This window comes from Embleya sp. NPDC008237, from assembly GCF_042956465.1.
GTDB lineage: Bacteria > Actinomycetota > Actinomycetes > Streptomycetales > Streptomycetaceae > Embleya.
The window spans coordinates 57,106-114,776 of the sequence record NZ_JBIBGL010000018.1; the positions used below are offsets into that span (position 1 = coordinate 57,106).

The following is a 57,671-nucleotide window of genomic DNA, read 5'->3' on the forward strand; positions in this document are numbered from 1 at the left end:
CTTGGGGGCCTCGGACTTGACCTCGATCTTGGGCGCGGCGACCGTCTTCTTCGGGGTCTCGGCCTTGGGAGTCTCGGTCTTGGGCGCCGTCTTCGGCGCGGTCTTGCCGGCCGAGGAGCCGGTGTCGACGTCGGGGGTGGCGCCCCCTCGGGTCAGGCCCGCCTTGACCGAGCACACCGGCCAGGCACCGGGGCCCTGGCTCTTGAGCACCTTCTCGGCTATCGCGATCTGCTGGCCCTTGGTCGCCTTGTCGGCCCGCGCGGCGTACTGCGTGCCGCCGAACTCGTTCCAGGTGCTCTGGGTGAACTGCAGGCCACCGTAGAAGCCGTTGCCGGTGTTGATCTGCCAGTTGCCCGTGCTCTCGCACTGGGCGACCTTGTCCCAGGTGCTCACGGAGGCGGCCTGGGCCGTGCCCGCGCCGATGATCGGCATGGCGACGCCGACTCCGGCGACACCCGCCGCGGCGATCAGACGCGTGGTCCTACTGGTGCTGCGACGGCGATGACGCCCGGTTCCGGACAGCATTGCTGGATCCTCTCCCACGCCTACGAGGTGAGCTGTCGGATTCGGGCCGGAGATCGATAGCCCGGCCACATCCCGAAGGACGTGGCTTCACCCCAAGCCGTTCGCGGCGTCCGATCGTTTCGATCGGGGCCGTTCGCGGCGGTTCACCTGTGGTTCCCCCGCTCCTGTCGTGTGGTGCTCGTCAGCCTCCCGAACGGCCGGCGACAGGATTCGGCGTACCGGCGATCGGGGTCCGTGTGGGATACGGACGGATCGAACGCTAAGCAGGCTCGGACGTAGATCACAAGTCCGTGTCGGATAGAGGTCGAATATCCGATTTGCGGATGAGCGCAATGTAGATGATCCCTTACGGAAAGGACCGCAGTTGGCGTTCCGTGCCGGATCCATCGGATTTGCGTGACAGTGGTTCCCGGTTGCGGTGCATGCAGATGGTCCGGAAACGATCACCTACGTCCCGCTCGTCACATCGGCATCGCGCGTAGCGTCGCGCGGAAACGCCCATGCCCATCGCGGTGCATGCCCGCACCCGCGCCGGGCGTGATTCACCCCACAGGCTATATGCCGCATGTCCGACTTGTCCCAAGCGACTTCACGCCCGCCGACTCGACCCGAGCGGCCCATCGACTCGGCGCCGTGCGCTCCGCCGCCGCTCAGCCGCGCAGCGCCTGCCACCCGGCCCACGTGCTCTGCACCATGTCCGACGTGCCGCGCCGGGCCTTCCAGGCCAGCTCGGTGGTGATCAGGTCGGCGCTCGCGACCACCCGGGCGGGGTCGCCCGCGCGTCGCGGGTGGACCTCCGGCGCGATGTCGCGCAATCCGGTGACCTCGCCGATGAGTTCCACCATCTCGCGCACCGACGTGCCCTCGCCGCGACCCACGTTCAGCACCAGGCGCGCGTCCGGGTCGCTCGCGAGTCGACGGGTGGCGGCCACGTGCGCCTCGGCCAGGTCCAGCACGTGGATGAAGTCGCGCACGCACGTGCCGTCCGGCGTGTCGTAGTCGTCCCCGAAGATCACCGGCGCCTGATCGGCCGTCAACTTCTCCAGGACCATCGGCACGAGGTTGGACACACCCCTGTCCGCGAGTTCCGGCGCGCCCGCGCCCGCGACGTTGAAGTAGCGCAACGAGGCGTACGAGATCCCGTGGGCGCGCGCGGTGGCTCCGATCATCCACTCGCCGACGAGCTTGCTCTCGCCGTACGGGTTGATCGGCGCGCACGGGGTGTCCTCGTCGACGAGCTCGACGTCGGGCATGCCGTACACGGCGGCGCTGGAGGAGAACACGATCCGGGTGACGTCGGCTTCGACCATGGCCGCCAGCAGGGTGCGCAGACCCTCGACGTTCTCCTCGTAGTAGAAGAGGGGGCGCGCGACCGATTCGGGGACCTGCTTCCTGCCCGCGATGTGCACCACGCCGTCCACCGCGTGCGCCCGGAAGACCTCGTCGAGCAGCACCCGATCCAGCACCGAGCCGACCACCAGGGGCACCCCCTCGGGCACCCGCTCGCGCGTGCCCGAGGACAGGTCGTCCACCACGACCACGTCCTCGCCGACCGCGAGCAGCGCCCGCACGACATGCGTCCCGATGTATCCGGCACCGCCGGTGACAAGCCACTTCATGTCCCGACCCTACCCAGCCGAACGGTGCCGGGCCGGTTCGCCGACCGTGGCGCCCGTACCGACCGAGGGCCCACGGCCGAGCCCATGCTCGGCCGTGGGCCCTCGGCAGGCGACCGGACGCCGATACCCCCGACTACGCGGAGCCGCGGCCCAACATGTCGGTGAACCGGCGGCATTCGGCGTAGTCGGGCAACATGCCGGCGTCGATCGCCTGCGCGAGCGAGGGGGCGGCCAGGTCCCGTGCGGACAACTGCGCCGCACCCTCCGTCGGCCAGTCGATGGCGAGATCCGGGTCGAGCGGATGCACGGCGTGCTCGCGCGCGGGTGCGTAGGACTCGGAACACAGATAGCTGAGCGTGGCGTCGTCCGTCAGCGCGCAGAAGCCGTGCCCGAGACCCTCGCCGATGTACAGCGCATGCCGCTCGGTGTCGTCCAGACGCACCCCCTCCCAAGTGCCGAACGTCGGGGATCCCACCCGTAGGTCGACCACGACGTCCAGTACGGCACCGCGTACGCACGTCACGAACTTCGCCTGGCCCGGGGGCACGTCGGCGAAGTGCACGCCACGCACCACGTCGCGTGCCGACACCGACATGTTGGCCTGCGCGAGCCGGAGCGGGTGACCCACGTGTTCGGCCATCAGATCGAAGCGGTACCACTCCATGAACATGCCGCGGGAGTCGCCGTGCTGCTGGGGCGTGATCTCCCAGGCGCCCTCGATCGAGAGGGGGTGGAACTTCATGTACGTGTCCTTGTCCATCGAATCCGGAGGCGGTCGGGCCCGAGCTCAGTCGAATTCGGCTCGCGGGGCGATGCCGTCGCCGTAGATCGGCAGGTCGAGCAGATACTTCCCGTAGCCGCTCTTGAGCAACGGCTGGGCGAGCGCCTTCAACTGCGTGTCGTCGATGAAGCCGGCCCGCCAGGCGGCCTCCTCGACGCAGCCGATCTTCATGCCTTGGCGCTCCTCGATGACGCGGACGAACTCCGCCGCGTGCACCAGTGAGGCGAAGGTGCCGGTGTCCAACCACGCGGTGCCGCGATCGAGGACGGTCACCATCAGCTCGTCGCGTTCGAGGTAGGCCGCGTTGATGCCGGTGATCTCCAACTCGCCTCGGGCACTCGGCTCGAGGCCCTTGGCGATCTCGACGACTCGATGATCGTAGAAGTACAGCCCGGGAACCGCGTAGCGGGACTTCGGCTGCTCGGGCTTTTCCTCGATGGAGCGCACCACGCCGTCGGCGTCGAACTCGACCACGCCGTACGCGGTGGGGTCGGCAACCGGATAGGCGAACACCCGCCCCCCGGCGACGTCCGCGCAGGTGCGCAACTGTCGACCCAGGCCCACGCCGTGAAAGATGTTGTCGCCCAGGATCAAGGCGACGGGTCCGTCACCGATGAAATCCTCGCCGAGCAGGAAGGCTTGCGCGATCCCGTCCGGACTTGCCTGTTCGACATACTCGATCCGCATGCCCAGGCGCGAGCCGTCGCCGAGCAACCGTCGAAATTGTGGTTGGTCCTCCGGAGTGGTGATGACCAGGACTTCACGAATGCCGGCCATGATCAGAGTCGACAGCGGATAGTAGATCATCGGCTTGTCGAAGACCGGCATGAGCTGCTTCGATACGGCTTGAGTGATGGGCCAGAGTCGGGAGCCGGTGCCGCCCGCGAGAAGGATGCCGCGCATGCGAACACCATAGGCTGTGTGGCTTGCCGACCGGTCGCTAGACTCCTGTGCCCATGAGGATTCTGATCACCGGTGGAGCCGGATTCATCGGCTCCGAGTTCGTTCGAAATCTACTGTCCGGTGACCCCGTCCCACAGGAAAAACCTCGGGTGACCATCCTCGACAAGCTCACCTACTCGGGCAACCCGGCAAATCTTGCGGCCGTCGCCGCGGATCCGCTTTACACGTTCGTTCAGGGCGACATCTGCGACGTCGAGCTCGTGGATCAGCTGATGCCCGGACACGACGTGGTGGTGCACTTCGCCGCGGAATCGCACGTCGACCGCTCCATCGCGGGCTCGGGGCCGTTCGTCGTGACGAACGTGTTGGGCACTCAGGTGTTGCTGGACGCCGCGCGCAAGCACGGCGTGTCCCGCTTCGTGCACGTCTCGACCGACGAGGTCTACGGATCGATCGAGGTCGGTTCGTGGACCGAGGACTGGCCGCTTGCGCCCAATTCCCCGTACTCGGCCAGCAAGGCCGCTTCCGACCTGCTGGCCCTGTCGTACCACCGCACACACGGCATGGATGTCGTGGTGACGCGCTGCTCCAACAACTACGGGCACTTCCAGTTCCCGGAGAAGATGATCCCGCTGTTCGTGACGAACCTCCTCGACGGCAAGCGGGTGCCGCTGTACGGCGACGGCGGGAACATCCGGGACTGGCTGCATGTCTCGGACCACTGCCAGGGCATCGAACTGGTGATGCGCTCCGGGCGGGCCGGTGAGGTCTACCACATCGGTGGTGGGACCGAGGTCACCAACAAGGAGCTGACGGCCCGCCTGCTCGCCGCCTGTGGGGCGGACTGGGACAGCGTCGACTTCGTCGAGGACCGCAAGGGCCACGACCGTCGCTACTCGCTGAGCATCGACAAACTGCACGAGGAACTTGGCTACACTCCCCGCGTGTCCTTCGAACTCGGCCTCGAAGCCACCGTCGCGTGGTATCGCGAGAATCGCGCCTGGTGGGAACCGCTGCAACACAAGGTGGCGCTTTGACCACGTCGGTCGACAACCCGCGCTGGCTCGTCACCGGAGCGCGCGGAATGCTCGGGCGCGATCTGATCGCCGTCCTGGACGAGGTTCCCGGTTCGACGGTCACCGCCGTCGGCCGGGCGGATCTCGACATCACCGACGCCTCCGCCGTGCTCGAGGCGACGGCCGGCCACGACATCGTGGTCAACGCCGCCGCGTGGACGGACGTCGACGGCGCCGAGTCGGCCGAGTCGGCCGCGACCGAGGTCAACGGCACCGCGGTGGGCCATCTGGCTCGGGCCTGTGCCGCGCACGGCTCGCGGCTGATCCAGATCTCCACCGACTACGTCTTCGCCGGCGACAACACCGAGCCGTACTCGGAGAACGCGCCCACCGCACCACTGAACTCCTACGGGCGCGGGAAACTGATCGGTGAGCAGGCCGTGACGGAGCTGTTGCCGACGAGCGGCTACATCGTGCGAACTGCATGGCTGTACGGCGAACACGGGCGGAATTTCGTCTCCACCATGCTGACACTGGCCCGCGACCGCGACACCCTGGACGTCGTCGACGATCAAGCGGGGCAGCCGACCTGGTCGGCCGCCCTGGCCCGGCAGGTGGTTCGCCTGGGCGAGGCCGCTCTTGCGGGGCGCGCGCCGGCGGGGATCTACCATGGCACGGCGAGGGGACGGGCAACCTGGTACGAACTGGCACGAGCCACGTTCGCCGGAGCCGGTCTGGACGCCGACCGGATTCGTCCGACAACATCCGAGAACTTCACGCGCCCCGCCAAGCGTCCTTCCTACAGTGTGCTCGCCCACGATCGATGGGCCGATGCCGGGCTGTCACCCATGGCCGACTGGCGGGACATGCTTGCACAGGCATTGGATTGCCCGGGGTTCGTCGCCCTGCGGCCCGACTGATCAAAAATCGAGCGTGTCATGAAACTAACGATTGTCACCGCGGTCGCCGGATTTTTGGTGGTCATCGTCATTCTGGAGCTGCTGAGGCGACGCCAACTGCGTGAGAAGTACGCAGTTTTGTGGCTCGTCGTCGGCCTGATCGTGGTACCGCTCGGCGCCTTTCCGAAGATGCTCGACTCGGTGGCCACTTCGGTGGGCGTCCAATCGGGTGTCAGCCTCGTGCTCTTCCTCGGTTTCGTCTTCCTGCTCCTGACCTGCATCCACCTGAGCTGGGAATCGAGCCGGCTGGAAGAGGAAACTCGCTCACTCGCCGAAGAGGTTGCGCTCATTCGCACCGAACTGGTCGAGCGAGAGCGCAAGGATGCCATCGCCCTCACCCGTACCGAGTCGGCGAAGCGGGAATGCGTAAATGATTAACAACAAGCGGGTCCTGATCATCATCCCCGCCTGGAACGAGGCCGCGTCGATCGGGGACGTGATTCGCGAAGTGCGGGGCGTACTGCCCGAGGTCGACCTCCTGGTCGTCGACGACGGCTCGACCGACGACACCACCAAGGTGGCTCGTGCGGCCGGTGCGACGGTCACCACACTGCCGTACAACCTCGGCGTCGGCGGGGCGATGCGGCTCGGCTACCGCTACGCCTACGAGCACGACTACGACGTGGCCATCCAGGTCGACGCGGACGGTCAGCACGATCCCCGGTACGTGCCCAAGCTCGTGGATCGGCTCGACGACGCGTCCCTGGTCATCGGCGCGCGCTTCGCCGGTGAAGGCGACTACGCGGTGCGGGGTCCGCGCAAGTGGACGATGGTCATGCTGTCCGCAGTGCTGTCGCGGATGGCGAAGACGAAGCTGACCGACACCACTTCGGGCTTTCGGGCGTGCAATCGGGACATCATTCGGTTGTTCGCCGAGTGGTATCCGGTGGAATACCTCGGCGACACCGTCGAGACCACGGTCCGGGTGATCCGCCTCAAGCACAAGGTAGTTCAGGTTCCGGTGGCGATGCGGGCCCGGCAGGCCGGCACGCCGAGCCACTCGCCCGCCAAGGCGATGGTCTACCTCGGTCGCGCTTTCATCACCCTGCTGTTGGCGATCGCGCGCCGATGAAGACGATGCTGCTGCGGGCGATCCGCGCGCTGCCCCAGGGCACCCTCCTCGTGGGCGCCGGCATGGTCGTCCTCGGCGGTGCTTCCTACATTCACCTGGCGATCGCGGGCCACTCGTTGAACCCCGACGACATGTCCGGGGTCTCGGTCCTGTGGACCATCATCTTCTCGATCGGACTGGGCCTGTTCTTCCCGGTCGAACAGGAGATCACCAGGATCGTCGCCGCCCGAGCCACCGCGGGCTCGGGCACGGCGCCGGTCCTGTGGCGCGGGAGCATGCTGGCCGGCGGGCTGTTGCTCGCCGTGCTGGCGCTCCTCGCCGGCGCCTCGGGCCCGATGGCCGACCGGCTCTTCGACGGCGATCGACAACTGTTGATCGCGCTCGGCGGCGCGTTCCTGGGTCTGGCCGTCGTCTCGGTCACGCGCGGCATACTCGCGGGACACGGCGCGTTCGTCGCGTACGGAACGCAGTTGGCCCTGGACGGCGGTCTGCGGATCGTGCTCGCCGTCGCGCTCGGCGTCTCGGGCAGCAGTTCGCCACTGTTGTTCTCGCTGATCCTGACCGCTGCCCCGATCCTGGCCATGTCGGCCACCTTGCGGCCCGTGCTGCGCGCGGCCCGGCCCGGCCCGATGCTCGCCTGGCGTGAGCTGTACCGAGGACTCGGTCTGCTGATCGTGTCGACCCTGCTGGCCCAGCTGATGGTCAACACCGCGGTGTTGAGCGTCAAGCTGTTCGAACCGGAGCAGACTGCTCTGGTCACCGCGTTGCTCAGCGCGCTGATCCTGGCGCGGGTGCCACTGTTCGTCTTCGGGTCGCTCCAGGCGTCGTTGTTGCCCGGCCTCTCCCGTACCTTCACCGACGGCGATCGGCGCACGTTCCGCGGCCTCGTCCTGCGCGCGTGTCTGGTGGTCACGGCGCTGGGCGTGGCCGGCGGGCTGGGCGCCACGGTGCTCGGTCCGTGGATCATCAGGGTCTTCTTCAACGCCCCGGAAGGTGTCCTGGGCGCGTCGGACTTCGCCTGGTTCTCGGCCGGGACCCTGTGCTACATGCTTGCGATGGTGCTCGGGCAGGGCGTGATGGCGATGAACCGTCACCGCGGCCAACTCGTCGCGTGGATCGGCGGAACCGTCGTGCTCGTGGCGATCACCTGCGCGCCCGGCGACATCCGACTGCGTGTCGAGATCGCCTTCGCCGCCGCGACCGCGGTGACGGCACTGTTGATGGCGGCGATGCTCCGGGCCGGTGCCCGGCGTTTTCCCGCATCCGTCCGACCCGCGCCCTCGGCGCGAGCCGTGGCGGATCCCGTCGGTGGCGCCTCGCGAGGTGAGTAGGATCGACGGGCCGTGTGGCCCACGAGGAGGCCCCCTCGCGGGTGCTGGATCGATCGACAATCGGGAGTTCAGGGTGCGTGAGCGCACGGATGCCCCTGCTGAATCCGTTCGTCCCGCCGAGACGGTGCACCCGGAAGGGGCGGACGAGCGACAAGTCCACACGATCGACGTGATGATGCCGTACTACGGTGACGTCGGGCTGATGCAGCACGCGGTGCGCAGCATCCTCGCCCAGACCGACCCGAACTGGCGACTGACCGTGGTCGACGACAGCCGGGAGAAGGGTGTTCCCGAGTGGTTCGCCGCGCTCGGCGACGATCGGGTGCGCTATCGGCGCAACGAGCACAACCTCGGGGTCACCGAGAATTTCCGCAAGTGCGTCGACCTCGCCGAGCTGGGCCACATGGTCATGATGGGCTGCGACGACGTCCTTCTGCCGAACTACATCGCGACCATTCGCGCGGTGCTGCGCGCGCATCCGGACGCGGGCATGGTGCAGCCCGGCGTCCAGGTGATCGACGGCGCCGGCCTGCCCGCGAAGACCCTCGTCGACCAGACCAAGCGCAGGATCTACGCGCCCAAGGTCGAAGGCGTGCGGCGGTTGGGCGGCGAACGGCTCGCGATCAGTGTGCTGCGCGGCAACTGGCTGTACTTCCCGTCGGTGTGCTGGCGTACCGAGGCCATCCAGGCGATCAACTTCCGCCGGGACCTGCACGTCATTCAGGACCTCGCCCTGGTCCTGGACCTGTTGCAGGCGGGCGAGCAACTCGTGGTGTCCGACGTCGTGTGCTTCCAGTACCGCAGGCACGCGGTGAGCGAATCCTCGTTGCAGGCGTTCGACGGGCGCCGGTTCGTGGAGGAGCGGGGCTTCTTCCTCGACGTCGCGGACCGCATGGAGCGACACGGGTGGCACGAGGCGGCGAAGGTGGCCCGTAAGCACTTCTCGTCGCGCCTGCATGCGCTGACGATGTTGCCGATGATGGTGCGCAGCCGCAACTGGGACGGGGCACGGATGCTCGCCAGGCACACCTACGGAACGGGCCGACACGTCGGCTGATCATCCGCAAGCCGAAAAACGGGAGGGCCCGCCGACATCGTCGGCGGGCCCTCCCGTTCGTCATGGTGGACCGATGTCGGCGCATGTGCCGGGAGGCGGTGAACTCACTCGATCGCGGGTGTTCGCACAACCTCCAGGAGCAGCTCCGGTTGGGCTGTGGCCAGCCGTTCGAAGCGTTCCGCGAGCGTCTTGTTCGTGATCACCAGACGCAGCGGCTTCGGGCTGTCTCGGACCACCAGTTCGAGCCGGCGCGCCTCCTGCTCGCGGCTGCGGCCGCCCTGCCCGTACGAGGCGAGCCCGGCGAGCCAGGGAATGCCGGTCACGGTGGTGTCGAGGGAGCCCAGGCGTCGCTTGAGGATCGCGTCGAGGAAGGAGATCCGCCAGTTGTCCGTTCCCGTGTCGGAGTAGACGAACAGCGTCGAGGGTCCGGTGCCGAAGAGACCGCGGTCGCGCAGTACCTTGGCTGTCTCCCCGACCCGTTGTCGGTCGAAGCCGCTCGACCACCGCGCGGCATACGTGGTGTCCGGTTCGTTCGCCCCCTCCGCCGTGTGCACCGGACCCCACTGGATGCCGCCGACCAGGGTCACCCCGGCGACTACCGCGGCCAGGCCGGTTGCCGAGCGGGCGAGTGGACGCAGTCGCGGATTCTCGGGTTCCGGTGCGAGGGTGGGCCGCAGCAGCAGGCCGATGGAGCCGATGCCGATCAGCGCGATCGAGTACAGCCCCTGAAACGCCTTCTCGTAGTAGTAGGACGTCTCGCCGAGAGTGAGTGTCTGGTAGAGGTGGAAGGCGCCCACGGCGGCCGTCGCGAGCACGAGTTGAGCCGACATCACGCGCCACACGGGCGAACGCCGCCCGGCCCGGGTGAGCAGCGATGCCACGGTGATCACGATGCACGCCGCGACCAGGTTGCGACTCATCGGTTCGATGCCGCCGGTGGCCTGGAGCTGTTTGGTCTGGCTGAAGCCGGTCAACTGTGGCCCGACGATCGGGATCAGCACGATCACGCCGGTGATCGTGCCGACGATCGTGGTGAAGACCGGTGCGGTGCGCAGGCGTCGGCGATATACCACGGCCGCCACGAGCACGGCGGGAGCGGCCGACACCACGAACAGGTTGTAGACGAAAGCCAGGGTCACCAACGCGGCCCCGACCACGAGCACTTGCTCGCGGACCCTGCCGGCCGGGCGCACCAGCACCGCGATGGTGAGTGCGAGGACCGCTATCCCCAACGACGCCGAATCGTGGCCGAGGGTGAAGACACCGATCAGCTGACCGGTCGCGGCCACGGTGCCGACCACGGCGCACACCAGCGCCCGGCGCCAACCGGTGACGGTCGGCCCGGCGATCCACCGGGCCGCCCAGACCAGCGCGAGCACCAGGAAGCCGTAGCCGAGAATCGTGTACAGGAAGTAGCGGTCGTAGGCCTCCGCGGCGGGACCGGCGTCCGTGGTCGAACGCAGGAATGTGTCGAGCACCGTGTAGAGGAAGTGCGAGCCCGGCGGGTAGACCCGGGCCATCTGCGGATTCATCGACGTGCTCGCCTCGGCGGCGTGGAAGTACGTGTATCCGCCGACGCGATGGATCGCGTCGAACATGGAGAAGTGGCTGCCTTTGTCCTCCGTCACCACGGTGTAGAGGAGCCGCTCGTTCGGTGACCTGCCGCGCAACGGTCGATACAGTTGGGCGCTCGCGTAGGCGGCCAGGGCGAGCGCGAGCAGATCGGTGGGCAACACGCGACGGGGTAGCGTCGGCCGTCGTCCGGTGACCCAGGCGACCACGAGGGTGACGGTCAGCAGCGTGCCCGCCATCGGCACCGGGTGTAGGCCCCAGGGCCAGAACGAGAACAGCAGGCCGGCCGTGATGACCTCGCCCAGCAGCAGCACACAGGTGAGCATGAGCCGGTCGAATAGGGCGACGCCGCCGCGGACCAGGGAGGCGGTGCCGAAAAACAGCAGCGGCAGCGACATCCAGTCGACATGCAGCAGGTGGAACGCCGCAGGCAGGATCCAGGCGGCGCAGGCCAGGCCGAGAAAACGGAGCATCGACCGCGCCGGCGGACGCCGTTCGGATCGTGGTGATACCGACTCCGGCGCCTCGTGCGCCATGCTCGGCCACCCCACAGGGCTCATGAGGGTTCTTTCTCGCTTACGCCGGGAGCATCGCGGCGGCTTGCCGTGCCGTTGACCGGTGCCATGGCGAGCGCCGGCTCCGGACTGTCGGGCGTGGCGGTCTTCGGGGGATCATCCGCGACGGCGGCATTGCTCGGGCGCTTGAACCTGAACGAGGGAGTCCAGTGCTTGAGACCGAGCGCCGGCTTCTCCACCAAGTGCCAGGACACGAAAGCGAACGCGAAGGTGCAGACGACGGACAGCGCGGCGAACGCGGCGAATCCGAAGCGTCCGATGTCGTACATCGCCAGGATCTGCTGGGCCAGGAAGCCGTAGATGTAGATGCCGTACGAGTAGTCGTTGCGGCTGCCGATCCGGTGGAACCACTTCGGAAGCCGAATGGCCAGCCACAGGAGCAGATAGGCGTAGGCGGGCAGGCCCAGTACGAAGAATCCGCCGAACAGCAGTGAACCTCCCAACGCCACGGCGCACACCGCGGCGGCGAGGTCGTTGACCTTCAGCCGCTCCTTGTACAACTCCGCGCAGGTGCCCAGGAGAAACAGGAATCCCAGGTACACGAGAAAGTCCATGCGCAGTTCCCCGATCAGGGGAACCGTGTATACCGACCCGGTCTGGTTCGGCGGCCCGCTCCATCCCGACGCCTTGATGTAGTCGTCGAGCATGTAGAGGTAGGTCACCAGAGTGAGGAAGAGTACGAAGCGGCGGGCGCGCCCGAAGACGCCGGTGAAGGCGAGGATGCCTACGCCGATGTAGCAGAGCATTTCGTAGGCAAGGGACCACAGGGAGCCGTTGAATGCGCTCGCGCCGGTGCGTTCACCCCACGGCGTGGTGGTTTTCAGCAGATCCGAGATGCCGTATTGGCGAACGCCGGTCCACCAGTTGGCCCGGGCGTAGTCGAACGGGCCTTGCGGGTGGTGCCAGAAGCCGTTCAGGGTGCCGTTCTCGCGCATCGCCACCAAGGGGGCCACGACGAACGCGGTGACGAGCAGACAGACCCAGAGGCCGGGGAAGATGCGCAGACCGCGGTGCCACGCGTACCGGCCGATGCCGCCGCGGCGGGAACTGCGGGTGATCAGCAGGCCCGAGAGCACGAAGAAGCCGTACACGGACATGGTTCCGACATCGGTTTGGTGGTCGAACAACTGAAGTCCGAGATTGTCCTCACTCACCCCGAGCGGTCGGGAATGGGAGAGGACGACCGCGAGTGCCAGGCCCAGTCGGATGAACCCGACGCTGTTCTGTCTACCGGAGAAGAGTTCCTCCAGACTGCCTCGCGATCGTGTGAAGCTCGACCATGACATGCGTGAACTCTCCTCAAGTGCACCAGAGCGACTCGTGCGTCCTGCCTCACATGGATGGATTCCACATGGGGACTCTTCGTAGTGCGGTTTGGGCGGAGCGGCGAGCGTGGTCGCCCCACGAGGTGCGTCTCGGCACTCCCAGGCAAGCCCCGCCGTGGGTTGTGGCGCCTCGGTCGAGTTCGCGGCTGCCCGGACGACCCGGGGACGGATGCTCCCGGTAGGGTGACGGAGCGCTCGCCTGCGAGCGCCGCACACGATACCGGCTGCGACGGCCACCGAGCGGCCCGTCATCGCGGGAGCGCCGTCGATATTGGGCCCGATGATAGGTTTCCGGTTCAGGAATTCAACCGGAATTCACCGATCGTCCGCCTGCGTGGCGGTCGGGACGAGTTCGGCCTCGATAGCCTCGGCGCGCTCGATTCGACTGCGCACCCGCACGGCGGTGCGAATCGTTCGGGACTTGGGCCCGGCGATCGAATATGAAGTACCGGAACCCGCCATCAGGTAGCGCAAGCCCGAACGAGGATTCGTGACAGTCTCAAACAGCGTGAAGACAACCACGGCGTCGGATCCGTCCGCGCCGCATCCCGCGCCTCCCGAACCACATACCGGCGGGATGCGCCGGGTCGCGAGCGTGCTTGTTGCCCTGGTCCTGTCCTGGCTGATCCCGGCCGCACTCTACGCCGTGCATGCGTCGATCGTGCTGCCGCTGATCTTCTTCGCGCTCGTGGCGTCACTGCTGCGCTCCGGACGCACGATCCTGGATCGCTTGGTCCTGGCCGTGGCCATGAGCGCCGGCGCGATGTGCCTCGCGGGGCTGGTGTTCTCGATCTGGCCCTGGGGCCTCCACCCCGTGCCGATCTCGGGGGTGGCGTTCACCGTGGCGGTGCTCGCCGCCGAGGTGACCGGACGTCGACCCGAGCTGCCCCGCCGCGGCGGGCTGCCCGACCTGATCACCCTCGGCGTCACCGCCCTGGTCACCGTCGCCACCCTGTTGCCCCTCATGGGTCGGGGCCTGGTCGGTCGGCTTTCGACCGTGGCGATCGCGGAGGATCTGGGCCGCCACTTCGCGCTGTTCGACAACATCCGTACGCACGGTGGCTACACCTTCCAGCACCAGTCGGAGCTGAAGGTGAGCCTGAACACGGACATGAGCGCGTACCCGCAGGGCAGCCACTTCGCGATGGCGCTGTTCGACAACTTCCTGCGGGCCAGGACCGATCCGGGCTCCACGGTCACCGAACTCGATGTCTTCCTGTTCTGCTATGTCGCCACTTTCGTCTTTCTCGTTTTCGCTGTGCTCTGGGCGATGCGCTGGATGGCCGGCGGCACGTTGTCGACGTGGCGCTACCTGGTGGTCGGCGCAGCCGCCGGTGCCTACCTGTTCTTCGGCGACGGCATCGCGATGTTCATGCGCGGGTTCCCCAGCGAGTTCGTCGGCCTGGGACTGCTCGCGCTCCTGGTCGCAGTCGTGTGCCGGCCGCTGCGGCGGCTGCGTGAACAACTGTGCGTGTTGTCGTCGCTGACGATCGCCGTGTCGTTCACCTACTACCTGTTCCTCCCGGCGGCCGGCGTGATGCTGATCGCATGGATGGTCGGCTACCGCAAGCAGTTGTGGGCGCAGCGCTGGTGGACCGGCGTCGCGATCGTGGTGACCATGATCGGTGCGCTCATCGAGCCGATGATCAACTGGAAGTACGCGGCCAAGTCCGAGGTGGTCAATGCGGCCGGTGGGATCAACCCGATAATCCGCCATCTGTTCATGCTGCTGATATTCCTCGTGGTCCTGGGCCTGGCCTCGCGGACCGCTTGGCGGCATCCGGTCCGGCGGATGGCGATCCTGTGGATGATCGTCGCAGGCGGCGCGGCGGCGGCCATGTTCGCTTACCAGACCTGGGTGATGGGCGAGACCTCGTACTACTACGAGAAGCTCCTGCATCAGGCAATGGTGGTCGCGATCGTCTGTCTCGGGGCGGGGGTCCTGGTCGCCCCGCGCCGCCGGCTCGCCCGCCGCGATCGGGCGCCGTTCACCCGGCCGCTGCCTGCAGGCCTGTTGGCCCTGTGTGTCGTGGTGACCATCGCGTTCAACGCGAGCCCGGACCGCGAGGTCTGGCGCAAGCCACAGCCGGAGGGCACGAGCTGGGGTGTCGGTTTCCTCGAGCGCAAGCTCGACTATCCCCGACTCGGGCAGCTGATCCTCGCGACGCAAAAGGCCAACCCGCGGTACGAGAACCATGCCACGATCATCCAGATGTCCGATGACTGGCAGGGAAACTACTACGGCACGCTGTGGCTGGACGTGCTCATGCGCAACCTGGCTCTGTCCATGGACGTGAAGCCGCCGGTGGGTTCCAAGGAAACGCCGCAGGAGCTGACGGATCGCATCGTGAACAAGTTCCCGAAGACGCCGTTCCGGGTCTACACCGACGATTGGGACACCGCCACCGCCCTGCAGGTGCTTCGGCGCAACCGCCCGGACCTGGGTGTCGACGTGCTGTTCAGCAATCCGACCCGGTGCACGTACGACTTCCGCCCGATGCCGGTCCTGGGTCCCCGTGAGGTGCCCGCGCCCATGCCCACGATCGGCTTCCCTGCGAACGGTTGCAAGAGCGCGGCGAGCGGGCCCGGCAAGGCCAAGTAGGCGCCGGGCCGTAGATGTAGACGATCGCCACGACGGCCGCCGATGCAGGCGGCCGTCGTGGCGATGGTGGTCGATCGTGGAGCTGTCGGCGTGGCCCAGCGCAGCCGGGACGGGCGTACGTGGGAGTCGGTCGAAGTCAGGGCGAACCGGTGGGTGCCTTGGTGCCCACCAGGTCCTTGTCCTGTTCGGTCCCCGGGACCATGATCCGGCGGGACACCAGGAACGTCACCGGGATGGCCGCAGCGGCTGCCACCAGCGGGGCGATCCGCTCGTCCATCGACACCCACGAGACGAGCGCGTAGACGCCGACGGTGGTGATCACGAAATTGGTGATGTTGGTGAGCGGGAAAAGCAGGAACTTCTTCCAGGTCGGCTTGGTCTTGTAGGTGAACCAGGAGTTCATGAAGAACGAGCCGATCATGCTCAGCACGAATGCCGATATGTGCGCCACCAGATACGGCACGAAATGGTTGAACGTGAGATAGAGGGCGTAGTACGTGCCGGTGTTGACGACACCCACGATCGCGAAACGAAATGCCTGGCGCAGCATCAGTGGGTGACCTCCCGCGTGCCGACGTCCACGGAGGTTTCCCGAATGGTCGCGACGGTGCGCGGCGCGTCCACCCGATCGGACGTGCTCTCGCGCACCAGATAGTGCGGTCGGCGCTTGGTCTCGTAGTAGATGCGGCCGATGTATTCGCCGATCAGGCCGAGCATCGTCATCTGCAGCCCACCGAGGCCGGTGACGGCGGCGATGATCGTGATGTAACCCGGGGTGGCGATGCCCTGGAAGATCGCGATGCCGACCAGCGTGAGGGTGTACGCGAGGGACACCGCGGACAGCGTGAGCCCGAAGTAGATCGCCACCCGCAGCGGTCGGTTGTTGAACGAGATCAGACCGTCGAGACCGTAGTTGAGCAGTTTGCCGAAGCTCCACTTGGTCTGCCCGAGCTCACGCGTGACGTTCTTGTACTCGAACATCACCGAGTCGTAGCCGATCCACGAGTACAACCCCTTGGAGAAGCGGTTGTACTCGCGCATCGACAGCAGCGCGTCCAGGGCCTTGCGCGAGAGCAGTCGGAAGTCGCCTACGCCGTCGACGAGTTCGACGTCAACCCACTTGTTGACGAGCTTGTAGTACGAGCTGCTCAGGAAACTGCGGAACCGCTTGTCGCCCTCGCGACTGCGCCTGGCGATGACCTGCTCGTGACCCTTGAGGTGCAGGTCGAGCATGCGCGGGATCAGCTCCGGCGGGTGCTGGAGGTCCGCGTCCATGATCACGACGGCGTCGCCGGTCGCCTGTTCGAGGCCCGCGAGCATCGCCGCCTCCTTGCCGAAGTTGCGGCTGAAGGAGACGTACTTGGCGGCGGGATCCTTCTCGGCGAGTTGGCGAAGGATGCGCAGGGTGCCGTCGGAGCTGCCGTCGTCCACGTAGCAGATCTCGACATCGGCCCCGATGTCCTTCAGTTCCTCGCGAATCGTCTCGTGGAACGTGGAGAGGACGGCTTCTTCGTTGAAGCACGGCACCACGAGAGACAAGAGCATTGACTTCACCGGTTCCTCGTCTGGGCGCAGAGCCAGATCTTCACCACGGACATCTCTGGGAAGCCTGCCCTCGGCACCTGCGGGCGCACTCGGACGGCGCTGGGCGGGTGCGAGTGGGGCTGTCCGTCGGAGTGCCGATCATTCTTGCACGGATCGTCCGAAGCACGCCGCCCGCCGGAGCCCGCCGCCAACCCGATGGCTGTCTTGATGCAGAACGATGACAATCGCGGTCCCTCGAGTGTCGTACACACGCGCTAACATCCCGTTCGGTTGCACCGATTGCGCAGCCGGGGGGTGTGAACAATCGGTCGCGCAGGTGGGGGAACATGTGCGCGGGCGACGAGTCTCCTCTCGATGCGCCGCTCCGAAAAGAGACGTATGTCGTCCATACGCAACAAATTCCTCTGTGCCGTGACCGCCGGCGCCGCTGCCGCGCTGGGCACCGTCGTACTCTCGGCGGCACCCGCGGGCGCGACCCCGGCCGGGAACAACGGCCTCGTCACCTACACCGTCCAGAACACGAGTGGCTCCTCGTCGGCGAGCCCGCGCGTCGTGGTGGTCGACCCGACGACCAACGCCAAGCGGCTGCTCCCGCTTCCGGCCGGGATGAACGCATCCCGCGGCGCGGTGTTCTCCCCCGACGGCAGCCGACTGGCGTTCTGGGCGAACCCGTACCCCACCGCCGGCTCCGGCTGGCGCCTGTTCACCGCCCGTCCCGACGGCTCGGACATCCGCGCCATCGACCTGGGCCCGGGGCTGCCCTCCGTGACACCGGCCTCGCTGGCCTGGTGGCCCAACGGCAGCGAGCTGCTGTTCGTCGCCGACCGCAAGCTCTACTCGGTGTTCGCCAACGGCACCTCGTACGCGTTCCCGCTGGACAACCAGCCCTCCGGCGAGCTCGCCGGCAACGACGTCACGCACCTGTCGATCGCCAAGGACGGCGCCGCGCTGATCTCGCTGCGCCCGACCGGGGCCGGCCCCACCCAGGGCGGTCGGGTCGTGCTGCGCACCTACGCCGGGGTGACCTCGGTGCTCGCCGCCGACGGCGCGGATGCCGATTTCGACCCGTCGGGCCAATTCGCCGTGCTGCGCCGTCCCGCGCAGCCGGGACAGCCGCTGAGCGACTGGCCGGCTGCGGCGGTGAACCGACAGGGTGCGGACGTGCCCGGCTCGTTCGTCCCGGGTACCCCCTACGCCCAGCTCGCGCTCTCGCCCGACGGCCATGGCCTGCTGTACACCAAGTACCAGGCGAGCACCGGCTACCAGGGCCACTGCGACACCCTCGCGGTGCAGGTGGCCGACACGGCCGAGCGTCAGCTGAGCACCCCGGGCGACTGCGCCGTGGAGCCCGCGTGGCAGCCGACCCGCAAGAACACCGTGAACCGGGTCGGTGGCCGCACCGCGGTCGAGACCGCGACCGCCGCCTCGGCGGAGCTGTGGGCCGACAAGGGCGTGGCCGACGGTCGACTCCCGGCCGATGCGGTCGTGTTGACCCGTAACGATTACTACGGTGACGGTCTGGTCGGTGTTCCGCTCGCGGCGGCGAAGAAGGGTCCGTTGTTGCTGACGGATCGCAACAGTCTGTCGGCGTCGGCGGAGACCGAGATCAAGCGGATCCTGCCGGCGGGCAAGACGGTCTATCTGCTCGGTGACTCGACGGCGCTGTTCGAGCCGGTGGCGGCGCGGGTGCGTGCGCTCGGCTACAACGCGGTGTGGCTGGGTGGTCGCACCCAGTACGAGACCGCCATCGCGATCGCGGACGCCACCAACCCGAACCCGAAGAACATCCTCTTCGCGACCGGGTTGGAGTACTACGACGCGCTGTCCGCGGGTCCCGCCGCGGCGTCGAACGACGCCGTCGTGCTGCTGACCGACGGCAACCGCCTCCCTTCCTCGGTGCAGGCCTACCTGAGCCGGCACCCGAACGCGGACGTCTTCGGCATCGGCGATCCCGCCGCGGAGGCGCTCTACCTCGACGGCGACCGGGACTACTACTCGATCTCCGGTCGGACCGCGATCGAGACCGCGACCGAGACCGCCAAGCAGATGTTCTACCCGCCCACCGGTGCGGGCGTCGCGACCATGCGCAGCTTCCACGACGCGATGTCCGGTGGCGCGGTGATGGCGAGCATCCACGCGCCGATCCTGCTCAGCGACCCGGACCGGCTGAACTGGGCCACGCAGGACTACCTGCGCGGCAACAGCGCATCGGTCAACTACGCGCTGATCCTCGGTGACGAGGGCGCGCTGTCCTCCTCGGTCTACAACTCGGTGGCCGGTGAGATCGCCCTCCCGGGTCTGGCCGGCTCCGACACCCTGCGTGCGGAGAGCGGCGCGCGCAGCCTGAAGGCACCGGCTCCGGGAGCCCCGGCGACGTCCGGCCCGATCGCCGACCTGGGTCCGGCCAAGGCCGGCCTGGTCGCGCAGAAGCCGAACCTGCCGAAGTTCCCGCACGCCGGCTGATCTCCGCATTGCGCGATATTTCGACGGTGACGTCGTAAAAAAGCCGGTTCCGGCCTCCATTCGGAAGGTCGGGACCGGCTTTTGCGTTTCCCGAACGATTTCTCGGCCGCCTCCGATGATCTTTCCTTGCCTCGGAATGCGTCGAACAACTCGATGGCTTTGTGCGATGGGGCCCGCTAACATGCCATCGGTGTTGATGATCGCGTAACCGGGGAGGAAAGCCGGTCGTTCGGCGGGTGGGGATATCGGCCGGGCCGGCGAGGACCTTTGGTGCGCCTTGGCGAAAGATACGTATGTCATCCATACGCAATAAATTCCTGTGCGGAATCACGGCCGGGGCCGCGGCGGCATTCGGCACGATCGTGTTCGCCGCCGCGCCCGCACAGGCCACCTACTCGGGATACAACGGCCTCGTCGCGTATACCGCCGAAGGCCGTGCGGGCTCGACCGCGCCCAGCCCACTGGCGATCGTGGTCGACCCGAAAACCAACACGTCCCGTCCGCTGCTGCCGCCCGGCATGACCGCGTCGCGTGGTGCGGTCTTCTCGCCGGACGGCAGTCGCGTGGCCTACTGGGCCCACGACTACGCCGCGGCGTCGTTCGGGTGGCGGCTGTACACCTCGCGTCCGGACGGGACGGACGCTCGGCGCATCGACTTGGGCAGCGAGATCTACAACGCCGAGCCGTTCGCGCTGGCGTGGGCGCCGGGGGGTGCCAACCTGCGATTCGTCACCCGGGGCAGGATCTACTCGATCTACGCCAACGGCGACTCGCAGGCATTCGTGCTTCAGGACGCGATCCCGGCGCTGGTCGGCCGAATGGTGACGAACATCTCGGTCGGGGCGGACGGCTCCATGTTGTTGTCGCTGCAGGATTACGGCGCGCCCGACACCGAACGCCGGGTGATCCGGCGCAACGCCGACGGCACCGTGACCGACTTCGCCTCCCCGGCCACCGACGCCGAGTTCGCCCCCGGTGGTACGACCGTCATCCTGCGCGCCCCGGCCACGCCGGGCCAGAGCCAGGCGGAGTGGCCGGCCAAGGTGGTCGACCTCCAGGGCGGGGTGGTGGACGTGGGGCTCACACCGGGTACGCCGTACGCGCGGATGGCACCGTCGCCCGACAACTCGACGCTGCTCTACACCAAGTACAAGAAGACGAACGACTACAACGGCCACTGCGACACACTCGCCATGCAGCGCCTGGACGACCCCGAGGTGACCTTGGGCCGACCGGGGGACTGCGCGGTGGAGCCGACCTGGCAGTCCACTCGGGTCAACGTGGTGAACCGACTCGGTGGCCGCACCGCGGTGGAGACCGCCACCGCCGCGTCCCAGGAGCAGTGGGCTGCCGTCGGCGCCCCGGCCGGCAACGGCCGCGAGCAGGCCGACGCGGTCGTGTTGACCCGTAACGACTATTACGGTGACGGTCTGGTCGGTGTTCCGCTCGCGGCGGCGAAGAAGGGTCCGTTGTTGCTGACGGATCGCAACAGTCTGTCGGCGTCGGCGGAGACCGAGATCAAGCGGATCCTGCCGGCGGGCAAGACGGTCTATCTGCTCGGTGACTCGACGGCGCTGTTCGAGCCGGTGGCGGCGCGGGTGCGTGCGCTCGGCTACAACGCGGTGTGGCTGGGTGGTCGCACCCAGTACGAGACCGCCATCGCGATCGCCAACGCCACCAACCCGAATCCCGCCTGGGTGCTGTTCGCGACCGGACGCGAGTACTACGACGCGCTGTCGGCGGGCCCGGCGGCCGCGGCCAACAACGCCGTGGTGCTGCTCACCGACGGCGACACGCTGCCCGCCTCGGTGTACGACTACATCCTGGCGCACCCGAACGCCAAGGTGATGGGCATCGGCGACCCGGCCGCGGACGCGTTGAAGTACGGGAGCCCGACCGAGTACTACTACTCGATCACGGGTCGCACGGCCATCGAGACCGCGACCGAGACGGCCAAGGGCATGTTCGACCCGCCGCCGACGGCGGCCGGCGTGGCCACCATGCGCAGCTTCCACGACGCGATGTCCGGCGGCGCGCTGATGGCACGCAACCACGCGCCGATCCTGCTCAGCGACCCGGACCGGCTGAACTGGGCCACGCAGGACTACCTCAGGGTCAACAGCGCCTCGATCGGCTACGTCGCGGTGCTCGGTGACGAGGGCGCGCTGTCCTCCTCGGTGCGCGACACGATCGCCGGCGAGATCGCCCTGCCCGGCATGGTCACCTCGACCAACGTCCCGGCGGCCCCGGGCGCGCGCAGCCTCGAGGCACCGGCCGCGCCCGGCCCGGCCGCCGAACGGGGCACGACCTCCGACCGGAGTCCGCTGGAATCGCTCCCGGCCAAGCCCACCCACCGGGGCTGACCCGAGCGCATCGGCACCCGCACCCAACGAGCGACCGGCCGGTCGCGGCACTCCTCGACGGAGTGCCGCGACCGGCCGCCGCCGTTGTCGGGCTCATCACCGCACGAGCAGAAGCACAGGCAGAGCAGGCGCTCAGCGCGGGATCGCGGTGAACCTGAAGGCCGCCTGCTGCTGACGATGCACGGACAACGCCCCGTCCTGACTCATCGTCGCCACCACCGCGCGACCCGTGCCGTCGACGGCCAACGCGGGCAGCCGGCCGATCGCCCCGGGCAGTTCCGTCCAGGTGGGCGTGCCGGCGCCACTCGGATCGGCACCCAGGCGGGTAACGCTCGCGCCGCTCTTGTCGTTGAGCACGCCGAGCACGATCGCCCCGTCCGGTCCGACGACCGCGCCGACTCGGCCGTAGCCGCCCGGGGTGCCGAGGTTCACCGGCTGATCGGTGTTCCACTCGTTCTTCGACCCGGTCCGGCGATACAGCAGGACCTCGGCGGTGTCGGGCTGCCGGACCAGGAGGAACTGCCGCCCGTCGGCCTGGGCGACGATCGTGGGCGGGCCCGCGGGCGCCGGGCAGGGCAGCGGTTCGGGCCGGCCCAGCGGGCCGCCTGCCCGGTCCTGGCTCCAGCGCAGGACGGCCTTGGTGTTCGCCCCGTAGACCTCGACCCGGTTCTCCCGGGTCAGCACGGGGGAGACCCCGTCCTGGAGGTCGGCACCGCCGAGGTCGATCCACTCACCCCAGACGCCCTTGCTCGACAACACCCGGGTGCTCAGGCCGCGGCCCTGGTTGCGGGCGAACACGTGCACCTGCCCCGTGCCGTCCGCGACGGCGGTGGGCACGCCGCTCTCACGCGCACCGATCGCATTCGGGTTCGGCGCGCCGATCGACTCCCAACTCCCGAACGCACCGCCGGCCGACTGGGAGGTGGTGACGATCTCGCGCACCTGAGCCTGCGGCGTGGGAGCGAGGGTCATCCGGATGCCGAACAGCCGAAGCTGGCCGTTCGGCAGCCGCAACACTTCCAGATACGGGCCCAACCGGTCACCGCCGAGCGATACCGGCTTCCGCCACGCCTCGCCCGCCTTGTCCTCGACCCACATCGTGGCCTGGCCGTTCACCACGGCGAACGCGCACATGCGGCCGCCGGCATCGGCCTGCAACCAGGACGTGTTCGGCGGGAAGCGGCGATAGGTGCTCTCCGCCCAGCCGTACTGGATCGGCTTGACCCCGACCTTGACGTCGCCGCAGCCCGCCGGATCACCGCAGTTCCACCGGTCGACCCAGCCGTAGGTCTCCAGGAAGCTGCGCTTGTCGGCGAACTCCTTGGCGCCGAGATTGTGCGGCCATTTGCCGTTCGAGTACGCGCGGTAACAATCGACCAGCACGGGCGCGGCCGGCCCGGACTCCTGATACCGGCGCAACGCGTCCAACGCGAACAGTGCGGACGCGGTGTGGTCCTGATGGTCCTCGGAGACCCATTCGCCGTTGGCGGGGTCAGACTCCGGATCCGGATCGAGAGTGCGCACCAAGGTGGGCCGAAACGCCTGCATGAGTTGGAGCAGCGAGTCCGACAGCGTGGTGCGGGTGTACGAGTACGCATGCGTCAGCGGGCCGCCGGTGACCGGAATCGTGCCCAGCCGATCCGTGCTCTGTTCCCACAGACTGCGCAGACTGTCCTTGCGGAACTGGGTCTTGGTCCGGGCCTCGCGCAGGCCCAGGAACACCAGTTGTACATGCGGCGCACCGTCGAGGGTGGATATTTCGGCCAGGCCGCCGGGGGTCTGCAACGAGCGGCGGGTCCACCGGGCCGTGCGGTCGCCGAGCGCCATCCGCGCGTACGCGGCGCGGGCACCGTTCTGCCGGGCCGCGCTGTAGCGCGCGAAATCCGCCTTGGCGCGGGAGAGTGCCGGGTCCGTGTTGCCCACGTTGCGGCCGTCGCCCTCGCCGCCCGTGAGGTACACGGTGGTCAGCGCGGCCCCGGCACGCACCGAGTTCACGATGTCCGGATTCATGAAATAGAAGTCGTCGTCCGGGTGGGCGACGATCTGCAGCGTCCGGATCGCCGAGTCCGACCGCGGCGCGGGCGCGAGCGGCGCGTCCTTGCCGGTCGGGGCCCCGCCCGGGTCGTCGCCCCGTTCCCACGGCTGCCACCACGCGAGCGGAGCCGCGACCGCGACCACGCCCGCCCCCGCCAGGATCACGCGGCGTCCGATCGGGCGTGCGTTGCCGTCAAGAGGAGGGGTCACGTTGCTCACAACTCAGTAAACGTTCTGGATGGCCTACCGGTTGCGAGGCGTTCGGACCTGCTCGGATCGGCCCCGATCGAGGATCGGCGGGCAGTCCAGAATATGGATGGCTTCGGAAAACGCCAATGACGAGGCAATCAGCTCTTCTTCGGCGCGCCGCGCCGGCGAAAACGTGCCGAGGCGACCGCCGCCGCACCCCTGGGGCCGTCCGCGACGCGGACCGCGAGCGAATGGTTCGCCGTGCGATAGGGCTGCACCAACAGCACCGCCCGACGCAGGTCCGGTACCAGATGCCGGCCGAGACCGGCGCCGCCCGCCGCACGTACGCGCACCGTACTGATCGCTCCGTCGTCGAAGGACAGCCGCGCCCACACGTCCCACGTGGAGAACACGTCGGTCCCGCGTAGTGCGGCGCCGTCCACGACCGCCCGCGCCCGCAGGATCCCGTCGGCATCCTGCCCCAGGGTCGCCGGACGCTCGCGCTCGAACCGGCCGAGTCGGTCGCGCAGCACGATGTCGCAACCGCGCAGACCGGCCCGGGCAAGCCGCCCGTACAGGTCCGCGACGTACAGATCCAGCGTCATGCGATGCCCGGCGACGGCCACCTGGGCCTCGATGTTGATCGGCAGCCGACCGGTGGTCAGGCCGGCGAAACCGCTCAACGCAATGCCGGGTGGGCTGTCGTCCCACAACGGTTCCGCGGCCGTGCCCGCGTACGGCGGGGTCAGCCGCGGCGGATCCGCGGCCAGTTCGGCCAGCCGCTCCAGCCCGGTCGGCTCCTCCCGCAGCGCTACCACGGAGGCCGCCCAGCGTGCGGTCGCGGTCGCGCCCATCACGCTCGCGCGCTCGAAGCCCATCAGGTGTTCGCGTGCCGCCGTCCACCAGCCCTGGCGGTACTCGGCCGGACGCCGATGCAGGTCGCGCAGGTACAACAGCAGGTCGTGTTCGAGGAACTTGCGCTCGGACGCCTCGACCAACTTCTGCGTGCCGGTCTCGCGCATCGTCGCGGTCACCCGGGAGTGCGCGGCCAGCCGATCCCGCCAGTTGCGCAGCTCGTCGCGGCGCAGCGAGATCGACTGCACGACGGCCTTGCGCCGCACGTTCCACGTGTACACCCGGTCGGGGATCACGGCGAAGCGGGTCGCGGCGGCGTATACCTCGGCGGTGAAGCCGAAGTCCTCGTAGTGGGCGTCGTCGTCGGCGAACTGGATCTTGTTGCGATCCAGGAAGGCGCGACGGTAGAGCTTGTTGACCGAGAGCGTGTCCCACAGCGTCTCCGGACGCAGCGCCGCCGAGAACACGCCGGCCTCGGTGAACAGCTGTGGCTGCCAGGGCACTTCGCGGCCCTCGGGCAATTCCCGGCGCACGCACAGCCCGGCCGCGAAGTCTACGTCGCCGGCGACGGCCGCCTTGTGCAGCGCCGCGACCGCCCCCGGTGGGAGCACATCGTCGCTGTCCAGGTACATGATCCAGGGCGACTGTGCGAAGGCGGTGCCGTCGTTGCGGGGCGCGCCGCAGCCGCCGCTGTTGACCGTGCGCCGGACCACCCGCACCTTGTCGCGCGGCCAGCGGGAGAGCACCTGCGGGGTCTCGTCGGTGGAGGCGTCGTCGACCACGACCACCTCGCGCACCACATCGCCCTGGGCAAGCGCGGATTCCACGGCTGCGGGCAGGTGGGCCATGTCGTTGTAGGTGATCAGGACGATGCTGACGCCGTCGTGCGCGACCATCTCTCACTCACCTGCCACTTCTGCGGTCGAGGGCGACGGCTCGCCCACGACCTCGGTGTCGCGTCGATTGCGCCACCACACGGTGCCGGGCACCGCGAGCAACGCGATCAAGCCGACCCCGGCGGCGGCCAGCCCCGGACGCAGGCCCGGTGGAGTAAACGTACAGGCGATGCGGTCCGTGCCCGGCTTCAACGCGATCGCGATCCGGCCGTCCCGCTTGCCGGGCTCACGCTCGGAGCCGCCCTGCTGCGAGCACACCCAGCCGTCGACCGCCATCACGCCCACCACCGCCGTGCCGCGGCTGCCCTTGGGCAGGGTGGCCTCGAATGTGTGCCCCCCCGCCGAGACGTGCGTCGCCGCGGTCGCCCGAAGGCCGGCGACGGTGCTGCGCAGCTTGCCGAAGTCCAGGCACCCGACCGGATACCGCGGGATCTCGTCGCCCGAGGAGGGCGCGACGGTGAGCTTGACCTGACCCGACTGCGGAACCAGGCCGAGGTCGAGGACGCCACCGCGGTTGGACTTCGAACCACCGCCGCTGACCGCGGACCGGCCGTCGACACCGGTGACCTTGGTACCCATGGCCGGGCTGTACCAGAACAACCCGCTGCCGGGCGTGCACTGGGCGGTGAACGTCATCACGGTCTTGCCCGGGCGGGGCTTCAACCGCCACGGCCCGGTGCCGGAGAAGGATGCATTGGTCTCGCCGCCGGTGACCTTGACCTCGGGCACGGTGTACACGGCTCCACCGAGCGCCTGTTCGTGGCGGCCCCAGACCGTGTCGGCCGGTGCGGTGCCGCCCGCCACGGGACCCTCGGGCCGCACGGTGACCAGCGGCGGAACCTCGTAGCGGCGGGTCTCGAACCGACCCGGCGCGGCGGCCTCGGGACTGACGCGCGCGCCGATCGAGAAGATCGCGTCGGTGACCGGGTTCTCGTTGCCGAACAGGGTGCGCCCGAACGCGCCCGACGGGTAGCCCAGCGAGTCCAGCGCCTCGGCGGTGGTCTTGGTCGCGTAGCTGCTGTAGTACTCGGGACCCTCGCCGCCGCTGCGCAGCGGCTCGTTGTAGGCGAAGTACTGCGGGCCGGGGTCGGTGCGATAACGGGGCCAGCCGTCGACCGCACGCAGGGCGGCCCGTTTGGCGTCCAGGTTCGCGCCGGATGTGGCGACCGGCTTGGCCCAGCGTTCGCGAGCGCGCCGGGTGTCCGCGACAGCCGCCGACATGGCCGACTCGCCCACCACGATGCCCACCATCGCCACCGCGGCCAGCCCCATGAGCACCCGACGCGAACGGGGGTGGTCCTGCCGGTTCGCCAGCACCACCAGACTCAGCGCGCCGAGCGAGATCGCCCCGCCACCGAGCACGGCCCACCACGTGTACTTGCCGAAGTCGTCGGCGTTGCGCACCAGGACGGTGACCAGGACGAGCACCCCGAGGGCGCCGGCCATCGGGAGCAGCCGAGGCTTGTTGGTCAGGCACATCCACGCGACCACGACGAGCAGCCCGCTGAAGACGAACGCCTCGCGATACGGGTTGCCGTTGGGTACCGCCAGCCCGTGCCACACGTACTGGGTGGGGGCCCACTGGAACGAGGCCGCGACCACGATGATCGAACCGGTCCACACCAGTCGGGTCCGCAGCGGGATCGCGCGGTTGACCACGAAGGCGAGTGCCAGGATCAGGCCGAGACTGGCGATGTACAGCCGGGGTCGGCCGCCCCACAGATGCGTCGAGGGCAGCATGCCCGCGATGAAGACCTCGGTGCGCTCGGGGCTGAAGGTGCCCGCCTGGGTAGGCTGCGCGGCCTTGCTGGACAGGTACGAGGGCAGCAGCAGCGGCATGGTGAGCATGACCCCGACGCCGACCGCGGTGCCCGCGCGCAGCGCCGCGCGCAGCCGCTGCGGCCAGTTCGTCTCGGTCGTGGCCATCCGGATCAGCAGCAGGATCGCGGCGGCCAACGTGGCCATCATGCCGGTGTAGTAGTTGCCCATCCACGCCACCGCGACCAGCAGCGCCGAGGACACCCACCGGCGTCCCTCCAGGCACCATTCCATCGCGATGCCGAGCATCGGCAGCGAGACCAGACCCCACATCCACATCGGGATGTATGAGGCGTCGCTGAGTGCCCAGCCGCACAGGCCGTAGCTCGCGCCGAGGGTGGCTCGCATCCACCAGGCACCGGGCGACAGCCGCTTGAGGTAGACCGTCATCATCGCGGCGGCCAGGCCCATGGTCAGCGGAGCGACCAGGAAGACCACGATGTCCACACTGCTGCGCGGCACCAGGATCGCGAGCAGCGAGAACGGATTGCCGAGATAGGTGTGGTAATCCGAGAGGAACTGCGTGCCGAAGCCGCTGCGCCAGTTGAACAGGAAGTCGCCGGCGGCGTCGCCGTGGGCGAGATCCCACAGGTTCAGGTGGAAGGGCACATACTGGTTGGCGAGGTCGTTCAGCCCTTTGGGCTTGTCGCCGAACGGACGTTCGTCCTTTGCGATCCAGGCGATGAGATAGGCCGAGAACGTCGCGACGAACGCGAGCACCGGGGCGGCGACGTCCGGCCGGCCCCACAGGCGTACCCCGGGCAGTCGGCGCAGGCCGCCGGAGAACCGGCCGGATGCGGTCCGCCCTCCCGGCGTTCGACCGGGCTCGGCAGGCCGTTCATGGGTCGTGGCAGACATGGGATCCCTGGGTGAGGCCTGGTGGCGCGATCGCGTGGTCATCGCGGGTGATCGCGATCAAGCCTATCCATGCCGGAACCGTGGTGTGCTCGCCGGTCGTCCGAGAACGTGGTTGTACACGGCGTTGTATTACGCTCCTTGGACGCGCTTACACGGTTGACAATGATGCGAGGAACTGCTTTGGCCCCCACCGACTGCCCGGATGTCTCCGTTGTCGTGATCGTTTACAACGATGCCGAGCGGCTGCCTGTCGCGGTCGGATCGGTCCTCGATCAGTCGCTGCGCAACGTCGAGGTGATCATCGTCGACGACCACAGCACCGACGGTTCGGGCGCGGTGGCGGATCGACTGGCGGCGAGTCATCCCGGGCGGATTCGGGCGATCCACCTGCCTGAGAACAGCGGTGGTTGCAGTCGCCCGCGCAACGTCGGCATCGACCACGCCCGCGCGAAGTACGTGATGTTGCTCGACAGCGACGACGAGTTCGACCGTCACGCGTGCCGGAATCTGTTCGTCAAGGCCGAGGAGACGAACGCCGACTTCGTTGCCGGACGTGTTCTGCGCGTGCACGTGAACAAGCGCAACAAGATCACCCCGTGGTTTCCGCAGGTCTACGGAAAGACCGTGGACGCGGCCGGCATCTCGGAATTCCCGACGATGTTCTGGGACATGTTGTCCACGAACAAGATCTACCGTCGGGAATTCCTCGACGAGAACGAGATCCGCTTTCCGGACGGCCTCTTCTACGAGGACATGCTGTTCGCGACCCGGGTCTACACGGCGGCCGAGCGTTTCTCGGTGATCCCGCAGAGCGTGTACCGCTGGATGGTCAAGGAGCAGGCGGCGACGCAGTCCATCACGCACCGCCGGCACGAGTTCAAGAACTTTTCCGACCGGATCCACATCCACCGCGAGATGGACCGGGTCCTGGACGGTCGGGTCAGCGACGACGTGCTCGAACTCAAGGCCGAGCGCTTCCTGCGCCACGACCTGCGGCTGTACCTCAACGATCTGCCGGAATTCCCCGACGACTACCGCGCCAAGTTCATGGAGTTGGCCGCCGAGTACCTCACCGAGATCCCGGATCGGATCCTGAACCCGGTTCTGGATCGGATCCAGCAGCCGCTGGCCATCGCGGTATTCATGATCCGGCAGGGCGACTTCGAGGGTCTGATGACCGCGATCGACTTCCTGCACCACAAGTGGAAGCTGTCCACCGATCTGGTCGTCCGCGACGACCGGGTCTACTGGTGCGACCGTCACCTGGACACCGAGGAGGGGCGTCGGCGTCTGGACGTGACCGCCTACGGCATCCCCGAGCGCCCGTTCCATCGGCTGTACTTCCACAACCGGGTCGTCTCGATGGCCCATGCCGGGGCAGGGCGGGTGGCCCTTTCCGGCGAGATCGTCAACCAGCTCGGTCGGATCCCCCGGGAGGGCTTCGAGGTCGCGATAGACGTCGGTTCCACCAAGCCGGGCATGCAGCACAAGGCCTTCAAGGTGTCCCGGGCCGAGCACCACGGCGACCGGATCACCTGGCAGGGCACGATCGACCTGGCCGGGCTCGATCGTCCGGGCGGCCTGCGCGAGCGGGTCTGGAACGTGCGCACCCGATTGCGGGTGGCCGGCGAGGAGAACTTCACCCCCCTCGCAGTCGACCCGCGCTCCCTGCCCGAACTGCGGTTCGCGGTGCAGCCCAAGATCGGCCCGGTCGCGGGTGACCACCTGGAGGCGTACGCGACGGCGCACCGAAACCTCGCCTTCCGCCTGATCAACCTCGGCAGCACGAGCATCGCGGTGCGCAACGCCGCGGAACGGGTGTTGGCCGACCCGCGCGCGGTCAAGGCCCGCAGGTCGGCCGGGCGGACCATCTCGTCGCTGCGCAAGCTCAGGAACGACGGTACGACCAAGGCATCGGTGTACAAGAAGGTGCTGATGAAGGCGCCGATCCAGAGCAATCTGGTCGTCTTCGAGTCACACCTGGGCAAGCAGTACAGCGACTCTCCGCGCTACATCTACGAGGAACTGCGTCGGCGCGGGCTCCCGTGGGAGGTGGTGTGGGCCTACGAGGACAGCCCCAAGGGATTCCCCAAGGACGCCACCCTGGTCAAGCGCTACAGCTGGGAACATCTGTGGGCGCTGGCGCGGGCCCGCTACTGGGTGGACAACCACGCGGTGCCCTCGATGTGCCCCAAGCGGCCCGGGCAGGAGTACATCCAGACGTGGCACGGCACCGCCCTCAAGCGGATGGGCTTCGACCTGCCGTCGGTCAAGCGTGGTTCGCAGGGCTCGATCGAGTCCCTGCGCGCCCAGTTCAGGCGCTGGGACTACTTCATGGTCCGCTGTGACCACGACCTGCAAACCCTGGTCCCCGCGTTCGAGTACACCGGTGAACTCCTCGAGTACGGCTACCCCCGCAACGACCTGTTGCAGCAGGACGGCCGGGCGGCGGCGCGCGATCGGGTGCGCGCCGCTCTGGACATCCCGGCGGACAAGCGGGTCGTGTTGTACGCGCCGACCTATCGCGAGTCGGCCCGCAACGGTCGGCACGACTTCGACCTGCGGATCGACCTGGAGGAGTTCCGCGACCGGTTGGGCGAGGACTTCGTGCTGCTGGTCCGGCCGCACTACCTCGACACGTTCCAAATCCCGTTCCAGTACTCCTCGTTCGTGCGCAATGTCGCGGATTACCACGACATCACCGAACTGTTGAACATCACCGACGTCCTGGTCACCGACTATTCGTCGCTGATGTTCGACTACGTGCTCACCGGGCGGCCGATCGTCTTCTTCACGTACGACTACGACGAGTACACGCGCGAGGAACGCGGCGCATACTTCGATCTGCGCGAGGTGGCCCCGGGGCCGGTCGTCGAGGACGGCGACGCGTTGCTCGCGGCGCTCGCACGCGTGGACGAGACACACACCGAATACCAGGGGGCGTACAAGTCCTTCGTGGACCGATTCGCCAATTTCGACAAGGGCGACGCGGCGCGGCGCGTCGTCGATCGTTTCTTTGCGGGTAAGCAGCGGGGAGTGGACGCATGAGCGTCAAGCGCGACATCTTCATCGTCGCCAACAACATCGAGGAGCTCGGCGGCGTCCAGCGCTGGGTGCACGTGATGGCCGACCTGTTCACCAAGGCCGGCCACCGGGTGCACGCGATCGGTCTGGTGCACCCGCAACAGTCCTACCCGCAGGCCCTGGACGGTTCGTACCGCACGACCACGATCCACGAGGTGCACCCGCCCAACCCCACCTACGGCAGCCTGCGCAGGCGCGCGATGCCCAAGGCCGCGTTGGACAACGCCCGTCGCCGTACGGTGATCAGGAAGGGCGCCCAGGAACTGTCCCGGATCTTCCGCGGCGCGCGTTCCGGCGGCGTGGTGATCTGCACGCAGGTCTGGGCGATGGAGTGGCTCCTGGAGGCCGACACCCACGGCATGCCGGTGATCGGCATGAGCCACGAGTCGATGGCGGCGTCCAAGAGCACCTCCCGCTACGGCCGGATCAAGCTCTTCTATCCGGGCGTGGACCGCTTCCTGCTGCTCACCCAGGAGGATGCGGACGCGTGGGCGCTCACCGGCATGTCCCAGTCGGGTGCGATGCCCAACCCGCTGACCGCGGACATTCCGGGCATCTCCTCGTTGACTGCCAAGACCGTCGTCGCGTTCGGCCGGTTGTCCCACGAGAAGGGCTTCGATCTGCTGATCGAGTCCTGGCGGGACGTCGCGCGTGCGCACCCGGACTGGACCCTGCGGATCTACGGCGAGGGCCCCGAGGAGGCCGCCCTGCGGGCGCAGATCGCCGCCGCGGCGCTGACCGGGTCGGTCGAGCTGATGGGACAGACGGCGGACGTGGGCGGTGCGCTCATGGAGGCCTCGATGCTCGTGCTGCCCTCGCGGCAGGAGGGCTGGGGCCTGGTCCTGGTCGAGGCGATGACCGCCGGCGTGCCGTGTGTGGCGTTCGACTGCGCGCCCAGCATCCGAGAGATCATCACGGACGAAAAGGACGGTCTCGTGATCGTCCCGGGCAACGTGCTGGAGTTCGGCAAGGCGATCAACCGCCTGATCGAGGACTCCGGACTGCGCGAGAGCCTGGGCGAGGCGGCCGAGGCGAGTGCGCAGCGATACAGTCCGGATCGGATCGTCGCGCAATGGGAGCGGGAGTTCGACTCGTTGTACCGCTGAACGACCCGACGCGGCGGGGCATCGACTCGGTTGCGGACTTTCGCGCGACCCCGACAGTATGTCTCGACGTCTCGCCGTGACGGATGCGGCGGCCGCTCTGCTCGGCCCCGGTCGGCAGAATCGCCGACTCCTCGGCGACGAAGCGTAGTTCCACAATCGAACCCAAGGAGTGATGACGCCTGTCCACGGCATTGGTCATCACCGCGCCGGTTTCGTCGAGTGTCGGCGACGCCGGCGCAGCCGACCCGGCTCTGCTGCTCGCCGAACTCGCCGCGCTGACCCGGGCGGTGCCCGACGTCGCCGTCGTGCCCGCGGCCGGTCTCGACCTGCGGATCGCCTCCGACACCGGCCGCGTCGCCCTGGTCGATCAGCGGTTCGTCGGACACCGCCACGCATTGCGGCTGGCGATCGCGGACACCCGCTTCCCGGCCACGCACGTGCCCGGCGTGCTCGTCGTCGAGGGCGACGCGCGCGCCGAGGCCGGCCGGGTGCTCGCCGAACTCGGGCGGCTGCCCGCCGACATCAGCGTGCCGGACGCGATCGCCGAACGCCTGATCGCCGACGGCCACATCTCGGTGCGCGAGGTCCCGCTCGGCGACCTGGTCGCCGTGGTACCGCGCGATCACGCCGAACGCGAGCACGCACTGGCCGCGGTGGACGCCGTGGACGAGGAGCGGATCCGGCTGAACTCGGCGGTCAAGGCCCGCGACGGGTTCTTCACCACCTTCGCGGTGAGCACCTGGTCGCGCCATCTCGCGCGTTGGTGCGCCCGTCGGGGGCTGACGCCCAATCAGGTCACCGTCGCCTCGCTGTTCGTCGCACTCGCCGCCGCGGCGGGCGCCGCCACCGGCACCCGCGCCGGCTACGTCGGTGCCGCCCTGGGCCTGTACCTCTCCTTCGTCCTGGACTGCACCGACGGCCAACTCGCCCGCTACGCGGTGAGTTACTCGCGGATCGGCTCGTGGCTGGACGCCACCTTCGACCGGGCCAAGGAGTACGCGGTCTACGCCGGCCTGGCCATGGGCGCGGCCCGGCACGACGACGACGTGTGGACCCTCGCCCTGGTCGCCATGGTCGTGATGACCACCCGACACATCGTCGACTTCGCCTTCAACGAGACCCGCCGCGGAATCGGCGGCGGGGACGACGACAGCGCCGACGGCGGCGCCGGCGCCAAGCTCTCCGGCAAGCTGAACTCGGTCGGTTGGACCGTGTGGGCGCGACGGATGATCATCCTGCCGATCGGCGAGCGCTGGGCACTGATCGCCCTGCTCACCGCGACCACCACGCCGCGGATCACCTTCGTCGTGCTGATCGTCGGCTGCGTGCTGGCCGCCTGCTACACCTCGCTGGGCCGGATCCTGCGCTCGCTGCCGCGGCGCACCGCGTTCGTCGCGCAGGTGGGCGAACACCTCGCCGCGCTCGCCGACAGCGGCCCGCTCGCCGAGGCGGTGGCCCGACTGCGGCTGCGCGTGCCCGCTCCCGCCGCCGCGCTGGTCGGCACCGCCGCCCTGCTCGCCGTGCTGCTCGCGGGCGGCGCCGGCGAATGGTGGGGCCTGGCCGGTGCCGGTGTGTACGCGCTGTGCGCCGGCGTGGCGATCGGCCGGCCGCTGGTGCGTCGGCTCGACTGGGTGGTGCCGCCGGTGTTCCGGGCCGCGGAGTACGCCGCGATCACCATCCTCGCCGCCAAGGTGGCGCCCACCGCGGTGGCCGCGGCGTTCGGCTTGGTCGCGGCCACGGCCTACCATCACTACGACACGGTGTACCGCCTGCGTGGCGGCTACGGGGCACCGCCCCGCGCACTGGTGTGGCTGGTCCTGGGTCACGAGGGGCGTGTGCTCCTGGTGACCGTGCTGGCCGCACTGGGATCGGGGACCCTGCGCACCGGCCTGATCGTGACGGCCGTCGTGCTCGCGGCGATCGTGCTCACCGAGAGTGTCACGTTCTGGGTGCGCGGTGCGCGCCCGGACATCGAGGACGCGACTCCGGTGGGACCGGCCCCCACGGCCTCGACGCCGTCGTACCGCCCCCTGGAGGCCGCCGCCGCGGCGGCCTCCGATCGAACTGGAGACCTCTCATGATCGGCCTCGTTCTCGCCGCCGGCGCCGGCCGCCGACTGCGCCCGCATACCGACACGCTGCCCAAGGCCCTGGTGCCGGTGGGCGCGCCCGGTGCGCCGGACAGCGAACGGTCGATCCTGGAGGTCACGCTGTCGCACTACGCCGCGGTCGGGCTGACCGAGGCCGCGATCGTGGTCGGCTACTGCGGTGACGCGATCCGCGATCGGCAGAGCGTGCTGGAGCGGCGGTACGGCCTGAAGCTGCACATGGTCGACAACGACAAGGCCGAGGAGTGGAACAACGCCTACTCCCTGTGGTGCGCGCGTGACTTCCTCGCGGACGGTGTGCTGCTGGCCAACGGCGACACGCTGCACCCGGTCTCGGTCCAGGAGACCATGCTGGCCGCTCGGGACGACGCCAAGGGCATCATCCTGGCCCTGGACACCGCCAAGCCGCTCGCCGACGAGGAAATGAAGGTCACCCTCGGCGAGGACGGCCGGATGCGCCGGATCACCAAGCTGATGGACCCCACCGAGGCGGCCGGCGAGTACATCGGCGTCACGCTGATCGAGGGCCACGCGGCGCCCGCGCTGATCGAGTCGCTCCAGGCGACCTTCGAGCGCGACCCGCAGCTGTACTACGAGGACGGCTACCAGGAACTGGTCGTCCGGGGCGGTCGGGTCGACGTGCAGCCGATCAGTGCGCCGGACACCCGGGTGCCGTGGACCGAGATCGACACCACCGAGGACCTCACGGTCGCGCGGGAGATCGCGTGCCGGTACTGACCCGACTGGTCCCCACACCGCTCACCGTCGACATCCGCGCGGGCGCGGTCGACGACCTCGCGGCCATCCTGGCCGACCGCCGGGTCTCCACCTCGGGCCGGATCGCGGTCGTGGTCAGCGAGGGTTCCGGCGCGCGACTGCGCGACCGGTTCGCCCCACAACTGCCGGGCGCCGAGTGGTACAGCGTCGCCGGCGGCACGCTGACCGCCGCCGTCGACCTGGCCGACCGGATGCGCGGCGGGGCCTACGACGCGGTGGTCGGCCTCGGCGGCGGCCGGGTCCTGGACGCGACCAAGTACGCCGCCGCGCGCGTGGGCCTGCCCATGGTCGCGGTCGCCACCAACCTTGCCCACGACGGCATTGCGTCGCCGGTGAGCATCCTCGACAACGACGCCGGCCGCGGCTCCTACGGTGTGCCCACGCCGATCGCGCTGGTGGTGGACCTGGACCTGGTCCGCGCCGCACCGCAGCGTTTCGTGCGCTCCGGCATCGGCGAGTCGTTGTCCAACCTGTGCGCGGTCGCCGACTGGGAGCTCTCGCAGCGGGAGACCGGCGAGCCGGTGGACGGTCTGGCCGTCGCGCTGGCCCGTACCTCCGGCGACACGATGCTGCACCGCCCCGGTGGTATCGAGGACGACGACTTCCTCGTGGCCCTGGCCGAGGGCCTCGTACTCTCCGGCATCGCGATGTCCGTGGCCGGCACCACACGCCCCTGCAGCGGGGCCTGCCACGAGATCTCGCACGCGATCGACCTGCTCTACGGCGAGCGCGACGGACACGACGGGCTGCACGGCGAACAGGTCGGCCTGGGCGCCGCGTTCGCCACGCACCTGCGTGGCGACGTCGAGCTGACGAGGCTCTTGACGAGCACTCTCGATCGGCACAAGCTGCCGTTCGTGCCGGAGCATCTCGGCTTGACCATAGACGAATTCGTGGCGGCGGTGAGTCACGCGCCCCAGACCCGTCCGGGCCGCTTCACCATCCTCGAACATCTCGACCTCGACAATGACGCCATCCGGGATTCGGTGACCGAATATGTCCACACCTACGGCGGCTGAGCTTCGCTCGGTCGTACACCCCGAGGGCCTGCTCGACCGGCGCAGTGGCGAACACTGGGCCGGGCGCATCTACATGCGGCAGATCTCCCTCCAGGTCACCCGACGCATCGTCGGGACCCGGGTGACGCCCAACGGGCTCACCTACATGATGATCCTCGCGGGCATCGCCGCGGGTGCCGCGCTGATCCTTCCCGGGATCGCCGGACCGCTCGCGGCGCTGATCCTGGTGCAGCTCTACCTGCTGCTCGACTGCGTCGACGGCGAGGTGGCCCGCTGGCGCCGGCAGACCTCGGTCACCGGTGTCTACCTCGACCGGGTCGGCCACTACCTCTCCGAGGCGGCGCTGCTCTCCGGCGCCGGCCTGCACGCGGCGGGCGTCCTGGACGGCGGCGGCTTCAACGGCTACGCGACGCTGGGTGTGGTCGCCGCGCTGGGCGCGATCCTGATCAAGTCGGAGACCGACCTGGTCGACGGCGCCCGGGCCAAGAGCGGCCTGCCGCCCGTGCAGGACGCCGCCGCGGTGCCGCGCTCCTCGGGTGCGGCCTCGGCCCGCAAGCTGGTCGCCTCGCTCAAGTTCCACCGCCTGGTCGGCGCCGTCGAGGCGTCGATCTTCCTGCTTCTGGCGGGCGTGCTCGACCTGGTGGCCGACGACGGCGGCCTGCTGTACAGCAGGATCGCGGTCGGCGCGCTCGCCGCCATCGCGCTCCTGCAGACCGTGCTGCACCTGATCAGCGTGCTCATGTCGAGCAGGCTCCGGTGACCGCCGAGGCTGCCCCGGGGCAGCGCACCGGCGACGTCGCCGCGGCGGATCGCATCACGCTCGGCGCGGTTGTGCTGACCATGGGCGACCGCCCGGTCGAGCTGGACCGGCTGCTGCGTTCGGTCGCCGATCAGGTCGGCGACCCGATGGCGGTGGTCGTGGTGGCCAACGGCGGTCCGCTGCCGGACTTGCCCGAGGGCGCGGTGGGCATCCCCCTGCCGAAGAACGTGGGCATTCCCGCCGGCCGCAACGTGGGCACCGCGGGCCTGCCCGCGGGCACCGACGTGGTGCTCTTCCTCGACGACGACGGCCGCCTCGGCGGCACCGACGCCGGTCGGTTGTTGCGCGAGGCGTTCGCGGCGAACCCGCGCCTGGGCATCGTCAGCTTCCGGATCGTGGACCCGGAGAGCGGCGAGACCCAGCGCCGACACGTGCCCAGGATCCGGGTCGGCGACCCGCTGCGTTCGGGCCCGGTGACCACCTTCCTCGGCGGCGCGAGCGCGGTTCGTGCGGCCGTGCTGGCGGAGGTCGGCGGGCTGCCCGACGACTTCTTCTACGCGCACGAGGAGACCGACCTCGCGTGGCGCGCGCTCGACGCGGGCTGGGAGATCGAGTACCGCGCGGACATCGTGCTGGAGCACCCCAAGACCAGCCCGGCGCGGCACGCGGCATTCTTTCGGATGAATGCGCGCAACCGCGTCTACCTGGCCCGGCGCAACCTGCCGTGGCCGATCGTGCCCGCCTACCTGGGCACCTGGGTCGTCCTCACCGCCGCCCGCAGGCCGTCCAGGGAGAACGCCCAGGCCTGGGTGGCAGGCTTCCGCGAGGGGTGGAAGACCCCGAGCGGCCCGCGCAAGCCGATGTCCTGGCGGACGGTCTGGCGGATGACCAGGCTCGGCCGCCCGCCCGTCATCTGACAGGCTGGAATTCTCGTACCGTTTCGATTTCGATCCGACGCAGACGAAAGTGTCAACGTGGCCAACAGCGCGCAGGCCGACACCCTGAGCCCACAGGGGACGTCGGCGCCCCCCGGTTCGTCCGAACCTCTGGCGGATCTCGCCGCCCGCTACAAGCTGACGGTCAGCGGCGCCCGACCGGGGTTGTTCTCGTACACGAAGCAGCTCTGGGCCCGGCGCCACTTCGTGGTCGCCTTCGCCAACGCCAAGACCCGGGCGACCTACAGCACCGCCAAGCTCGGCCAGGTATGGCAGGTGCTCACCCCGCTGCTGAACGCGGCCGTGTACTACCTGATCTTCGGCTACCTGGTGAAGACCAAGGGCGGCATCGACAACTACGTCGCCTTCCTGGTCACCGGCGTCTTCGTGTTCACGTTCACCCAGAGCGCGGTCCTCGCGGGCAGCCGGGCGATCAGCGACCAGCTCAACCTGATCCGCGCGCTGCACTTCCCGCGCGCGTGCCTGCCGATCTCGTTCACCATCGTGCAGCTCCAGCAGCTGCTGTTCTCCATGGTCGTGCTCTGCGCGATCGTGCTGGGCACCGGTGAGCCGCTCAGCCTGAAGTGGCTGCTCATCCTGCCCGCACTGATGCTGCAGTTCGTCTTCAACGTCGGCCTGAGCCTGGTGCTGGCCCGGATCGGCGCCGTGATGGTGGACATCAAGCAGCTGCTGCCGTTCATCCTGCGTACCTGGCTGTACCTCAGCGGCGTCTTCTACAGCCTGGACAACTACACCAAGACGGCGCCGGCCTGGGTGGCACACGTGCTGGAGGCGAACCCGGGCGCGGTGTACATCGAGCTGGTGCGCGATGCGCTGATCGAGAGCCACACCAACGTTCCCCCGCACACGTGGGCCTACGCCATCGGCTGGGCGATCGTGATGGGCTTCGGCGGTTACGTGTACTTCTGGAAGGCGGAAGAGAGGTACGGCCGTGGCTGAGCAGCCGGCAATCATGAGTTGGAGCGAGGTCACCGCGACGCCGGAGGCCGAGGTGCCCGAACAGAGCCAACCGCAACAACCGCAGCAGCAGCCCGCCCGGCAGGAGGAGGTGCCGCCGACCGTCGTGGTCGACGACGTGCACCTGATCTACCGGGTGCACGGTGCCTCCTCGGGCAAGGGCAGCGCGACCTCCGCGCTGTCCCGGCTGGCGCTGCGCAAGAAGGCCACCGGCGTCACCGAGGTGCACGCGGTGCGCGGCGTCAGCTTCGTCGCGTACAAGGGCCAGGCGATCGGCCTGATCGGCCGCAACGGCTCCGGCAAGAGCACGCTGCTCAAGTGCATCGCCGGCCTGCTGCCGCCCACCAGGGGCAAGATCTACAGCGACGGCCAGCCGTCGCTGCTGGGCGTCAACGCCGCGATGATGAACGACCTCACCGGTGAGCGGAACATCATCCTGGGCTGCCTGGCGATGGGCATGACGCAGCGCGAGGCCGAGGACCACTACGACGAGATCGCCACGTTCTCCGGCCTGAACAACTACAACGGCAAGGACTTCACCAAGCTGCCGATGCGCACGTACTCGTCCGGCATGGCGGCCCGTCTGCGGTTCTCCATCGCCGCCGCGCGGACGCACGACGTGCTGATGATCGACGAGGCACTGGCCACCGGCGACCGCGAATTCCAGCTCAAGAGCGAGGCCCGGATCCGCGAGCTGCGCAAGGAGGCCGGCACGGTCTTCCTGGTCAGCCACAGCATGAAGTCGATCCGGGACACCTGCGACCGGGTGATCTGGCTCGATCAGGGCGTGATCAAGATGGACGGGCCGATGGCGGAGGTCGTCAACGCCTACGAGGGCAAGTAGCGGCACCGCACCTGCGGAATCACCGCGCTGCCCGCGCCACCCGCACCATCCGCACCACAATGCACCACTCGAAGGGGTTCACCGGTGTCCTTGCAGGTCCTGGCGGAGAGTACCGACGACAACCTCGACATCGAGGTCCTGCGTGACGTCAACGGGCTCACCGAACACACCTCATGGGCACACGGGGGCATGGAGTTCATGGGCGAGTACGGCATGTTCGCCGTACTCGCCGTACTCGCCCTGCTCGCGTGGTGGCGGGCCCGGAGTCGAGCCGACCACACCGCGGCCATGGCCGGCCTCGTGTGGGCCCCGCTCGCGGCCCTGGTCGCGGAGTTGGCGAACGCGCCGCTGCGCGACTTCGTGGATCGGCCGCGTCCGTTCCTGAGCCACGACGGGCTGCACGTGCTCGTCGAGGGCAAGACCGATCCGTCCTTCGCCTCCGACCATGCGCTGACCACGATGGCGCTGGCGGTGGGGATCCTGCTGGTGGACCGCCGGATCGGGATCCTGGCGGTGCTCGCGTCGGTGTTCACCGGCTTCGCCCGGTTGTACGTGGGCGTGCACTATCCGACCGACGTGCTCGCCGGATTCGCGCTCGGCGCACTGGTGGCGCTGGTCGGGTCGATGTTCATGGGCCGAGTCCTGGAACCGGTGGTGCGGCTGGTCGAACGCGGGCCGCTGCGTCCGCTGGTCACGGCCGAGCCGCGCCCGGCCGGATGACGGCGGCGTGGCCGAGGGGGCGGACACGATGGGGACGGACACCGAGGGCGGCCGGGACGCAGCCCGCCTGGGCGAACGGCTGAGCCTGCGCGAGCAGGTCGCGCGCGCGATCCGGGCCGCCCTGGTGGCGGGCCGGATGCAGCCCGGGGTGGTCTACTCGGCGCCCGCCCTGGCCACCCGATTCGGGGTGTCCGCGACGCCGGTCCGCGAGGCACTGCTCGATCTGGCCAAGGACGGTCTGGTCGAGCCGGTCCGCAACAAGGGCTTTCGGGTCCGCAGCATGTCCGCCGCCGACCTGGACGACATCCACGACCTGCGTGAACTCCTGGAGATACCGATCGTCGGCCGGCTCGCCGAAAACGGCTGCGCGCCCGCGCTGCCGGCCCTGCGGGCGCTGGTCGACGAACTCGCCGACGCGGCCGAGCGCGTGGACGCGCCGGCCTACGTGGACGCCGACGATCGTTTCCACGCCCACCTGCTCGGTCTGGCGGGCAACGCGCGTCTGGTCAGGATGGTCGCCGAACTGCGGGCCCAGGCCCGGTTGTACGGTCCGCGTCCGCCGGCCGATCCGGCCGACCGGAGCCTGATCGCCGCCGAGCACCACCGGTTGCTCGACCTGATCGAGGCCGGTGATCGGGCCGGTGCCGAGGAGTTGACCCGGCGGCACCTGGCCTGGTCGCGCCGCCCGGCCCCGGACGCGCCGCCCGCGTCCGCCGACCCGCCGTTCCCCGATGCGTCGTCCCTCGAACGGCCGTAACCCGGCGTCGCCTCGCTCGTTGTCCCGTCGAGCCGCCGCCGCGTGGCCGGCCGTCACGCGAGGATTCCGAGCATCCGGGAGAACCCCACATGTTGGTCCGCACCGCGCTCACGGGTGTCTGCTGCGCCCTCCTCCTGGCCGGGGCCACCGGCTGTCAGGGTGACGACGTGCAACCTCAGGGAGCGCAGGCCAAGGGCAGTAGCGGGGCCGCGAACGGTCCGTCCGAGGCGGTCCTGGCGGTCCGCAAGGCGGCCGATGTCACCACCGGCGCGAAGAGTTCGCGCACCCGCACCACGATGACCATGCAAAACGCCGACCGGGTGGTCAAGCTCACCGGGCAGGGCATGTTCGACTACGTCCGGCACATCGGCTCGCTCACCGTGGACGCGCCCAAGGAGTCGGGCATCGCCGGCCCGCTCCAGGAGATCCTCACCCCCGACGCGCTCTACATGAAGAACGGGTCGCCGGGCGTGCCCAAGGACAAGTGGGTGCGGCTGGCGATCGACGGGCTGGCCGACGGCAATCTGGTCAGCGGCGGTGCCACCGACCCCGGGACGTCCTTCGAGATACTGCGCGGGGTCAACGACGACGTGGTGCTCGTGGGCACCGAGAAGCTCGGCCCGGACACCGTGCGGCACTACCGGGGCACCCTCGACATCCGCAAGGCGCACGATCTGACCGCGCCGGAGGTGCGCGGCCCGCTGGCCGCCGCGCTCAAGACCTTCGACGGCGCGCCGATCCCGTTCGACGCCTACCTCGACGACGCGGGTCGGCTGCGCAAGGTCGAGGAGTCGTTCGCGTTCGTGATGGGCCCGGACCAGGGCAAGACGCCGCCGTCCGCGAAGGTGCTCTCCGCGGCGGAGTTGTACGACTTCGGCGTGGTGGTCGACGTCAAGCCGCCCGAGGCCAAGGATCTGTACGTCGCGCCGAACCCGTCCCGCACACCGGCGGGACGCGGCTGAGCCACTCGCGCGGAGTCGTTCCGGGCGGTCCCCATATGACCCAGGCGTGCCATGTCGGCCCCGCGGAGCCGCCCGTACGCTGGATGGGCCGAGGCCCGTCCGGGGTGCGCACGAGGAGGTGATGTGGGTGTCACGGTTCTCCGATCGCGGTGTACACGACCATGTCGTCCTCGACGAGATCGAGCTCTACGGCGACCTGATGATCGCGGCGTCGGCGAGCGAGGGTCCGCTCACACAGGCCCAGATCGACGCGGTGCTCGGGCTCGCCGGCGGCTGGGGGACGGCGACCCACACCCGGGCCGGCCCCCGTCGCCGCGGCCTCAGGAGCGCACCAGGCGTGCGATCGCCTGGGACGCCTCCTTGACCTTTTCATCCGCTTCCGGGCCGCCCTTTTCCACCGCGTTCGCGACGCAGTGCGCCAGATGTTCCTCCAGCAGGCTGAGCGCGAACGATTGCAGTGCCTTGGTCGCCGCGGAGACCTGCGTCAGGATGTCGATGCAGTATTCGTCCTCGGAGACCATCCGCTGCAACCCGCGGATCTGCCCCTCGGCACGGCGCAGCCGCTTGAGGTGCTCGTCCTTGCGCCCGCTGTAGCCGTGCCCGTGCCCCGAAGCGCCGGGCGTCGCCGTCGTTTCCGGCGTCTGCGGATCCTGTTCCACCGTCGTCTCCCGTGTCTCTGCGGCCGTTCCCCACGTGTCCATGGCCCGATCGGGTGACCGTCCATGACCCGAATTTACCCCCGGGGGGTATATCGGGCAAGCATTCCGATCACCGGCCGACGGCATCGGGCGAACGCGCCCGCCGCGGGCGCGGACATCCCGACCGGTTCCCGGATCTCGTCGTGTGATGTGGGCGACATGGATCGAGCGTAGGGCGCACTGTCACTCGAATGCCGCCCTGGCCCATACTCTGGCCGTGTGACGGGCGTCCTAGGCGGCGGAACGGGTGCTTCCGCATGCCCGTTCGTCGCTGTGAGCGCGCGTCTCGTTACCGCCGGGTACGGTCGCGGTTCGCGTCGACTCCCCGGTTTGCGTGCAGGACCGCCGGAGCGCCTAGCATCGACGCCGACCACTTTCATTATCCCGGAGACCTCCAGTGCGATTGCGTCTGACCCCCAGGGAGACGAGCTTCTACGACATGTTCGCCGCAGCGGCGAGCAACCTGGTCACCGCATCCAAGCTCCTGACGGAGTTGCTCGGCGCAGAGGTCTCCGCTCGTCCGGAGATCGCCGAACGGATGCGCGCGGCCGAGCATGCCGGTGACGACACCACGCATGCGATCATGCGCCAGCTCAACGCCTCCTTCATCACCCCGTTCGACCGCGAGGACATCTACGCCCTCGCCTCGCAACTGGACGATGTCATGGACTACATGGAAGAGGCCGTCGACCTGGTCGTGCTGTATCAGCTCGACGAACTCCCTCCGCAGGTCGCGGATCAGATCGAGGTGCTGGTCCGGGCCTCGGAACTGACCGCCGAGGCGATGCCCCGGCTGCGCACGATGAAGGACCTGACCGAGTACTGGATCGAGATCAACCGACTCGAGAACCAGGCCGACCAGATCCACCGCAAGCTTTTGGCCCATCTGTTCAGTGGTGCCTACGACGCGTTGACCGTGCTCAAGCTCAAGGGCATCGTCGACGTGCTCGAAGAGGCCGCCGACGGGTTCGAGCACGTGGCGAACACGGTCGAGACGATCGCCGTCAAGGAGTCCTGACCCAGTGGAACTCACTGGTCTGATCATCGTCATCGGCGTCGCGCTCTTCTTCACCTACACCAACGGCTTCCACGACTCGGCCAACGCCATCGCGACCTCGGTGTCCACCCGGGCACTGACCCCGCGAGCGGCGCTGGCCATGGCCGCGGTGATGAACCTCGCGGGCGCCTTCCTCGGCGAAGGCGTCGCCAAGACCGTCAGCGAAGGGCTGATCGCCACCCCCGAAGGCCATCAAGGTCTGGTCATCCTGTTCGCGGCGCTGGTCGGCGCGATCTTCTGGAACCTGCTGACCTGGTACTTCGGCCTGCCCTCGTCCTCGTCGCACGCGCTGTTCGGTGGCCTGGTCGGCGCCGCGCTCGCGGGCTCCAGCACCGTCTACTGGAGCGGTGTCCTCGACAAAGTCGTCATCCCGATGTTCGTGTCGCCGGTGGTCGGCCTGGTCGCCGGCTACCTGGTGATGGTCGGGATCATCTGGTTGTTCCGTAAGTCCAATCCGCACAAGGCCAAGCGCGGTTTCCGGCTGGCGCAGACCGTCTCCGCGGCCGGCATGGCGCTCGGGCACGGTATCCAGGACGCCCAGAAGACGATGGGCATCGTGGTGATGGCGCTGGTGATCAGCGGTCATCAGCAGGGCGACAGCATTCCGGTGTGGGTCAAGCTCGCGTGCGCCGTCACGCTGTCGCTGGGCACCTACGCGGGCGGGTGGCGGATCATGCGCACGCTCGGCCGCAAGATCATCGAGCTGGACCCGCCGCAGGGCTTCGCGGCCGAGACCACGGCCGCCTCGATCCTGTACACCACGGCCTACGTCTTCAAGGCGCCGATCTCCACCACGCACATCATCACCTCGGCGATCATGGGCGTGGGCGCGACCAAGCGGGTCAAGGCGGTGCGCTGGGGCGTCGCCAAGAACATCCTGATCGGCTGGTTCACCACGATGCCGGCCGCCGGCCTGGTCGCGGCCTGTGTGTACTGGATCACCCACCTGATCGTGGGCTGACCCACCGGCCGCGCGCCGCGTACGTAATGCAGGACGTACGGGGCACTCGGTCCACACGCGACATATCGCGCGAGAGGGCCCACACCCGTCCCGGTGTGGGCCCTCTCGCATGTCCATTCGACCGTCCGTCGAAGCCTCGACCGTCAGCCGAACCGGCCGGCGATGTAGTCCGCCGTCGATTCCTCGGTGGGCGCCGAGAAGATCGTCTCGGTGTCGCCGATCTCCACCAGCCGACCGGGCTGACCCGGGCCGGCGAGGTTGAAGAACGCGGTCTTGTCCGAGACGCGCGCGGCCTGCTGCATGTTGTGGGTCACGATGACGATCGTGTACCGCTCCTTGAGCAGCGCGATCAGGTCCTCGATCGCGAGCGTGGAGATCGGGTCGAGCGCCGAGCACGGTTCGTCCATCAGCAGCACCTGCGGCTCGACGGCGATCGCCCGGGCGATGCACAGTCGCTGCTGCTGGCCGCCGGACAGGCCCGCGCCGGGCTTGTTCAGCCGGTCCTTGACCTCGGTCCACAGGTTCGCGCCGCGCAGCGAACGCTCGACGATCGCGTCCAGGTCACCCTTGCGCTTGATCCCCGCGAGCTTGAGGCCGGCCGCGACGTTGTCGTAGATCGACATGGTCGGGAACGGGTTGGGCCGCTGGAAGACCATGCCGACCGTGCGGCGGACCGCGACCGGGTCGATGTCGCTGCCGTACAGGTCCTGCCCGTCCAGCGCGACCGACCCGTCCACCGAGGCACCCGGGATCAGCTCGTGCATGCGGTTCAGGGTGCGGATGAAGGTGGACTTGCCACAGCCGGAGGGACCGATGAAGGCCGTGACCGAACGCGGCTCCATGGTCATCGAGATGTCCTCGACGGCCTTGTGCGAGCCGTAGTAGGCGTTGAGTCCGGAAACTTCGATGCGCTTGGTCATTCCTGCCTCTGGATCGGTGCGGGTGTCGGTTCCGCGGTCGGCCGACCGGGTTGTCGTGGTGGCCGTCATCGGCCCGCCTTCGGTGCCTTCCAGCGGGCGATCAGCCGCGCCGCCAGGTTCAGGATCATCACGATGACGATCAGCGTGAGGGCCGCGGCCCAGGCCCGCTCCTCGGCGAATTGGTTGCCGGCGTGGTTCTGGTCGAACACGTACAGCGGCAGCGCCGATTGCCACCCCGAGAAGGGGTCGGTGTTGATCGACTGGGTGAGCCCGACCAGCAGCAGCAGCGGAGCGGTCTCGCCGATCACGCGGGCGATGGAGAGCATCACCCCGGTGACGATGCCGCCGAACGCGGTGGGCAGCACCACCTTGAGCACGGTGCGCCACTTGGGGATGCCCAGCGCCAGGCTGGCCTCGCGCAGCTCGTTCGGGACCAGCTTGAGCATCTCCTCGGCGGAGCGCACCACCGTCGGCAACATCAGGATCATCAACGCGAGCGAACCGGCGAAGCCGGACGCCTCGAAGCCCAGCATCATGATCCAGAAGGCGTAGATGAACAGACCCGCGACGATCGACGGCAGACCGGTCATCACGTCCACGAAGAACGTCACCGTCTTGGCGAGGCGACCCCGCCCGTACTCGACCAGGTAGATCGCGGTGAGCAGACCGATCGGGACCGCGATCAGGGCGGCCAGGCCGACCTGCTCCAGGGTGCCGATGATCGCGTGGTAGACGCCGCCGGTGTCGTCCCGGGCGCCCACGCCGCGCATCGAGTGGGACAGGAAGTACGGCGTGAGCTTGTCCACGCCGCGCTGGATGGTGTAGCCCAGCAGCGAGATCAGCGGCAGCACGGCCAGCACGAACGTGGTGGAGATCAGGCTGGTGGCGAACCGGTCCCGGGCCCGCCGGCTGTCCTCGAAGCGCCACGAGACGGCGGAGAGGGCGACGATGAAGGCCACCCCGGCGAGGAAGACCGCGAGTGCCCAGTTGTCCAGGGTCAGCTCGAACACGATCGTCAGCAGCACGCCGCCACCGGCGATCGCCCACGGCACCTGACGCGGCAGGGTCCGACGGGTCAGCGACGCCGCACGCGGATCCGGCAGACCCGCGCGACCGGCCTCGACCGCGTCCGTACCGATGCCCGGGCGCTTGTCGCCCGTGTCCAGGACGGTCATGAGTTCGCTCCAGAGAACGCCTTGCGCCGGTTGATGACGATTCGCGCGGCACCGTTGACGAGCAGCGTCATGATGAACAGGACCAGGCCGGAGGCGATCAACGCGCCGCGGCCGATCTCGTTGGACTCGCCGAACTGGTTCGCGATGTTGGCCGCGATCGTGTTGTTGCCCGGGTCCAGGATGTGGATCGAGACGGTGAAGCTGGGGGAGAGCACCATCGCGACCGCGATGGTCTCGCCGACCGCGCGGCCGAGGCCGAGCATCGACGCGCTGATCATGCCGGGCTTGCCGTAGGGCAGCACCGCGATCCGGATCATCTCCCAGCGGGTCGCGCCGAGCGCGAGCGCGGCCTCCTCGTGGGCGCGGGGCACCTGGAGGAAGACCTCACGGGTGACCGCCGCGATGATCGGCAGGATCATGATGGCCAGCACGATGCCGACGGTGAACAGCGTGCGCGCGGTGACGCCCGCCTGCTCCTTGTCGAACAGCGGGATCCAGCCGAGGTAGTCGGACAACCACGCGTGCAGGCCGAGCAGTTTGGGGGCCAGGAAGATGTAGCCCCACAGGCCGTAGACCACGCTGGGCACCGCGGCCAGCAGGTCGACGATGTAGCCGAGCGTCTGGGCGATCCGCCGGGGAGCGTAGTGCGTGATGAACAGCGCCACCCCCACCGCGACCGGCACCGCGATGAGCATCGCGATGGTGGCGCTGACAACCGTGCCGAACACGAGCGTGACGACACCGAACGCGGGCTTCGCCGTGTTCGGGTCCCAGCCCTGGTCGGTCAGGAAGCTGCCCTGGTTCTTCGACAGTGCGTCCGTCGCCTTGACCACGAGGAAGATCGCGATCGCGGCCATGATGGCGAGCAGGCTGATGCCGGCGCCGCGGGCGGCACCGGAGAAGATCCGGTCGCCTGGCCGAACCTTGGTGCGCTTGGCCGCGGGGGCCTTGCGCTCGGGTTCCGCCGGTGCGGTGGGAGTGGTGGTGGACATCTCTCTCCGTACGAGTCGGTCGCTCAGCGGGCTCGGACTAGGACAGACCGGCCACGGCGGCGCGAACCTTGTCCGCGACCGTCGTCGGGAGCGGCGCGTAGCCGATGCCCGCGAGGACCTTCTGGCCTTCGGCGCTGGAGGTGTAGTTGAGGAAGGACTTCAGCAGCGGGAGCTTGTCCGCGGCGGTGCCCTTCTCACAGACGATCTCGTAGGTGACCAGGATGATCGGGTACGCGCCCTCGGCCTTGGTCGCGTAGTCGACCGACAGCTTCAGGTCGTTGCCCTCGCCCACGATCTTGGCGGCCTCGACGGCCTTGCCCGCGGCTTCGGGGGTCAGCTTGACCGGGGCCGACGCGCCGGTGTTGATCTGCGCAATGCCCAGGCCGGAGTTCTCCGCGTAGGACTGCTCCATGTAGCTGATGCCGCCCTGCGTCGACTTCACGATCGACGCGACACCCTCGCTGCCCTTGGCACCCTGACCGCCCGGGGCCTTCCAGTCCTGGGCCGCGTCGAAGGTCCAGTCGGCGCCGGCCGCGGCCTTGAGGTACTTGGTGAAGTTCTCGGTGGTGCCCGAGGCCTCGGAGCGGTGCACGGTCTGGATCGCGGTGCCGGGCAGCTGCGCGTTCGGGTTCAGCGCCTTGATCTCGGCGGCGTCCCACTTGGTGATCTTGCCGGAGAAGATGCCGGCGATCGTCTTCGCGTCCAGGACCAGGTCCTTGACGCCGGAGACGTTGTACGCGATGGCGATCGGGCCGGTCACCATCGGCAGGTTGATCGCCTGGCCGGGGGCGCACGCCGCGCCCGCCTTGGCGACCTCTTCCGGCTTGAGCGCCGAGTCGGACCCGGCGAAGGTGACCTGCTTGTCGAAGAACGACTGACGGCCGGTGCCCGAACCCGAGGACGCGTAGTCGATCGAGGCACCCGAACACTTGGCCTGGTACGCCTTGATCCACTCGTCCATCGCGTTCTTCTGGGCGCTGGAGCCGGCAGCCGCGAGCTTGCCCGTCCCGCAGTCACCCTTGGGGGCCTCGGCGCCGGGGGCCGCTGCGGCCTTCGTCGACGACTTCTTGTCGTCACCCGAGCTGTTGTCGTCGGAGCCACACGCGGCCAGCGTGAGCGCGCCGGCGAGTGCCAGGCCGGTGAAGCCGATACCGCGACGGACACTGCGGGGCCGAATGGTCACGGCGCTCCCTTTCGATCGAACTCAACTCGTGGTGCGGCGTCCCGAACGGGCGCCGTCATCCATGAAGTTAGGCCGTGAGAATGAAGCGATCCGCCGCGCAAAGTGAACCGAGGGTGAACTCGAACGGTCGAGTCAGATAAGCCGACTGCTGGATGAATTGTCCGCTCATGTGCTCATTTACCACCCGTGAACTGGGGCTTTGTCGCGCCGTCCGGATCGTGTTCACCGGGTGTTCAGATGCGCGCAGTGTGACGTTCGGTAAACCGTGACAACGGCTTGACCAAGTGCTCAGCTTCCCGTCGGGTAGGGAGCGTAACGGCCCATGGCCACGACTCGACCCGCCCACGCGTGCAGGACGGCGAACTCCCCGGGCAGCAACGGCTCGGCGGCCAGCCGGGCGGCGGTCGCCCCGGGGGCGGCGCCGGGCAGGTCCGGAACGGGTGCGCACAGCAGCGTCGGCCGGCCGCCGCGCAGCGCGTCGGCCACCGAGCACGAGGTCGCCCGGACCCGCGCCCCCACGGCCTCGACATAGGGCGCCACCGTCGCTGCCGCGGCCGGCTCCGCGCAGCCGTACACCTCCACCGGTCCGAACGCGGCCAGCATCGGCACCAGCCGTCGGGCGAACGCCGGGCCCGCCCGCAGCACCAGGACCGGCACCGTCGCGGGCGGCGGTCCGGTGCGAAACGCGTCGGTCAGCGACGCGGTGTAGTCCGGCGCCCCGGGCAGCGTCGCGGCCTCCTCCGGCGGACCCCACCACATCCGGTCCACCTCGTGATTGGCGAGGAACTCGCCGGCGACCGCCTCGGCGACCCAGTAGCGGTTGATCTTGAGCCGATCGCGCGAGTGCATCGGATAACTGCGCACCCCCAGCTCGCGGCCCAGGATGGCCCGATAGCCGGTCTCCTCGGCGATCTCGCGGACCGCGGCCACCACCGCGGGCTCGCCCGGCTCCAGCTTGCCCTTGGGAAAGGACCAGTCGTCGTAGCGCGGCCGATGCACCAACCCGACCTGCACCGTGTCCCCGGCCCGACGCCACAGCACCCCGCCCGCGGCGAGTACCGGGTCGGCGGGCGCGGACGCGGGCGGATCATCCATCGAGCCACGCCCGTGCCTGCGCGGTGCCCGCCTTGGGCCACACCCGCGTGAACGCGTACCGCTGAGCCGTGGCGACGTGCCGCTCGTGCGCGTACAACTCGCCCAGTACGAAGGCGGTGGGCCCGCCGACCCGAGGGCCGGCCGCGAGTTCGGCGACCGCGTCGGCGGCGATGGTCGCGTCCTGGTGTACGCCGAGCACCTCGGTCACCGCCTTGAGCCGCCGGGCCAGCCGAGCGGCGGGCGGGCCGAACGCGGGCACGCACATGTCGGCCGCGTAGCGGGCTCGCTTGGCCAGGATCCGCACCCGATGCCAGGCCTCGTCGTCGGTGCCCGCGTACGGGGTGAACCCGGCGTGGTCGGCCGGATGGGGCACGCCCGCCGCCGCCAGCGGCAGCGCCTCGGCCGCGCGGTCCAGTCGGCGCAGCGTCCGGGCGACCAGCCCGGGCACGACGTCGGCGCCCGGTGCCGCGGCCCGCTCGGTGAAGGTCAGGCCCAGAGCCGGCTCGACCAGGTCCGCGGACAGCGCGGTGAACACCCCCGTGCCCAGCGCGGTCAGCGCGCGGGATCGGCCGGCGTGCAGATCGCCGCGCAGTCGGCGGGTGACCATCGCCCGGGCCCGGGCCGAGCCGGGGCGCTCCGGCAGCGCGTCCAGGTCGGCCAGCAGGCGCTCCAGCAGCACCTCGGCGTCCCGCTCGCCGGCGAGCGCGTCCGCCGCGTCGCGCAACCGGGTGCGCAGTCGCGCGGCGGGCTCCGGCTCCAGCAGCGGCGCGCACGTGGCCAGCGCGCTGCGGATCCGCCGGGCGGCCACGCGCGCGTTGTGCGCGGCCTCCTCCTCGCCGGCGCTCAGTCGGGGCAGTTCGTCGATGAACGCGCCGGCCTCCCCGACCAGATGGGCGACCAGGATGGCGCGGGCCGAGGTGTCCTCGGCCGCCGTGCGCTGCCGAGGAATGGCGGTCGCCTGCTTACTCCGGCCCACGTCTGCGCCTCCGGGTCTCGATGAGGTGCTCCTGCACGTCACGCAGCCGGCTGCCGTCGGCAGCGGTTGCGTGCCTGGTCCAGGTGCCGTCCCGGTCCAGATGCCAGGACGCGGTCTCCGCGCTCATCCCCAGGTCCATGAAGGACGTCATCTCGTCGCGGTGTCGATCGCCGCGCAGCCGCACCGCCGCCTCGACCCTGCGGTCCAGGTTGCGGTGCATCAGGTCGGCACTGCCGATCCACACCTCGGGCTCGCCGCCGCCGGCGAACACCCACACCCTCGAGTGTTCCAAGAATCGCCCGAGAATACTGCGCACTCGGATGGTCTCGGACAGACCGGGAACGCCCGGGCGCAGCGCGCAGATGCCCCGGATCCACAGATCGATCGGGACGCCGGCCTGCGAGGCACGGTAGAGCGCGTCGATCACCAGTTCGTCGACCAGCGAGTTCGACTTGAGCCGGACGTACGCCGGCAGGCCCTGCTCGTGGTTGGCCACCTCGCGCTCGATCCGCTCGACCAGCCCGTTGCGCAACGAGTGCGGGGCCACCAGCAACCGCCGAAACGATTGCGCGCGCGAGTAGCCGGAGAGCCGGTTGAACAGGTTCGACATGTCCTCGCCGACCTGCGGGTCGGCGGTCAGCAGGCCCAGGTCCTCGTAGAGCCGGGCCGTCTTCGGGTTGTAGTTGCCGGTCCCGATGTGGCAGTAGCGGCGCAGCGTGTCGCCCTCCTGGCGGACCACCAGGCACAGCTTGGAGTGCGTCTTGAGCCCCACCACGCCGTGCACGACATGGCAGCCGGCCTGCTCCAGCTTGCGCGCCCAGGTGATGTTGGCGTGCTCGTCGAAGCGGGCCTTGAGTTCGACCAGGACCAGTACCTGCTTGCCGGACTCGGCCGCGTCCACCAGCGCGTCCACGATCGGCGAGTCGCCCGAGGTGCGGTACAGGGTCTGCTTGATCGCGAGCACGTCCGGGTCGGCCGCGGCCTGCTCCAGGAACGCCTGGACCGACGTGGCGAACGAGTCGTAGGGGTGGTGCACCAGGATGTCGCGCTTGCGCATCGCGGCGAACACGTCGGCGGCCTGCGCGGTCTCCACCTCGGCCAGGTCGCGATGGGTGCCGGCGACGAAGCGGCCGAACTTGAGCTCGGGCTTGTCCAGGTCGGCGATCGCGTGCAGACCGGTCAGATCCAGCGGACCGGGCAGCGGGTAGACCTCCTTCTCGCCCACGCCCAACTCGCGCACCAGCAGGTCGAGCACGTGCGGGTCGATGGTCTCCTCGACCTCCAGCCGGACCGGCGGGCCGAACCGGCGGCGCATCAGCTCCCGCTCCAGTGCCTGGAGCAGGTTCTCCGCGTCGTCCTCCTCGACCTCCAGATCCTCGTTGCGGGTGACCCGGAAGGCGTGGTGGCCCAGCACGTCCATGCCCGGGAACAGATCGCCGAGGAACTCGGCGATCACCTCCTCCAGCGGCACGAAGCGGGCCGGCGAGGTCTCCACGAAGCGCGGCAGCAGCGGCGGCACCTTGACCCGGGCGAAGTGCTCGTTGCCCGAGCGCGGGTTGCGCACGATCACGGCCAGGTTCAGCGACAGGCCGGAGATGTACGGGAACGGGTGGGCCGGGTCCACCGCGAGGGGGGTGAGCACCGGGAAGACCCGCTCGCGAAAGAGCGCGTACAACGACTGACGCTCACCGTCGGTGAGGTCGTCGAAGCGCAGCAGCTGGATGTCGGACTCGCCGAGCGCGGGCAGCACGTCGTGGTGGAAGCACGTGGAGTGCCGGGCCATCAGGGCCCGGCTGCGCGACCAGATGTTCTCCAGCACCTCGCGCGGCTGCAGGCCGCTGGCCGCGCGCACCGCGAGACCGGTGGCGATCCGGCGCTTGAGACCGGCCACCCGGACCATGAAGAACTCGTCCAGATTGGACGCGAAAATGGCCAGATACCGGGCCCGCTCCAGCAGCGGAGTGCTCGGGTCCTCGGCGAGTTCGAGCACCCGCTCGTTGAACGCCAGCCAGCTGCCCTCCCGGTCCAGGAACCGGTCCAGGGGCAGCTCGCTCTCCGGCAGCGGCGGGGCCGCGGCGACCGTGTTCGTGCCGCCCGCCTTCGCCGGCGGCACGGCCACGGTCAGGTGTCGGGAGGATCGAGCGGCAGGAGTCTCGGCGTTCATCAGACCATTGTCTTTTCGCGACGGTCTATGTGCACCTGTGCGACCCCGACCCGAAACAGATGTTCGCCAGGTTTCACACCGTGTTCAGCGTCGGTACATCACATCGACAGTGTGTACGCGAAAGCCCAATCGGGTGTACACCTTGACGGCCGCCTCGTTGTCCGCGTCCACATAGAGCAGTGTTTCGGCGAGCGGGCGGCCCTCGACGGTGCGCTGGGCCAGGTGCCGCAGACCCACCGAGGTCAGCAGTGCGCCGAGCCCGCGGCCCTGCGCCGCCGGGTCGACGCCGACCACGTACACCTCGCCCAGCGGGCCCGAGTCCGCGGTCGCGGGGTGGGTCTTGGTCCAGTGGAAGCCGAGCAGCTCGCCGGTGTCGGTGTCCTCGGCGAGGAAGAAGCCGGCCGGGTCGAACCACGGCTCGGCGAACCGGCGGCCCAGGTCGTCCGCCGTCCACGCGCCCTGCTCGGGGTGGTGCGCGAAGGCCTTGGCGTTGAGCGCCAGCCAGGCCTTGTCGTCCGTGCCGGGACGGAAGGTGCGCAGCCGCACGTCGGCGGGCATGGCCAGGTCGGGCACCGGGGTGCCGGCCGTGCGGCGCATCTGCCACAACTCGCGGAACGCGGTGAAGCCCAGCGCCGCGGCCAGCCGCTCGGCCGCGGGCAGCTTGCCGTGCGCCCACACCCGCAACCGGCCGGCCTCGTCGATCCGGGCCGCCTCGGCCGCCAGCGACTCCAGCAGTGCCCGACCCAGGCCCGCGCCGCGCGCGGCCGGCGCGACGAACAGTTCGGCGGACGGGCCGTCCACGAGGTCCGAGCCGTCCAGGTGTGCGAAGCCGACGATCGCGGCGCCGTCCCGGACGAGCAGCTCGCGTGCCGAGGGCGCGCCGTGCCGCAGCTCCAGCCGGGACTGCTCGGACAGCGGCGAGGCGCCGTCGAGGCCGGCCGCCGCCTCCGCGAGGGCCAGCACGGCCGAGGCGTCTTCCGCCGAGGCCCGATTCACCGTCTCGATCGACACATCCGCGAGGTCCATGGCCTCCACGGTACTGAGCGGTGTCGCGGGTCGTCGCGCGGCCGTCAGCCGCAACCGCAGCTGCGGCGGACCACCAGCGTGGAGGGGAAGGTGCGCACCCGCGGGTCGCCGGCCGCGGCCGGTTCGCGCTCCAGCGCCAGTTCCACCGCGGCGCGGGCCATGCCCGGTCGGTCGGAGGTCACCGTGGTCAGCGGCGGATCGGCGATGGCCGCCTCGGCGATGTCGTCGAAGCCCACCACGGCGAGGTCGTCCGGGACCCGCACACCCGCCTCGCGGGCCGCGTGCAGGACACCCATCGCCTGGTCGTCGGTCGAGCAGAACAGCGCCCGGGGCCGATCCGGGCCGGTCAGCAGCGACAACGCGACCTGATAGGCGCCGAACCGACCGAAGGGCGCCTCGTGCAGCAGCCCCTCGGTGGACAGCCCGCGCTCGGTCATCGCCCGCCGCCAGCCGGTGACGTGGTCGGTGACCGGGTCGCCCGAGTCCGGTGTGCTGGGCGGGCCGCCCAGGCAGTCCACTCGGGTGAAGCCGTGGGTGTCGATCAGGTGGCGGACGGCGGTGTAGGCGCCCTCGACGTCGTCCAGGATGACCGCGTCACCGCCGAGCGCGTCGGGCTGACGGTGCATCAGCACCACCCGCACGTCCCGGGTGGCGATCTCGCGCGCGGCGCGCTCCGAGGGGCCCTGGCTGACCAGCACGAGCCCGGACACCTGCATGCCCAGGAACGCGCGCACGTAGTGCAGTTCGCGGTCGTCCTCGTAGTCGGAATTGCCGATCAGCACCAGTCGGCCCTGCTCGAAGGCGGCCTGCTCGACGGTGTGCGCGAGTTCGGCGAAGAACGCCTGCCGGGCGTCGGGCAGCACCAGACCGATCAGGTTGGTCCGGCGGCTGGCCATCGCCTGGGCGACGCTGTCGGGCCGGTAACCCAGCTTGTCTATCGCGGCGAGGACACGCTCGCGCGTGGCCGGCGCGACCGGGCGCGGGCCATTGTTGACGACGTAGGAGACCACCGCGGTGGAGGTCCCCGCGAGGCGGGCGACGTCGTCGCGGGTCACTTTGGGCACGCGGTCATTGTAGGGACGGGGACCGGCGCGACTCACGGGAGTTCACAACCTGGACGCGGGACGGGACGCTTCTCCGCGTTCTTCCGGATAAGTCTGCTTTGTGCTGTGACGCACGGAACTCGGCGCTCCGTCGGCTCCACCGGACGGGTCCGGCACCGAGCGACGGGTCACGTACGCTCGGCGAGCGCGGGCTCGCCGACGCCCCGATCGGGCACCACGAACCGGTAGCCGACGTTGCGCACTGTGCCGATCAACGACTCGTGCTCGGGCCCGAGTTTCGCTCGCAGCCGGCGAACGTGCACATCGACCGTGCGGGTGCCGCCGAAGTAGTCGTAACCCCACACCTCCTGCAACAACTGGGCCCGGGTGAACACCCGGCCCGGGTGCTGCGCGAGGTACTTGATCAGTTCGAACTCCTTGAACGTCAGATCCAGCACCCGACCGCGCAGCTTCGCGCTGTAGGTGGCCTCGTCGATGCTCAGGTCGCCGTTGCGGATCTCGGTGGGCTCGTCCTCGGCCCCCTGCGCCGCCTGGAGCCGGCCGATCGCCAGCCGCAGGCGGGCCTCGACCTCGGCGGGCCCGGCGGTGTCCAGCAGGACGTCGTCGACGCCCCAGTCCGCGGTCAGCGCGGCCAGCCCGCCCTCGGTGGCCACCAGCACCAGCGGGGCACCGACCCCGGTGGTCCGCAACACCCGACACAGACTGCGCACCTGCGGGAGGTCGCGCCGACCGTCGACCAGGATGACGTCCGCGGCCGGCGCGTCGACCAACGCGGACGCCTCCGCCGGCGCCACGCGTACCTGGTGCAGCAGCAGACCGAGTGCGGGCAGCACCTCGGCCGACGGCTGGAGCGCGTTCGTGAGCAGCAGCAGTGCACTCAACGGGACACCTCCCAAAACAGGCACAAAACACGAAAGGACCCGGGGCATCGTCGCCCGGATCCTTCATCGGTCGCCGACTCGTCCGATTCCGTAACCCGTCGGGAACCACTTCTGGGGTCCGTGGGGTGTGCCCGTCGTCGGAGGTGAGCCTGCGGGGTCAGGATAGCGAACATGTCTCGAGGAACCGACCTACCCGGGGATCTTCCCGCACTGCGGACACCTCCGGGTCCCCCGTTCACCGGAATGCCTGCACCCGAGCAGGCCGTCCTGATCACCGACGACGACGTGCGGATCAGCGCCGTACACCGGCCCGCGGCCGGTTTCGGGCCGCGCGATCGGGTCTTCGTGGTCGCCCACGGGTTCACCGGTTCGTGGCGCCGGCCCGCCGTCGGCGCCGTGCTCGAGGGGCTGCGTGCGCACGGCGGGGCGATCGGCTTCGATTTTCGCGGCCACGGCGCGTCCACCGGCCTGAGCACGGTGGGCGACCGCGAGGTGCGCGACCTGGAGGCGGCCCTCGGGTGGGCCCGCAGGCTCGGCTACCCGCGGGTGGTCACGGTCGGCTTCTCGATGGGCGGCAGCGTCGTGTTGCGGCACGCCGCGTTGCACGGCGGGGTCGCGGCGGTGGTCGCGGTGAGCGCGCCGGCCCGCTGGTACTACCGGGGCACCCAGCCGATGCGCCGAGTGCACTTCGCGATCGAACGCCGGACCGGGCGCGCGGTGGCCCGCTTCGTGCTGCGCACTCGGATCTCCGCCCGGGAGTGGGATCCGGTGCCGCTCGCCCCGTTCGAGGCCGCCGCGGCGATCGCGCCCACGCCGCTGCTCGTGGTGCACGGCGACCGCGACCCGTACTTCCCGTTGGACCACCCCCGGCAGATCCACGATGCGGCCGGAATGCCGAAGGACCTGTGGATCGAGCCCGGCCTCGGGCACGCGGAGAACGCGGTCGGCGCCGACCTGGTGGATCGGATCGCCCGCTGGGCCCGGGCGCACACCGAGGGGTGATCCGGACGCCGGGCGGCCGAACGGCCCGTCGGGAGGCGTCATCATGGATGCTGCACACTTCGGCGCCGTC

Annotated in this window: 47 protein-coding genes and 1 riboswitch (1 of these 48 running past the window's edge); of the genes, 24 read left to right on the forward strand and 23 right to left on the reverse strand. The window is 69.3% G+C overall.

All coding sequences use genetic code 11. The features are described 5' to 3' along the window. From ACFZBU_RS36885 to rfbA, 4 genes are all read right to left on the reverse strand, one after another. A protein-coding gene (locus ACFZBU_RS36885) for a transglycosylase family protein (protein ID WP_391588107.1) crosses the window boundary here: on the reverse strand, window positions 1-525 show its start. The gene continues 810 nt to the left of window position 1, outside the view; 525 of the gene's 1,335 nt are visible here — the first part of the coding sequence; the start codon lies at window positions 523-525; its stop codon lies beyond the left edge, outside the window. 4 nt (window positions 526-529) lie between these two features. Next, a riboswitch (cyclic di-AMP (ydaO/yuaA leader) is annotated at window positions 530-751 on the reverse strand. Between the two features lie 424 nt (window positions 752-1,175). Then, window positions 1,176-2,144 carry a UDP-glucose 4-epimerase GalE gene (gene galE, locus ACFZBU_RS36890; RefSeq protein WP_391588108.1) on the reverse strand — a complete coding sequence of 323 codons (969 nt, stop codon included), beginning with the start codon at window positions 2,142-2,144 and terminating at the stop codon, window positions 1,176-1,178. 133 nt (window positions 2,145-2,277) lie between these two features. Continuing rightward, complete coding sequence (gene rfbC, locus ACFZBU_RS36895; RefSeq protein ID WP_391588109.1) at window positions 2,278-2,886, reverse strand: dTDP-4-dehydrorhamnose 3,5-epimerase; 609 nt, start codon at window positions 2,884-2,886, stop codon at window positions 2,278-2,280. A gap of 45 nt (window positions 2,887-2,931) precedes the next feature. Next, the gene (rfbA, locus tag ACFZBU_RS36900) at window positions 2,932-3,828 is read right to left on the reverse strand and encodes a glucose-1-phosphate thymidylyltransferase RfbA (protein WP_391588110.1); all 897 of its coding nucleotides are present in this window, start codon (window positions 3,826-3,828) and stop codon (window positions 2,932-2,934) included. A gap of 53 nt (window positions 3,829-3,881) precedes the next feature. Between rfbA and rfbB the strand changes: the two genes are divergently transcribed. The 6 genes from rfbB (at window position 3,882) to ACFZBU_RS36930 (ending at window position 9,263) form a co-directional block, all read left to right on the forward strand. Then, window positions 3,882-4,865 (forward strand): dTDP-glucose 4,6-dehydratase, encoded by a 984-nt coding sequence (gene rfbB, locus ACFZBU_RS36905; protein WP_391588111.1) that lies wholly within the window; start codon window positions 3,882-3,884, stop codon window positions 4,863-4,865. Next, window positions 4,862-5,764, forward strand: a complete 903-nt coding sequence (gene rfbD, locus ACFZBU_RS36910) for a dTDP-4-dehydrorhamnose reductase (protein WP_391588112.1) — start codon at window positions 4,862-4,864, stop codon at window positions 5,762-5,764. The genes rfbB and rfbD overlap by 4 nt, the downstream gene beginning before the upstream one ends. A gap of 18 nt (window positions 5,765-5,782) precedes the next feature. Beyond that, window positions 5,783-6,181 carry a DUF2304 family protein gene (locus ACFZBU_RS36915; RefSeq protein WP_391588113.1) on the forward strand — a complete coding sequence of 133 codons (399 nt, stop codon included), beginning with the start codon at window positions 5,783-5,785 and terminating at the stop codon, window positions 6,179-6,181. Next, window positions 6,174-6,875 carry a glycosyltransferase family 2 protein gene (locus ACFZBU_RS36920; protein WP_391588114.1) on the forward strand — a complete coding sequence of 234 codons (702 nt, stop codon included), beginning with the start codon at window positions 6,174-6,176 and terminating at the stop codon, window positions 6,873-6,875. The genes ACFZBU_RS36915 and ACFZBU_RS36920 overlap by 8 nt, the downstream gene beginning before the upstream one ends. Then, window positions 6,872-8,206, forward strand: a complete 1,335-nt coding sequence (locus tag ACFZBU_RS36925; RefSeq protein WP_391588115.1) for a lipopolysaccharide biosynthesis protein — start codon at window positions 6,872-6,874, stop codon at window positions 8,204-8,206. Before ACFZBU_RS36920 ends, ACFZBU_RS36925 begins: the two co-directional genes overlap by 4 nt. Before the next feature lie 172 nt (window positions 8,207-8,378). Next, window positions 8,379-9,263, forward strand: a complete 885-nt coding sequence (locus ACFZBU_RS36930) for a glycosyltransferase family 2 protein (RefSeq protein WP_391588116.1) — start codon at window positions 8,379-8,381, stop codon at window positions 9,261-9,263. A 104-nt stretch (window positions 9,264-9,367) separates the two neighbouring features. Here ACFZBU_RS36930 and ACFZBU_RS36935 read toward each other — a convergent pair whose 3' ends face one another. From ACFZBU_RS36935 to ACFZBU_RS36945, 3 genes are all read right to left on the reverse strand, one after another. Beyond that, window positions 9,368-11,308, reverse strand: coding sequence for a hypothetical protein (locus ACFZBU_RS36935; RefSeq protein ID WP_391588117.1), 1,941 nt, complete (start codon window positions 11,306-11,308; stop codon window positions 9,368-9,370). Between the two features lie 83 nt (window positions 11,309-11,391). Beyond that, window positions 11,392-12,696 (reverse strand): acyltransferase family protein, encoded by a 1,305-nt coding sequence (locus ACFZBU_RS36940; protein ID WP_391588118.1) that lies wholly within the window; start codon window positions 12,694-12,696, stop codon window positions 11,392-11,394. 354 nt (window positions 12,697-13,050) lie between these two features. Further along, window positions 13,051-13,257, reverse strand: coding sequence for a hypothetical protein (locus ACFZBU_RS36945; RefSeq protein WP_391588119.1), 207 nt, complete (start codon window positions 13,255-13,257; stop codon window positions 13,051-13,053). Here ACFZBU_RS36945 and ACFZBU_RS36950 point away from each other — a divergent pair. Next, window positions 13,244-15,337 carry a hypothetical protein gene (locus ACFZBU_RS36950; RefSeq protein ID WP_391588120.1) on the forward strand — a complete coding sequence of 698 codons (2,094 nt, stop codon included), beginning with the start codon at window positions 13,244-13,246 and terminating at the stop codon, window positions 15,335-15,337. The two genes, ACFZBU_RS36945 and ACFZBU_RS36950, sit on opposite strands and share 14 nt — an antisense overlap. Before the next feature lie 136 nt (window positions 15,338-15,473). On the opposite strand, the gene ACFZBU_RS36955 is transcribed toward ACFZBU_RS36950, so the two are convergent. Further along, window positions 15,474-15,887 carry a GtrA family protein gene (locus tag ACFZBU_RS36955; RefSeq protein WP_391588121.1) on the reverse strand — a complete coding sequence of 138 codons (414 nt, stop codon included), beginning with the start codon at window positions 15,885-15,887 and terminating at the stop codon, window positions 15,474-15,476. Further along, the gene (locus tag ACFZBU_RS36960; RefSeq protein WP_391588122.1) at window positions 15,887-16,882 is read right to left on the reverse strand and encodes a glycosyltransferase family 2 protein; all 996 of its coding nucleotides are present in this window, start codon (window positions 16,880-16,882) and stop codon (window positions 15,887-15,889) included. Before ACFZBU_RS36960 ends, ACFZBU_RS36955 begins: the two co-directional genes overlap by 1 nt. Window positions 16,883-17,260: 378 nt before the next feature. Here ACFZBU_RS36960 and ACFZBU_RS36965 point away from each other — a divergent pair, with 378 nt between their 5' ends. Together ACFZBU_RS36965 and ACFZBU_RS36970 are read left to right on the forward strand one after the other, a co-directional pair. After that, the gene (locus ACFZBU_RS36965; protein ID WP_391588123.1) at window positions 17,261-19,345 is read left to right on the forward strand and encodes a cell wall-binding repeat-containing protein; all 2,085 of its coding nucleotides are present in this window, start codon (window positions 17,261-17,263) and stop codon (window positions 19,343-19,345) included. 293 nt (window positions 19,346-19,638) lie between these two features. Next, window positions 19,639-21,708 (forward strand): cell wall-binding repeat-containing protein, encoded by a 2,070-nt coding sequence (locus tag ACFZBU_RS36970; protein WP_391588124.1) that lies wholly within the window; start codon window positions 19,639-19,641, stop codon window positions 21,706-21,708. A 132-nt stretch (window positions 21,709-21,840) separates the two neighbouring features. Here the strand turns inward: ACFZBU_RS36970 and ACFZBU_RS36975 are convergent, their stop codons facing one another. The 3 genes from ACFZBU_RS36975 to ACFZBU_RS36985 form a co-directional block, all read right to left on the reverse strand. Beyond that, a complete protein-coding gene (locus tag ACFZBU_RS36975; protein WP_391588125.1) occupies window positions 21,841-23,952 on the reverse strand; it encodes a PIG-L family deacetylase in 2,112 nt (703 codons plus the stop codon). 137 nt (window positions 23,953-24,089) lie between these two features. Continuing rightward, window positions 24,090-25,682 (reverse strand): glycosyltransferase family 2 protein, encoded by a 1,593-nt coding sequence (locus tag ACFZBU_RS36980; protein ID WP_391588126.1) that lies wholly within the window; start codon window positions 25,680-25,682, stop codon window positions 24,090-24,092. 3 nt (window positions 25,683-25,685) lie between these two features. Then, on the reverse strand, window positions 25,686-28,358 hold the full coding sequence (locus tag ACFZBU_RS36985; RefSeq protein WP_391588127.1) for a YfhO family protein: 2,673 nt from the start codon (window positions 28,356-28,358) through the stop codon (window positions 25,686-25,688). 180 nt (window positions 28,359-28,538) lie between these two features. Between ACFZBU_RS36985 and ACFZBU_RS36990 the strand changes: the two genes are divergently transcribed. The 12 genes from ACFZBU_RS36990 to ACFZBU_RS37045 all read left to right on the forward strand — a co-directional run bounded on the left by ACFZBU_RS36990 (window position 28,539) and on the right by ACFZBU_RS37045 (window position 42,407). Further along, window positions 28,539-31,406 carry a CDP-glycerol glycerophosphotransferase family protein gene (locus ACFZBU_RS36990; protein WP_391588128.1) on the forward strand — a complete coding sequence of 956 codons (2,868 nt, stop codon included), beginning with the start codon at window positions 28,539-28,541 and terminating at the stop codon, window positions 31,404-31,406. Then, the gene (locus tag ACFZBU_RS36995) at window positions 31,403-32,548 is read left to right on the forward strand and encodes a glycosyltransferase (protein ID WP_391588129.1); all 1,146 of its coding nucleotides are present in this window, start codon (window positions 31,403-31,405) and stop codon (window positions 32,546-32,548) included. The genes ACFZBU_RS36990 and ACFZBU_RS36995 overlap by 4 nt, the downstream gene beginning before the upstream one ends. A gap of 251 nt (window positions 32,549-32,799) precedes the next feature. Continuing rightward, the gene (locus ACFZBU_RS37000; RefSeq protein WP_391588274.1) at window positions 32,800-34,629 is read left to right on the forward strand and encodes a DUF5941 domain-containing protein; all 1,830 of its coding nucleotides are present in this window, start codon (window positions 32,800-32,802) and stop codon (window positions 34,627-34,629) included. Further along, window positions 34,626-35,393 (forward strand): sugar phosphate nucleotidyltransferase, encoded by a 768-nt coding sequence (locus ACFZBU_RS37005; RefSeq protein WP_391588130.1) that lies wholly within the window; start codon window positions 34,626-34,628, stop codon window positions 35,391-35,393. Before ACFZBU_RS37000 ends, ACFZBU_RS37005 begins: the two co-directional genes overlap by 4 nt. Beyond that, window positions 35,381-36,451: an iron-containing alcohol dehydrogenase family protein gene (locus tag ACFZBU_RS37010; protein WP_391588131.1), complete on the forward strand. Its 1,071-nt coding sequence runs from the start codon at window positions 35,381-35,383 to the stop codon at window positions 36,449-36,451. Before ACFZBU_RS37005 ends, ACFZBU_RS37010 begins: the two co-directional genes overlap by 13 nt. Beyond that, entirely contained in the window at window positions 36,429-37,211 is a 783-nt protein-coding gene (locus ACFZBU_RS37015) for a CDP-alcohol phosphatidyltransferase family protein (protein ID WP_391588132.1), read from the forward strand. The genes ACFZBU_RS37010 and ACFZBU_RS37015 overlap by 23 nt, the downstream gene beginning before the upstream one ends. An 80-nt stretch (window positions 37,212-37,291) precedes the next feature. Beyond that, window positions 37,292-38,128, forward strand: coding sequence for a glycosyltransferase family 2 protein (locus ACFZBU_RS37020; protein WP_391588275.1), 837 nt, complete (start codon window positions 37,292-37,294; stop codon window positions 38,126-38,128). A 57-nt stretch (window positions 38,129-38,185) separates the two neighbouring features. Further along, the gene (locus ACFZBU_RS37025; RefSeq protein ID WP_391588133.1) at window positions 38,186-39,106 is read left to right on the forward strand and encodes an ABC transporter permease; all 921 of its coding nucleotides are present in this window, start codon (window positions 38,186-38,188) and stop codon (window positions 39,104-39,106) included. Window positions 39,107-39,119: 13 nt separating this feature from the next. Further along, window positions 39,120-39,968 carry an ABC transporter ATP-binding protein gene (locus ACFZBU_RS37030; RefSeq protein WP_391588276.1) on the forward strand — a complete coding sequence of 283 codons (849 nt, stop codon included), beginning with the start codon at window positions 39,120-39,122 and terminating at the stop codon, window positions 39,966-39,968. A gap of 84 nt (window positions 39,969-40,052) precedes the next feature. Beyond that, a complete protein-coding gene (locus ACFZBU_RS37035; RefSeq protein WP_391588134.1) occupies window positions 40,053-40,688 on the forward strand; it encodes a phosphatase PAP2 family protein in 636 nt (211 codons plus the stop codon). 28 nt (window positions 40,689-40,716) lie between these two features. Then, complete coding sequence (locus ACFZBU_RS37040) at window positions 40,717-41,445, forward strand: GntR family transcriptional regulator (RefSeq protein ID WP_391588135.1); 729 nt, start codon at window positions 40,717-40,719, stop codon at window positions 41,443-41,445. Window positions 41,446-41,534: 89 nt separating this feature from the next. Then, window positions 41,535-42,407 carry a hypothetical protein gene (locus ACFZBU_RS37045; protein WP_391588136.1) on the forward strand — a complete coding sequence of 291 codons (873 nt, stop codon included), beginning with the start codon at window positions 41,535-41,537 and terminating at the stop codon, window positions 42,405-42,407. Between the two features lie 320 nt (window positions 42,408-42,727). On the opposite strand, the gene ACFZBU_RS37050 is transcribed toward ACFZBU_RS37045, so the two are convergent. Next, window positions 42,728-43,108 (reverse strand): metal-sensitive transcriptional regulator, encoded by a 381-nt coding sequence (locus tag ACFZBU_RS37050; protein WP_391588137.1) that lies wholly within the window; start codon window positions 43,106-43,108, stop codon window positions 42,728-42,730. A gap of 394 nt (window positions 43,109-43,502) precedes the next feature. Between ACFZBU_RS37050 and ACFZBU_RS37055 the strand changes: the two genes are divergently transcribed. Continuing rightward, on the forward strand, window positions 43,503-44,123 hold the full coding sequence (locus tag ACFZBU_RS37055; RefSeq protein ID WP_020552276.1) for a DUF47 domain-containing protein: 621 nt from the start codon (window positions 43,503-43,505) through the stop codon (window positions 44,121-44,123). A 4-nt stretch (window positions 44,124-44,127) separates the two neighbouring features. Further along, a complete protein-coding gene (locus ACFZBU_RS37060; RefSeq protein WP_391588138.1) occupies window positions 44,128-45,123 on the forward strand; it encodes an anion permease in 996 nt (331 codons plus the stop codon). Between the two features lie 143 nt (window positions 45,124-45,266). Here ACFZBU_RS37060 and pstB read toward each other — a convergent pair whose 3' ends face one another. The 10 genes from pstB to ACFZBU_RS37110 form a co-directional block, all read right to left on the reverse strand. Continuing rightward, window positions 45,267-46,043 carry a phosphate ABC transporter ATP-binding protein PstB gene (gene pstB, locus ACFZBU_RS37065; protein WP_391588139.1) on the reverse strand — a complete coding sequence of 259 codons (777 nt, stop codon included), beginning with the start codon at window positions 46,041-46,043 and terminating at the stop codon, window positions 45,267-45,269. Between the two features lie 65 nt (window positions 46,044-46,108). Continuing rightward, a complete protein-coding gene (gene pstA / locus ACFZBU_RS37070; protein ID WP_391588140.1) occupies window positions 46,109-47,218 on the reverse strand; it encodes a phosphate ABC transporter permease PstA in 1,110 nt (369 codons plus the stop codon). After that, window positions 47,215-48,210 (reverse strand): phosphate ABC transporter permease subunit PstC, encoded by a 996-nt coding sequence (pstC, locus tag ACFZBU_RS37075; protein WP_391588141.1) that lies wholly within the window; start codon window positions 48,208-48,210, stop codon window positions 47,215-47,217. Before pstC ends, pstA begins: the two co-directional genes overlap by 4 nt. Before the next feature lie 37 nt (window positions 48,211-48,247). Then, on the reverse strand, window positions 48,248-49,393 hold the full coding sequence (pstS, locus tag ACFZBU_RS37080; RefSeq protein ID WP_391588142.1) for a phosphate ABC transporter substrate-binding protein PstS: 1,146 nt from the start codon (window positions 49,391-49,393) through the stop codon (window positions 48,248-48,250). Window positions 49,394-49,681: 288 nt separating this feature from the next. Next, on the reverse strand, window positions 49,682-50,488 hold the full coding sequence (locus ACFZBU_RS37085) for an NUDIX hydrolase (RefSeq protein WP_391588143.1): 807 nt from the start codon (window positions 50,486-50,488) through the stop codon (window positions 49,682-49,684). After that, entirely contained in the window at window positions 50,481-51,464 is a 984-nt protein-coding gene (locus ACFZBU_RS37090) for a CHAD domain-containing protein (RefSeq protein WP_391588144.1), read from the reverse strand. Before ACFZBU_RS37090 ends, ACFZBU_RS37085 begins: the two co-directional genes overlap by 8 nt. Next, on the reverse strand, window positions 51,451-53,628 hold the full coding sequence (locus ACFZBU_RS37095) for an RNA degradosome polyphosphate kinase (protein WP_391588145.1): 2,178 nt from the start codon (window positions 53,626-53,628) through the stop codon (window positions 51,451-51,453). The genes ACFZBU_RS37090 and ACFZBU_RS37095 overlap by 14 nt, the downstream gene beginning before the upstream one ends. 84 nt (window positions 53,629-53,712) lie before the next feature. Next, a complete protein-coding gene (gene mshD / locus ACFZBU_RS37100; protein WP_391588146.1) occupies window positions 53,713-54,654 on the reverse strand; it encodes a mycothiol synthase in 942 nt (313 codons plus the stop codon). 44 nt (window positions 54,655-54,698) lie between these two features. Further along, on the reverse strand, window positions 54,699-55,718 hold the full coding sequence (locus ACFZBU_RS37105) for a LacI family DNA-binding transcriptional regulator (RefSeq protein WP_391588147.1): 1,020 nt from the start codon (window positions 55,716-55,718) through the stop codon (window positions 54,699-54,701). A gap of 167 nt (window positions 55,719-55,885) precedes the next feature. After that, window positions 55,886-56,599 carry a response regulator transcription factor gene (locus tag ACFZBU_RS37110; protein ID WP_020552265.1) on the reverse strand — a complete coding sequence of 238 codons (714 nt, stop codon included), beginning with the start codon at window positions 56,597-56,599 and terminating at the stop codon, window positions 55,886-55,888. 243 nt (window positions 56,600-56,842) lie between these two features. Between ACFZBU_RS37110 and ACFZBU_RS37115 the strand changes: the two genes are divergently transcribed. Then, a complete protein-coding gene (locus tag ACFZBU_RS37115; RefSeq protein ID WP_391588148.1) occupies window positions 56,843-57,601 on the forward strand; it encodes an alpha/beta hydrolase in 759 nt (252 codons plus the stop codon). Window positions 57,602-57,671 lie beyond the last annotated feature (70 nt).

Excerpts from the sequence above, each read along its gene's own strand:
- galE (WP_391588108.1), bottom strand. The coding sequence starts at position 2,144 with ATGAAGTGGCTTGTCACCGGCGGTGCCGGATACATCGGGACGCATGTC.
- rfbC (WP_391588109.1), bottom strand. The coding sequence starts at position 2,886 with ATGAAGTTCCACCCCCTCTCGATCGAGGGCGCCTGGGAGATCACGCCC.
- rfbA (WP_391588110.1), bottom strand. The coding sequence starts at position 3,828 with ATGCGCGGCATCCTTCTCGCGGGCGGCACCGGCTCCCGACTCTGGCCC.
- rfbB (WP_391588111.1), top strand. The coding sequence starts at position 3,882 with ATGAGGATTCTGATCACCGGTGGAGCCGGATTCATCGGCTCCGAGTTC.
- ACFZBU_RS36915 (WP_391588113.1), top strand. The coding sequence starts at position 5,783 with ATGAAACTAACGATTGTCACCGCGGTCGCCGGATTTTTGGTGGTCATC.
- ACFZBU_RS36920 (WP_391588114.1), top strand. The coding sequence starts at position 6,174 with ATGATTAACAACAAGCGGGTCCTGATCATCATCCCCGCCTGGAACGAG.
- ACFZBU_RS36925 (WP_391588115.1), top strand. The coding sequence starts at position 6,872 with ATGAAGACGATGCTGCTGCGGGCGATCCGCGCGCTGCCCCAGGGCACC.
- ACFZBU_RS36930 (WP_391588116.1), top strand. The coding sequence starts at position 8,379 with ATGATGCCGTACTACGGTGACGTCGGGCTGATGCAGCACGCGGTGCGC.
- ACFZBU_RS36935 (WP_391588117.1), bottom strand. The coding sequence starts at position 11,308 with ATGCTCCGTTTTCTCGGCCTGGCCTGCGCCGCCTGGATCCTGCCTGCG.
- ACFZBU_RS36940 (WP_391588118.1), bottom strand. The coding sequence starts at position 12,696 with ATGTCATGGTCGAGCTTCACACGATCGCGAGGCAGTCTGGAGGAACTC.
- ACFZBU_RS36955 (WP_391588121.1), bottom strand. The coding sequence starts at position 15,887 with ATGCTGCGCCAGGCATTTCGTTTCGCGATCGTGGGTGTCGTCAACACC.
- ACFZBU_RS36960 (WP_391588122.1), bottom strand. The coding sequence starts at position 16,882 with ATGCTCTTGTCTCTCGTGGTGCCGTGCTTCAACGAAGAAGCCGTCCTC.
- ACFZBU_RS36965 (WP_391588123.1), top strand. The coding sequence starts at position 17,261 with ATGTCGTCCATACGCAACAAATTCCTCTGTGCCGTGACCGCCGGCGCC.
- ACFZBU_RS36970 (WP_391588124.1), top strand. The coding sequence starts at position 19,639 with ATGTCATCCATACGCAATAAATTCCTGTGCGGAATCACGGCCGGGGCC.
- ACFZBU_RS36980 (WP_391588126.1), bottom strand. The coding sequence starts at position 25,682 with ATGGTCGCGCACGACGGCGTCAGCATCGTCCTGATCACCTACAACGAC.
- ACFZBU_RS36985 (WP_391588127.1), bottom strand. The coding sequence starts at position 28,358 with ATGTCTGCCACGACCCATGAACGGCCTGCCGAGCCCGGTCGAACGCCG.
- ACFZBU_RS36995 (WP_391588129.1), top strand. The coding sequence starts at position 31,403 with ATGAGCGTCAAGCGCGACATCTTCATCGTCGCCAACAACATCGAGGAG.
- ACFZBU_RS37005 (WP_391588130.1), top strand. The coding sequence starts at position 34,626 with ATGATCGGCCTCGTTCTCGCCGCCGGCGCCGGCCGCCGACTGCGCCCG.
- ACFZBU_RS37015 (WP_391588132.1), top strand. The coding sequence starts at position 36,429 with ATGTCCACACCTACGGCGGCTGAGCTTCGCTCGGTCGTACACCCCGAG.
- ACFZBU_RS37020 (WP_391588275.1), top strand. The coding sequence starts at position 37,292 with ATGGGCGACCGCCCGGTCGAGCTGGACCGGCTGCTGCGTTCGGTCGCC.
- ACFZBU_RS37030 (WP_391588276.1), top strand. The coding sequence starts at position 39,120 with ATGAGTTGGAGCGAGGTCACCGCGACGCCGGAGGCCGAGGTGCCCGAA.
- ACFZBU_RS37040 (WP_391588135.1), top strand. The coding sequence starts at position 40,717 with ATGGGGACGGACACCGAGGGCGGCCGGGACGCAGCCCGCCTGGGCGAA.
- ACFZBU_RS37045 (WP_391588136.1), top strand. The coding sequence starts at position 41,535 with ATGTTGGTCCGCACCGCGCTCACGGGTGTCTGCTGCGCCCTCCTCCTG.
- ACFZBU_RS37050 (WP_391588137.1), bottom strand. The coding sequence starts at position 43,108 with ATGGACACGTGGGGAACGGCCGCAGAGACACGGGAGACGACGGTGGAA.
- pstB (WP_391588139.1), bottom strand. The coding sequence starts at position 46,043 with ATGACCAAGCGCATCGAAGTTTCCGGACTCAACGCCTACTACGGCTCG.
- pstA (WP_391588140.1), bottom strand. The coding sequence starts at position 47,218 with ATGACCGTCCTGGACACGGGCGACAAGCGCCCGGGCATCGGTACGGAC.
- pstC (WP_391588141.1), bottom strand. The coding sequence starts at position 48,210 with ATGTCCACCACCACTCCCACCGCACCGGCGGAACCCGAGCGCAAGGCC.
- ACFZBU_RS37085 (WP_391588143.1), bottom strand. The coding sequence starts at position 50,488 with ATGGATGATCCGCCCGCGTCCGCGCCCGCCGACCCGGTACTCGCCGCG.
- ACFZBU_RS37095 (WP_391588145.1), bottom strand. The coding sequence starts at position 53,628 with ATGAACGCCGAGACTCCTGCCGCTCGATCCTCCCGACACCTGACCGTG.
- mshD (WP_391588146.1), bottom strand. The coding sequence starts at position 54,654 with ATGGACCTCGCGGATGTGTCGATCGAGACGGTGAATCGGGCCTCGGCG.
- ACFZBU_RS37115 (WP_391588148.1), top strand. The coding sequence starts at position 56,843 with ATGCCTGCACCCGAGCAGGCCGTCCTGATCACCGACGACGACGTGCGG.